The organism is Streptomyces sp. NPDC054975, from assembly GCF_053609105.1.
The window spans coordinates 57,672-114,166 of sequence record NZ_JBSGWV010000006.1; the positions used below are offsets into that span (position 1 = coordinate 57,672).

50 protein-coding genes, 1 tRNA gene and 1 pseudogene (1 of these 52 only partly in view) are annotated in these 56,495 nt (G+C 72.3%); 24 read left to right on the forward strand and 28 right to left on the reverse strand.

Annotation, left to right across the window (positions count from 1 at the left end):
• The 4 genes in view from ACWF79_RS09655 to ACWF79_RS09670 are tightly spaced (at most 53 nt apart) and all read left to right on the forward strand, a layout consistent with a single transcriptional unit that may run on beyond the window.
• On the forward strand, nt 1-2,437 hold the 3' portion of the coding sequence (locus ACWF79_RS09655; protein ID WP_453727637.1) for a tetratricopeptide repeat protein. Its footprint begins 233 nt before the window's first position; 2,437 of the gene's 2,670 nt are visible here — the last part of the coding sequence; its start codon lies beyond the left edge, outside the window; it ends in the stop codon at nt 2,435-2,437.
• A 2-nt stretch (nt 2,438-2,439) separates the two neighbouring features.
• Complete coding sequence (locus ACWF79_RS09660; protein ID WP_453727507.1) at nt 2,440-3,762, forward strand: PP2C family protein-serine/threonine phosphatase; 1,323 nt, start codon at nt 2,440-2,442, stop codon at nt 3,760-3,762.
• A 53-nt stretch (nt 3,763-3,815) separates the two neighbouring features.
• A complete protein-coding gene (locus ACWF79_RS09665; RefSeq protein ID WP_453727508.1) occupies nt 3,816-5,150 on the forward strand; it encodes a vWA domain-containing protein in 1,335 nt (444 codons plus the stop codon).
• Between the two features lie 40 nt (nt 5,151-5,190).
• The gene (locus ACWF79_RS09670) at nt 5,191-6,384 is read left to right on the forward strand and encodes an FHA domain-containing protein (protein ID WP_453727509.1); all 1,194 of its coding nucleotides are present in this window, start codon (nt 5,191-5,193) and stop codon (nt 6,382-6,384) included.
• A gap of 78 nt (nt 6,385-6,462) precedes the next feature.
• Here the strand turns inward: ACWF79_RS09670 and ACWF79_RS09675 are convergent, their stop codons facing one another.
• Nucleotides 6,463-7,437 carry a methyltransferase domain-containing protein gene (locus ACWF79_RS09675; protein ID WP_453727510.1) on the reverse strand — a complete coding sequence of 325 codons (975 nt, stop codon included), beginning with the start codon at nt 7,435-7,437 and terminating at the stop codon, nt 6,463-6,465.
• Between the two features lie 127 nt (nt 7,438-7,564).
• Between ACWF79_RS09675 and ACWF79_RS09680 the strand changes: the two genes are divergently transcribed.
• From ACWF79_RS09680 to ACWF79_RS09700, 5 genes are all read left to right on the forward strand, one after another.
• Nucleotides 7,565-7,969 (forward strand): globin, encoded by a 405-nt coding sequence (locus tag ACWF79_RS09680; protein WP_453727511.1) that lies wholly within the window; start codon nt 7,565-7,567, stop codon nt 7,967-7,969.
• 125 nt (nt 7,970-8,094) lie between these two features.
• Nucleotides 8,095-11,493, forward strand: a complete 3,399-nt coding sequence (locus tag ACWF79_RS09685) for an FtsX-like permease family protein (protein WP_453727512.1) — start codon at nt 8,095-8,097, stop codon at nt 11,491-11,493.
• Between the two features lie 44 nt (nt 11,494-11,537).
• Nucleotides 11,538-14,306, forward strand: coding sequence for an FtsX-like permease family protein (locus tag ACWF79_RS09690; protein ID WP_453727513.1), 2,769 nt, complete (start codon nt 11,538-11,540; stop codon nt 14,304-14,306).
• Complete coding sequence (locus ACWF79_RS09695) at nt 14,303-15,247, forward strand: ABC transporter ATP-binding protein (RefSeq protein WP_453727514.1); 945 nt, start codon at nt 14,303-14,305, stop codon at nt 15,245-15,247. Before ACWF79_RS09690 ends, ACWF79_RS09695 begins: the two co-directional genes overlap by 4 nt.
• Before the next feature lie 42 nt (nt 15,248-15,289).
• Nucleotides 15,290-15,904: a hypothetical protein gene (locus ACWF79_RS09700; RefSeq protein WP_453727515.1), complete on the forward strand. Its 615-nt coding sequence runs from the start codon at nt 15,290-15,292 to the stop codon at nt 15,902-15,904.
• A gap of 58 nt (nt 15,905-15,962) precedes the next feature.
• Here ACWF79_RS09700 and ACWF79_RS09705 read toward each other — a convergent pair whose 3' ends face one another.
• The 8 genes from ACWF79_RS09705 to ACWF79_RS09740 form a co-directional block, all read right to left on the reverse strand.
• Entirely contained in the window at nt 15,963-16,616 is a 654-nt protein-coding gene (locus ACWF79_RS09705) for a hypothetical protein (protein ID WP_453727516.1), read from the reverse strand.
• Nucleotides 16,613-17,035 (reverse strand): acyl-CoA thioesterase, encoded by a 423-nt coding sequence (locus tag ACWF79_RS09710; protein ID WP_453727517.1) that lies wholly within the window; start codon nt 17,033-17,035, stop codon nt 16,613-16,615. Before ACWF79_RS09710 ends, ACWF79_RS09705 begins: the two co-directional genes overlap by 4 nt.
• Nucleotides 17,036-17,037: 2 nt before the next feature.
• Nucleotides 17,038-18,702 carry an energy-dependent translational throttle protein EttA gene (ettA, locus tag ACWF79_RS09715; protein ID WP_453727518.1) on the reverse strand — a complete coding sequence of 555 codons (1,665 nt, stop codon included), beginning with the start codon at nt 18,700-18,702 and terminating at the stop codon, nt 17,038-17,040.
• Nucleotides 18,703-18,843: 141 nt separating this feature from the next.
• Nucleotides 18,844-19,431, reverse strand: a complete 588-nt coding sequence (locus ACWF79_RS09720; RefSeq protein WP_453727519.1) for a hypothetical protein — start codon at nt 19,429-19,431, stop codon at nt 18,844-18,846.
• 135 nt (nt 19,432-19,566) lie between these two features.
• Nucleotides 19,567-20,985, reverse strand: coding sequence for a Cys-Gln thioester bond-forming surface protein (locus tag ACWF79_RS09725; protein WP_453727520.1), 1,419 nt, complete (start codon nt 20,983-20,985; stop codon nt 19,567-19,569).
• A gap of 277 nt (nt 20,986-21,262) precedes the next feature.
• Nucleotides 21,263-21,757: a single-stranded DNA-binding protein gene (locus ACWF79_RS09730; RefSeq protein WP_453727521.1), complete on the reverse strand. Its 495-nt coding sequence runs from the start codon at nt 21,755-21,757 to the stop codon at nt 21,263-21,265.
• A gap of 155 nt (nt 21,758-21,912) precedes the next feature.
• Nucleotides 21,913-23,718 (reverse strand): GTPase, encoded by a 1,806-nt coding sequence (locus ACWF79_RS09735; RefSeq protein ID WP_453727522.1) that lies wholly within the window; start codon nt 23,716-23,718, stop codon nt 21,913-21,915.
• 6 nt (nt 23,719-23,724) lie between these two features.
• Nucleotides 23,725-25,326, reverse strand: coding sequence for a dynamin family protein (locus ACWF79_RS09740; protein WP_453727638.1), 1,602 nt, complete (start codon nt 25,324-25,326; stop codon nt 23,725-23,727).
• Nucleotides 25,327-25,628: 302 nt separating this feature from the next.
• Here ACWF79_RS09740 and ACWF79_RS09745 point away from each other — a divergent pair.
• Together ACWF79_RS09745 and ACWF79_RS09750 are read left to right on the forward strand one after the other, a co-directional pair.
• Nucleotides 25,629-25,701, forward strand: a tRNA-Arg gene (locus tag ACWF79_RS09745).
• A gap of 192 nt (nt 25,702-25,893) precedes the next feature.
• Nucleotides 25,894-26,100 (forward strand): hypothetical protein, encoded by a 207-nt coding sequence (locus ACWF79_RS09750; RefSeq protein WP_453727523.1) that lies wholly within the window; start codon nt 25,894-25,896, stop codon nt 26,098-26,100.
• A 59-nt stretch (nt 26,101-26,159) separates the two neighbouring features.
• On the opposite strand, the gene ACWF79_RS09755 is transcribed toward ACWF79_RS09750, so the two are convergent.
• Nucleotides 26,160-26,681, reverse strand: coding sequence for a hypothetical protein (locus tag ACWF79_RS09755; protein WP_453727524.1), 522 nt, complete (start codon nt 26,679-26,681; stop codon nt 26,160-26,162).
• Between the two features lie 201 nt (nt 26,682-26,882).
• Here ACWF79_RS09755 and ACWF79_RS09760 point away from each other — a divergent pair, with 201 nt between their 5' ends.
• Nucleotides 26,883-29,267, forward strand: a complete 2,385-nt coding sequence (locus ACWF79_RS09760; RefSeq protein WP_453727525.1) for a hypothetical protein — start codon at nt 26,883-26,885, stop codon at nt 29,265-29,267.
• A gap of 164 nt (nt 29,268-29,431) precedes the next feature.
• Here the strand turns inward: ACWF79_RS09760 and ACWF79_RS09765 are convergent, their stop codons facing one another.
• Complete coding sequence (locus ACWF79_RS09765) at nt 29,432-30,805, reverse strand: NAD(P)-binding domain-containing protein (protein WP_453727526.1); 1,374 nt, start codon at nt 30,803-30,805, stop codon at nt 29,432-29,434.
• Between the two features lie 137 nt (nt 30,806-30,942).
• Here ACWF79_RS09765 and ACWF79_RS09770 point away from each other — a divergent pair, with 137 nt between their 5' ends.
• On the forward strand, nt 30,943-31,305 hold the full coding sequence (locus ACWF79_RS09770) for an ArsR/SmtB family transcription factor (RefSeq protein WP_453727527.1): 363 nt from the start codon (nt 30,943-30,945) through the stop codon (nt 31,303-31,305).
• A gap of 62 nt (nt 31,306-31,367) precedes the next feature.
• Here ACWF79_RS09770 and ACWF79_RS09775 read toward each other — a convergent pair whose 3' ends face one another.
• Nucleotides 31,368-31,703: a hypothetical protein gene (locus ACWF79_RS09775; protein ID WP_453727643.1), complete on the reverse strand. Its 336-nt coding sequence runs from the start codon at nt 31,701-31,703 to the stop codon at nt 31,368-31,370.
• Nucleotides 31,704-31,777: 74 nt separating this feature from the next.
• Between ACWF79_RS09775 and ACWF79_RS09780 the strand changes: the two are divergent.
• Nucleotides 31,778-31,981, forward strand: a pseudogene (locus ACWF79_RS09780) (phosphotyrosine protein phosphatase); the annotation flags it as partial.
• Here ACWF79_RS09780 and ACWF79_RS09785 read toward each other — a convergent pair.
• Nucleotides 31,926-32,897, reverse strand: a complete 972-nt coding sequence (locus ACWF79_RS09785; RefSeq protein WP_453727528.1) for an anthrone oxygenase family protein — start codon at nt 32,895-32,897, stop codon at nt 31,926-31,928. The pseudogene ACWF79_RS09780 and the gene ACWF79_RS09785 sit on opposite strands and share 56 nt — an antisense overlap.
• 97 nt (nt 32,898-32,994) lie before the next feature.
• Here ACWF79_RS09785 and ACWF79_RS09790 point away from each other — a divergent pair, with 97 nt between their 5' ends.
• On the forward strand, nt 32,995-33,654 hold the full coding sequence (locus tag ACWF79_RS09790; protein ID WP_453727529.1) for a TetR/AcrR family transcriptional regulator: 660 nt from the start codon (nt 32,995-32,997) through the stop codon (nt 33,652-33,654).
• 92 nt (nt 33,655-33,746) lie between these two features.
• Entirely contained in the window at nt 33,747-37,349 is a 3,603-nt protein-coding gene (locus tag ACWF79_RS09795) for an NB-ARC domain-containing protein (RefSeq protein WP_453727530.1), read from the forward strand.
• Here ACWF79_RS09795 and ACWF79_RS09800 read toward each other — a convergent pair.
• Nucleotides 37,325-38,284, reverse strand: a complete 960-nt coding sequence (locus tag ACWF79_RS09800; RefSeq protein ID WP_453727531.1) for an SMP-30/gluconolactonase/LRE family protein — start codon at nt 38,282-38,284, stop codon at nt 37,325-37,327. The genes ACWF79_RS09795 and ACWF79_RS09800 overlap by 25 nt on opposite strands.
• Before the next feature lie 109 nt (nt 38,285-38,393).
• Between ACWF79_RS09800 and ACWF79_RS09805 the strand changes: the two genes are divergently transcribed.
• Nucleotides 38,394-38,843 (forward strand): Lrp/AsnC family transcriptional regulator, encoded by a 450-nt coding sequence (locus ACWF79_RS09805; RefSeq protein ID WP_453727532.1) that lies wholly within the window; start codon nt 38,394-38,396, stop codon nt 38,841-38,843.
• Nucleotides 38,844-38,862: 19 nt separating this feature from the next.
• Here ACWF79_RS09805 and ACWF79_RS09810 read toward each other — a convergent pair whose 3' ends face one another.
• Entirely contained in the window at nt 38,863-39,834 is a 972-nt protein-coding gene (locus ACWF79_RS09810) for an NAD-dependent epimerase/dehydratase family protein (protein ID WP_453727533.1), read from the reverse strand.
• Nucleotides 39,831-40,457 carry a ScbR family autoregulator-binding transcription factor gene (locus tag ACWF79_RS09815; protein ID WP_453727534.1) on the reverse strand — a complete coding sequence of 209 codons (627 nt, stop codon included), beginning with the start codon at nt 40,455-40,457 and terminating at the stop codon, nt 39,831-39,833. The genes ACWF79_RS09810 and ACWF79_RS09815 overlap by 4 nt, the downstream gene beginning before the upstream one ends.
• A gap of 122 nt (nt 40,458-40,579) precedes the next feature.
• On the opposite strand from ACWF79_RS09815, the gene ACWF79_RS09820 reads away from it, so the two are divergent.
• The gene (locus ACWF79_RS09820) at nt 40,580-41,515 is read left to right on the forward strand and encodes a ScbA/BarX family gamma-butyrolactone biosynthesis protein (RefSeq protein WP_453727535.1); all 936 of its coding nucleotides are present in this window, start codon (nt 40,580-40,582) and stop codon (nt 41,513-41,515) included.
• A gap of 67 nt (nt 41,516-41,582) precedes the next feature.
• Here ACWF79_RS09820 and ACWF79_RS09825 read toward each other — a convergent pair whose 3' ends face one another.
• The 7 genes from ACWF79_RS09825 to ACWF79_RS09855 all read right to left on the reverse strand — a co-directional run bounded on the left by ACWF79_RS09825 (nt 41,583) and on the right by ACWF79_RS09855 (nt 47,247).
• Nucleotides 41,583-42,413 carry a maleate cis-trans isomerase family protein gene (locus ACWF79_RS09825; RefSeq protein WP_453727536.1) on the reverse strand — a complete coding sequence of 277 codons (831 nt, stop codon included), beginning with the start codon at nt 42,411-42,413 and terminating at the stop codon, nt 41,583-41,585.
• A gap of 14 nt (nt 42,414-42,427) precedes the next feature.
• A complete protein-coding gene (locus ACWF79_RS09830) occupies nt 42,428-43,105 on the reverse strand; it encodes a transglutaminase-like domain-containing protein (RefSeq protein WP_453727537.1) in 678 nt (225 codons plus the stop codon).
• A gap of 39 nt (nt 43,106-43,144) precedes the next feature.
• Entirely contained in the window at nt 43,145-44,263 is a 1,119-nt protein-coding gene (locus tag ACWF79_RS09835; protein ID WP_453727538.1) for an acyl-CoA dehydrogenase family protein, read from the reverse strand.
• Nucleotides 44,264-44,371: 108 nt separating this feature from the next.
• Complete coding sequence (locus tag ACWF79_RS09840) at nt 44,372-44,746, reverse strand: ectoine synthase (protein ID WP_453727539.1); 375 nt, start codon at nt 44,744-44,746, stop codon at nt 44,372-44,374.
• Nucleotides 44,747-44,806: 60 nt separating this feature from the next.
• Nucleotides 44,807-45,082, reverse strand: coding sequence for a phosphopantetheine-binding protein (locus tag ACWF79_RS09845; RefSeq protein WP_453727540.1), 276 nt, complete (start codon nt 45,080-45,082; stop codon nt 44,807-44,809).
• Nucleotides 45,079-46,548, reverse strand: coding sequence for an AMP-binding protein (locus ACWF79_RS09850; RefSeq protein WP_453727541.1), 1,470 nt, complete (start codon nt 46,546-46,548; stop codon nt 45,079-45,081). The genes ACWF79_RS09845 and ACWF79_RS09850 overlap by 4 nt, the downstream gene beginning before the upstream one ends.
• 255 nt (nt 46,549-46,803) lie before the next feature.
• Entirely contained in the window at nt 46,804-47,247 is a 444-nt protein-coding gene (locus ACWF79_RS09855) for a MarR family winged helix-turn-helix transcriptional regulator (protein WP_453727542.1), read from the reverse strand.
• Nucleotides 47,248-47,388: 141 nt separating this feature from the next.
• Between ACWF79_RS09855 and ACWF79_RS09860 the strand changes: the two genes are divergently transcribed.
• The 4 genes from ACWF79_RS09860 to ACWF79_RS09875 are packed head-to-tail and all read left to right on the forward strand — an operon-like array spanning nt 47,389 to nt 49,350.
• Nucleotides 47,389-47,829 carry a DMT family transporter gene (locus ACWF79_RS09860; RefSeq protein ID WP_453727543.1) on the forward strand — a complete coding sequence of 147 codons (441 nt, stop codon included), beginning with the start codon at nt 47,389-47,391 and terminating at the stop codon, nt 47,827-47,829.
• Between the two features lie 56 nt (nt 47,830-47,885).
• Complete coding sequence (locus tag ACWF79_RS09865; RefSeq protein WP_260226197.1) at nt 47,886-48,203, forward strand: DMT family transporter; 318 nt, start codon at nt 47,886-47,888, stop codon at nt 48,201-48,203.
• Nucleotides 48,204-48,217: 14 nt separating this feature from the next.
• Nucleotides 48,218-48,697, forward strand: a complete 480-nt coding sequence (locus ACWF79_RS09870; RefSeq protein WP_453727544.1) for a nucleoside deaminase — start codon at nt 48,218-48,220, stop codon at nt 48,695-48,697.
• Nucleotides 48,694-49,350, forward strand: a complete 657-nt coding sequence (locus ACWF79_RS09875; protein ID WP_453727545.1) for a DsbA family oxidoreductase — start codon at nt 48,694-48,696, stop codon at nt 49,348-49,350. The genes ACWF79_RS09870 and ACWF79_RS09875 overlap by 4 nt, the downstream gene beginning before the upstream one ends.
• A 70-nt stretch (nt 49,351-49,420) precedes the next feature.
• Here the strand turns inward: ACWF79_RS09875 and ACWF79_RS09880 are convergent, their stop codons facing one another.
• Genes ACWF79_RS09880 through ACWF79_RS09890 form a run of 3 tightly spaced genes read right to left on the reverse strand, consistent with a single transcriptional unit; the run spans nt 49,421 to nt 51,656 of the window.
• Nucleotides 49,421-50,377, reverse strand: coding sequence for an amidohydrolase family protein (locus tag ACWF79_RS09880; protein ID WP_453727546.1), 957 nt, complete (start codon nt 50,375-50,377; stop codon nt 49,421-49,423).
• Nucleotides 50,377-51,174: an arylamine N-acetyltransferase family protein gene (locus ACWF79_RS09885; protein WP_453727547.1), complete on the reverse strand. Its 798-nt coding sequence runs from the start codon at nt 51,172-51,174 to the stop codon at nt 50,377-50,379. The genes ACWF79_RS09880 and ACWF79_RS09885 overlap by 1 nt, the downstream gene beginning before the upstream one ends.
• The gene (locus tag ACWF79_RS09890; protein WP_453727548.1) at nt 51,174-51,656 is read right to left on the reverse strand and encodes a cupin domain-containing protein; all 483 of its coding nucleotides are present in this window, start codon (nt 51,654-51,656) and stop codon (nt 51,174-51,176) included. Before ACWF79_RS09890 ends, ACWF79_RS09885 begins: the two co-directional genes overlap by 1 nt.
• A gap of 226 nt (nt 51,657-51,882) precedes the next feature.
• On the opposite strand from ACWF79_RS09890, the gene ACWF79_RS09895 reads away from it, so the two are divergent.
• Nucleotides 51,883-52,644, forward strand: coding sequence for an SDR family NAD(P)-dependent oxidoreductase (locus ACWF79_RS09895; protein WP_453727549.1), 762 nt, complete (start codon nt 51,883-51,885; stop codon nt 52,642-52,644).
• A 103-nt stretch (nt 52,645-52,747) separates the two neighbouring features.
• On the opposite strand, the gene ACWF79_RS09900 is transcribed toward ACWF79_RS09895, so the two are convergent.
• The gene (locus ACWF79_RS09900) at nt 52,748-53,983 is read right to left on the reverse strand and encodes a Cmx/CmrA family chloramphenicol efflux MFS transporter (RefSeq protein ID WP_453727550.1); all 1,236 of its coding nucleotides are present in this window, start codon (nt 53,981-53,983) and stop codon (nt 52,748-52,750) included.
• 142 nt (nt 53,984-54,125) lie between these two features.
• Complete coding sequence (locus tag ACWF79_RS09905) at nt 54,126-55,343, reverse strand: helix-turn-helix domain-containing protein (protein ID WP_453727551.1); 1,218 nt, start codon at nt 55,341-55,343, stop codon at nt 54,126-54,128.
• A gap of 145 nt (nt 55,344-55,488) precedes the next feature.
• Between ACWF79_RS09905 and ACWF79_RS09910 the strand changes: the two genes are divergently transcribed.
• Nucleotides 55,489-56,460, forward strand: a complete 972-nt coding sequence (locus tag ACWF79_RS09910) for an alpha/beta hydrolase (RefSeq protein WP_453727552.1) — start codon at nt 55,489-55,491, stop codon at nt 56,458-56,460.
• Nucleotides 56,461-56,495 lie beyond the last annotated feature (35 nt).

Sequence of the window (56,495 nt, forward strand, 5' to 3'; positions counted from 1 at the left end):
CTCGCGTTCCTCGACCTCGCGCCGTTCGGTCTCCGGCCGTCTGTCGCGCTCGCTGTCGGGCGGGACCAGCGGCCGTTCGGTGTCGGTGCGCAGCTCCGGCTCGTCGGCGGCGCAGTCCGGTCGGAACCGGCTGGGCGCGGGCTTGGTGGCGATCCCGGAGGTGCCGCGCCCCGACCCGCGCGCGGCGGTGATGGAGAAGCCCGAGGTACCCGAGCGGAAGCGATTCTGCTCGCGCTCGGACTGCGGCGCCCCGGTGGGCCGTTCGCGCGGTGACCGGCCGGGCCGTACGGAAGGGTTCTGCACCAAGTGCGGCCACCCGTACTCCTTCGTGCCCAAGCTGCGCGGCGGGGACATCGTGCACGGGCAGTACGAGGTCGCGGGCTGTCTCGCGCACGGCGGCCTCGGCTGGATCTACCTCGCCGTCGACCGGGCGGTCTCGGACCGCTGGGTGGTCCTCAAGGGCCTCCTCGACACCGGCGACCAGGACGCGATGGCGGCGGCGATCTCGGAGCGGCGCTTCCTCGCCGAGATCGAGCACTCCAACATCGTCCGGATCTACAACTTCGTCGAGCACCTCGACGCCCGCACCGGCTCCCTCGACGGCTACATCGTCATGGAGTACGTCGGCGGCAAGTCGCTCAAGGAGATCGCCAACGACCGCCGGAGTCCGGACGGCCGGCGCGATCCGCTGCCGGTGGAGCAGGCCTGCGCGTACGGGATCGAGGCCCTGGAGGCGCTCGGTCACCTGCACAGCCGGAACCTGCTGTACTGCGACTTCAAGGTCGACAACGCGATCCAGACCGAGGACCAGCTCAAGCTGATCGACATGGGCGCCGTCCGGCGGATGGACGACGACGAGTCCGCGATCTACGGCACGGTGGGGTACCAGGCGCCCGAGGTGGCCGAGGTCGGCCCGTCGGTGGCGAGCGACCTGTACACGGTGGCGCGCACGCTCGCCGTGCTGACCTTCGACTTCCAGGGCTACACGAACGTCTTCGTCGACTCGCTGCCCGACCCGGAGAACATCGAGGTCCTGCGGACGTACGAGTCCTTCTACCGTTTCCTGGTCCGCGCGACGGACCCCGACCCGGCCCGCCGGTTCGCCTCCGCGCAGGAGATGGCGGAGCAGCTGACGGGCGTCCTGCGCGAGGTCGTCGCCCTCCAGACGGGCCGCCCGCGCCCGGCGCTGTCGACGCTGTTCGGGATGGAACTGCGGGTCACGGACACGGTGTTGTTCACGGAGCTGACGGGGGACGTCTCGGCCCTGGGGGCGCGGGAGACACGTCGGGGACGGCGCGCGGCCGCTCCGCCCGCCGGGCAGGGCGGGTCGGTCGCTCTGCCCCCGCAGAGAGTCGGCGGGGCCGCCGGTGGGGCGGTTCCGGTACCGGTTTCCGCGCCGGGCGGTGGCGTGCCCGCTTCCGCGCCGGGCGGTGGCGTGCCGTCTTCCGCGCCGGGCGGGGTTGTTCCGATTCCTCCGCAGGGCGGGGTCGTACCCGTACCGGACGGGCCCTTCCTCGCGCCGCTCGACGGGCCGGCCGCCGCGCTCGCCCTGCCCGTGCCGCGCGTGGACCCGGGGGATCCCAACGCGGGCTTCCTCGCCGGTCTGATGGCCTCCGCGCCGGCCGAGCTGATCAGCGCCCTGCACACCGCGCCCGCGCCCTCCGTGGAGCTGCGGCTGCGCGAGCTGCGGGCCCGCCTGGAGATGGCCGACCTGGGCGCCGCCGGCCTGGCGCTGACCACGCTGGAAGAGCGGTACCCGGACGACTGGCGGGTCGTCTGGTACCGGGGCGTGACCTCGCTGGTGACCGGCGACCACGAGAACGCGGCGCTGTCGTTCGACGCTGTCTACGACGCGTTCCCCGGTGAGCCCGCGCCCAAGCTGGCCCTCGGCATCTGCGCCGAGGTCCTCGGCCAGCTGGACAACGCGGCCGAGTACTACCGCCTGGTGTGGGCGACCGACCCGAGCCATGTGAGCGCCGCGTTCGGGCTCGCCCGGGTCCGGCTCGCGGCCGGCGACCGTACCGGAGCCGTACGCACCCTGGAGTCCGTACCGGAGGCATCCATCCACTACACCGCCGCCCGGGTCGCGGCCGTACGGGCGCGGCTGCGCCGGCGGGCGGCGCACGAGGCGCTCGGCGCGGACCTGACGGCGGCCGCCGCGCAGGTCTCCGCGCTGCAGGACCTCGGTCTGGACGCGGTGCGCCGGGAACGGCTGTCGACGGAGGTCCTCGGCTCGGCGCTGGACTGGGTACTCTCCGGTAGTCCCGGAGCGGCTCCGGCCGGAGCGCGGCTGCTCGGCAGCGAACTGGACGAGCGCGGGCTGCGCTTCGGCCTCGAACGCTCGTACCGGGTGCTCGCCCGGCTCGCGCAGCGGGGCGAGGAGAGGATCGAACTGGTGGAGCGGGCCAACCGTTTCCGCCCCCGGACGTGGGTGTGAGGATGTCCCAGTTGCCCCAGCATGAACTCTCCGGCTGCCCGGGCTGCGCGGAGCCGGTGGAGACGAACGACCGGTTCTGCGGGGCGTGCGGGTACGACCTCTCGGCCGTACCGGCGGCGGCCCCGGAGCCGGACCGTCCGACCATCGCCGTCGGTACGCCCGTGAACTGGCCCGAGCCACCGGTACGTGACCCGAACTCCCTCTCCACGGCGACCCAGCACCCGGGCGACCTCCCGGGCACCGACTCGGGCGGCCGCGACCTGCCGACGGTGCCGGTCCGCACGGACGGCCTGCCCGATGCCACCGCTGCCGGACAGCAGGCAGCCGAAGGGGACTTCACGCTCGCCGCGCCCGACCCCCGGGCCGCCACCGTCCCCCAGGCCACCACCCCGCCCGCCGGGACCAAGCTGTGCGTCGCCTGCCGGTCCGGCGCCGTCGACCCCGACGGGTACTGCGAGAACTGCGGGCACGCCCAGCCGCGCGAGCGCGACCACATGGAGGAGGAGCTCTCCTCGGTCGCGGCCGTCAGTGACCGGGGCCTGCGCCACCACCGCAACGAGGACGCGTTCGCGGTCTCGGCCACCGCCCTGCCCGACGGCTCCCCCGCCACCCTGGCGATCGTCTGTGACGGCGTCTCCTCGGCGACCCGCCCCGACGAGGCCTCGGCCGCCGCCGCGGCGGCGGCCGGGCAGTCGCTGCTCACCGCACTGCCGCGCGGCACGCACCCGCAGCAGGCCATGCACGAGGCGATCGTCGCCGCGGCCGAGGCCGTCAACTCCCTGGCCGAGGAGCCCGGCCAGGACGGCGCCGACCACGACCCGCACCGCCACCAGAACGCGCCGGCCTGCACCATCGTCGGCGCGGTCGTCGCCGACGGACTGCTGATCGTCGGCTGGGTCGGCGACAGCCGGGCCTACTGGGTGCCGGACGACCGCACCTCGCCGCCCGCGCGGCTCACCCAGGACGACTCCTGGGCCGCCCAGATGGTCGCGGCGGGCCTGATGAACGAGGCGGAGGCGTACGCCGACGAGCGCGCCCACGCCATCACCGGCTGGCTCGGCGCCGACGCGTACGAACTGGAGCCGCACACCGCCGCGTTCAAGCCCGACCGCCCCGGGGTGGTCGTGGTCTGCACCGACGGGCTCTGGAACTACGCCGAGGCCGCCGACGAGATGGCCCGCGTCGTGCCGGCGGACGCCGCCGGGCGGCCCCTGCACGGCGCCCAGGTGCTGGTCGGCCACGCCTTGGACGGCGGGGGCCACGACAACGTAACAGTGGCGCTGCTGCCGTTCGCCCTCTTTCCGCAAGGGGCAGGATCGGCCTGAGCGGCCGCCACCCCCTGTCCGTCTCACGCTTGTCTGTCGAGGAGCCTCAACCCATGGCGAACTTCTCCAAGTCGAACGTGCCGCAGTTCTCGGTGGACGTGTACCAGAACGAGTTCCTGCCCGAGGGCGGCCGGGAGGTCAACGCCATCGTCACGGTCACCTCGACCGGCGGTGGCACGAGCGGCGGCACGGCCCTGAGCGCTTCCGCCGCCGGTGGCGACGCGGCTGTGGTGATCATGGTCGACTGCTCCGGTTCCATGGACTACCCGCCGACCAAGATGCGCGGCGCCCGGGACGCGACGGCCGCCGCCATCGACGCCCTGCGCGACGGCACGTCATTCGCGGTCGTCGCGGGCACGCACGTGGCGAACGAGGTCTACCCCGGCAACGGCCGGCTCGCCGTCGCCGGGCCCGCCACGCGCGGCCAGGCGAAGGACGCCCTGCGCCGGCTGAGCGCGGGCGGCGGTACGGCGATCGGCACCTGGCTGCGCCTCGCGGACCGGCTGCTCGGCTCGGCCGAGGTGGCGATCCGGCACGGCATCCTGCTCACCGACGGCCGCAACGAACACGAGTCGCCCGAGGACCTGCGGGCCGCGCTCGACGCGTGCGCGGGCCGGTTCACCTGTGACGCGCGTGGGGTCGGTACGGACTGGGAGGTCAAGGAGGTCACCGCAATCGCGTCCGCACTGCTCGGCACGGCCGACATCGTGGCCGATCCCCAGGGCCTCGCCGCGGACTTCACCGCGATGATGGAGAACGCCATGGGCAAGGAGGTCGCGGACGTCGCGCTCCGCCTGTGGACCCCGGTCGGGGTGGAGATCGGATTTGTGAAGCAGGTCGCGCCGACGGTCGAGGAACTGACCTCGCGCCGCACGGAGGCGGGGCCGCGCGCCGGTGACTACCCGACCGGATCGTGGGGCGACGAGTCCCGCGACTACCACGTCTGCGTGCGGGTCCCGCAGGCCGGGATCGGGCAGGAGATGCTCGCCGCCCGGGTCTCGCTGATGGTCCCCGATCCGCTCGGCGGCACCCCGAGGACGCTCGGCCAGGGGCTCGTACGGGCCGTGTGGACGGACGACATGGCGATGTCCACGTCGATCAATCCGCAGGTCGCGCACTACACGGGGCAGGCCGAGTTGGCGCAGGTCATCCAGCAGGGACTGGACGCCCGCAAGTCCGGCGACCATGACGGGGCGACGGCCAAGCTGGGGCGCGCGGTGCAGTTGGCGGCCGCCTCCGGCAACGAGGGCACGGCGAAACTGCTTTCGAAGGTGGTCGACGTCGTCGACGCGGCGACCGGTACTGTGCGTTTGAAGGCGAAGGTCGCGGAAGCGGACGAGATGACTCTCGAAACCCGCTCCACCAAGACGGTTCGCGTCAAGAAGTAGCCCGGCCAGGGGCCGGACGACGAGAGGGGGAAGCACCGACATGCCGACCTGCCCGAACGGACATCAGTCGGTCTCCGACGACTGGTGCGAGGTCTGCGGACACCGCATGACCGGGGCGGGTGCGCCGGCGGGTGCCGTACCGCCGCCTCCCCCGCCGCCGCCCGCCTATGGCTACCCGGGGCCCGGCGGCCCCGGCCCGGCTCCGGCTCCCGCTCCCGGGGGCTACGACCCGAACGCGACCGCCCAGGCGGAGCTCTGCCCGCAGTGCCGCACCCCGCGCGAGGCCATGGCCCCGTTCTGCGAGGAGTGCCGCTGGAACTTCCTGACCAACACCGCGACCTCGTACACGCCGGTGGCGCCGCCCTCCCCGCAGCAGAGTCCGCCGCCGGGGCTGAACCTGCCGCCGGGCTTCCAGACTGCGCCCGGGCCCGCGCAACCGCAGCCGCCGCAGCCTCCGCAGCAGCAGCCGCAGCCCGATCCGTACGAGTACCAGAGCTCGCGGCCCTCGCAGATGAACCGTCCGGCGGAGCCGCTCTCCGCCGACCCGACGCACCACCAGGCGCCGCCGCAGCGGCCGCCGGTGCAGCAGCAGCCGCCGCAGGGGCAACCGCCGCAGGGCTTCCCGCAGGGACCGCCGCCGCCTCCGCAGTCCTTCTTCCAGCCGCCGCAGGGACAGCCCGCGCCTCCCGCGCCGCCGCAGCATCAGGCTCCGTCCGCGGGTGGCGACGACTGGGTGCTGCCGCCGCCCTCGCAGCCGCAGGCGCCCCCGCAGGCCCAGCCGCCGCAGCAGCAGATGCCGCAGCAGCATTACCAGCCGCCGCGGCCCGCCGCGGGCTGGTCGGCGTACATCGGGCCGGACCGCGACTACTTCCTGGCGATGATGCATCGCAGCGGCCCGGAGGCCTCGGGCCTGAACCTGCCCGCGTACTCCCCCGAGCAGCACCTGCCGCTCCAGGGCAACCAGGTCAGCATCGGCCGCCGTCGGCACTCCACCGGCGAATCCCCTGACATCGACCTGTCGGTGCCGCCGGAGGACCCGGGCGTCTCGCACCAGCACGCCGTGCTCGTGCAGCAGCCGGACGGTTCGTGGGCGGTGGTGGACCAGAACTCCACCAACGGAACGACGATCAACGGCGCCGAGGAACCGATTCAGCCGTACGTGCCGGTCCAGCTCCAGGACGGCGACCGGGTACACGTCGGCGCCTGGACGACGATCACCATCCGGCGCGGATAGCGGCGCAGCCCGGGGATATCGGACATTGGATCCATAATCCTGGATATTGGATCCGGGATCGTGGATCCGATGTCCCGGTCAGCCGCTGGGCAGGGGCCAGGCGTACGGTCCCTCCGGGTAGTCCAGCCAGGCCCACTGCCGGCCCCCGCTCACCGTCACCCCGAAGCGCTCCCGTTCCGGCCGCCGTTCGCGCTGCCAGAGCGAGAGCGCTTCGCGCACGTCCAGGCTCTCCTCGGTCAGCGTGCGCAGGAACTGGAAGCGGTCGTCGTCGAAGACGTGCCGGGGCAGCCCCATCGGCCGGGCACGCGGGAAGCGGGCGTTGCCGCCGCGCAGGGCGACGAAGTACGCGGACGTGGGCAGGAAGCGCCCCTCGGCGTGGGCCTCGTCGGCGACCCGCAGCAGGAGCAGTCCGGTGGAGAGCGGGGCGAGGACGAGGGCGTCGGGGCGGCACTGGGCGAGCCAGGTGTACGGGACCGACGGGAGGGTGCACGTCGCGATGATCCGGTCGAAGGGGGCGCGTTCGGGGCAGCCCCGGGCTCCGTCGCCGGTGAGCACGGTGGGCCGGTGTCCGGCGGTGGCGAGATGGACGCGGGCGGACTCGGTGATCTCCTCGTCGATGTCGACGGTGGTGACGTGCCGCGCGCCGAGCCGGTGGCTGAGCAGCGCGGCGTTGTAGCCGGTGCCGGCGCCGATCTCCAGGACGTCGTGTCCGTCGCGTACGTCCAGGGCCTCCAGCATCTGGGCCATCAGCGAGGGCTGGCTGGAGGAGGTGACCAGCTCCCCGTCCCGTACCCGGGTGGCCAGCGGTACGTCCCGGTAGGCCCCGCGCAGCCAGCGGGCGCGGCGGGCGGGGTCGGGGTCGCCGGACCAGAGGCGTTCGTAGCCGCAGGCCCCCGAGACGTAGTAGGAGGGGACGAACAGGTGTCGGGGGACCTCGGAGAAGGCGGCGCGCCAGGCGGGGTCGCGGAGTGCGCCGTACGCCTCGATCTCCCGCACGAGTGCCCGTCGCGCCCGCGCGCCGTCCTCGGCGTACTCGTCCCGCTGAGCGCCCATGCCTCCACTGTCCTGCGCGGACGGCGGGGAGGCGAACGTCCGCCCACCCGGCCGCGGCCGGGTGGGCGGACGGACCAGTGGTCCTAGACCTCCGGTCCTCGGCCGGAGCATCTGAGACGATGGAACGGTGATGGAGATTCCGCGCGGCACACTTCAGGAGCAGACCTTCTACGAGCAGGTGGGTGGAGAGGAGACCTTCCGGCGTCTCGTCCGCCGCTTCTACCAGGGAGTCGCGGAGGACCCCCTGCTGCGCCCGATGTACCCGGAGGAGGACCTCGGACCGGCGGAGGAGCGTCTCGTGCTCTTCCTGATCCAGTACTGGGGCGGCCCCCGCACGTACAGCGACCACCGCGGGCACCCCCGGCTGCGGATGCGCCACTCACCGTTCCAGGTCGACCGGGCGGCGCACGACGCCTGGCTGAAGCACATGCGCGCGGCGGTGGACGAGCTCGGGCTCGCCCCCGAGCACGAGAGCCAGCTGTGGAAGTACCTCACGTACGCGGCGGCCTCCATGGTGAACACCGCGGAGTGACGCATTCCGGAGCCTGAGGCCCGGATAACGGTCACGATCCAGTCAAGGACCCCGTGCAAGCGGTTTCCAGAGGCACGTGCCCTCTGGAAGCATCGGACGAACGTTCGGCGGGCTCAGGGGGATGCGTGACCGGTTTCGTACTGCTGCGTCTCAGGGCGCACCGGTTGCTGCTCGCCGCGGCGCTGCTGGCCGTCCTGCTGACCACCTCGGTCCTCGCGGCCCTCGCCGCCTTCTCGGGCTCCATCGGCAACGCCGCACTCCAGGGGACGCTTCAAGGCCGGGCCGCGCCCGCCGCCGCGCTCGTCGTCGCCGGTCAGGTGCCGGTGGACAAGCAGGCGAGCGCCGACGCCGCCGTGCGCGCGGCGGCCGACCGGACCTTCGACGGGCTGCCGGTGAGCGTACGGAAGCTGCAGCGCTCGGGCCCGTACGCGCTCCCCCGCGCGCTGCAGAGCCCGGCCGCGCGCCTGGGCGAGCCGGACCTCACCCTTGTCGCGGCCCTCGACCGTTCGCGGCTCGCGCTCGTCAAGGGCGCCTGGCCGGGCCGTGGCGGAGAAGCCACCACACCGGCCCCCTCCATCGAGGTGGCCGTACCGGAGGAGGCCGCGAAGCGGCTGCGGATCGAGCCCGGCGCCGTCCTCGACCTCACCGACCGGCTCGGCGGGAAGCCGGTGCGGGCCCGGGTCACCGGGCTCTACCGACCCGTCGACCCGAGCGACCTCTACTGGCAGCTGGACCCGGCGGGCGGCCGGGGCGTGAAGACCGTCGTCTTCACGACGTACGGTCCGCTGCTCGCCGACCCGGCCGTCCTCGCCTCCGGACAGGTCACCTCGGGCGAGACGTCCTGGCTGGCCTCCGCCGACCACAGCGGCGTCACCACCGACCGCATCGGCGCGCTGAGCGCCGCCGCCTCGACCGAGCCGAAGGCACTGATCACCGACGCGGCGCCGTTCGGCACGACCGTCACCGCGCGCACCTCGCTGCCGACGGTCCTGGCACAGACCGAGCGGGCCCTGCTGGTCTCCCGGTCCACGCTGATGATCGTCGCGGTGCAGCTGGTGCTGCTCGCCGCGTACGCCCTGCTGCTCGTCGCCCGGCTGCTCAGCTCCGAGCGGTCCGGCGAGACCGCGCTGCTGCGGGCCCGGGGCGGTTCGCGGCGCCGGATCGCCGGGCTCGCCGCCGTCGAGGCGCTGCTGCTCGCGCTGCCCGCCGCCGTGCTCGCACCGCTGCTGGCGGGACCGCTGACCCGGCTGCTCGCGGACCGCTCCGCACTCGGCGCGCTCGGCGTCCGGCTCGACGACATCCCGCTCGGCCAGGTGTGGCTGGTGGCGGGGCTCGTCGCGGTGTGCTGCGCGGCCGCCGTCGTGGCGCCCGCGCTGAGCACCGGGGACGGCGGTGGCGTCGGCCTGCGGAGGAAGCGCGCGGCGGCGCTGCCCGCGCCGGTCCGGGCCGGGGCGGACATCGGCCTGCTGGTCGTCGCGGCGGTCGCGTACTGGCAGCTCGACCGGCAGACCGGCGGCTCCGGAGGCGCCGCAGGCTCCGGAGGCGAGGGTTCCGGGGCGCTCACCGGTGACCGAGGGGGCGCTCTCGGCATCGATCCCCTCCTGGTCGCCGCCCCCGCGCTCGCGCTGCTCGCCGGTACCGTCCTGACCCTGCGTCTGCTGCCACCCACGGCCCGGCTCGCCGAGCGGCGCGCCGCGAGCGGGCGGGGGCTGCCGGCCGCGCTCGCGGGCTGGCAGTTCAGCCGCCGGCCGCTGCGCGGCGCGGGCCCGGTGCTGCTGCTCGTCCTCGCCGTCGCCATGGGCATGCTCGCCATCGGGCAGAGCGCCTCCTGGGACCGTTCGCAGGAGGACCGGGCCGACTTCCGTACGGGAACGGCGGTCCGGGTCCTGACCAACGGCGCCGCCGACCCGGCCCAGGCCGGGCAGTTCACCGCGCTGCCCGGGGTCGGCTCGGTCGCCCCCGCGCACCGCTCCACGACCAGCTTCGCGGGCAACCGCACCGGGACCGTCCTCGCCCTCGACATCCGGCACGCCGCCGACGGCTTCCAGCTCCGCGACGACCTCGCGGACGCCCCGGCCCGCGAGCTGCTGACGTCGCTGGCGCCGAAGGCCGGTCCACGCCCCGGGATCGCGCTGCCGGAGGGCAGCCGCGGCCTGGCCCTCGACCTGCGCCGTACGGCGCCCGCCGGCACGGAACCGGTACAGGTGACGGTCGTCGTGGAGGACGCGTACGGGATTCCGTACCGTCAGATCGCTGGCCGTCTGCCCGCCGACGGGCAGCGGCACCGGCTCACCGTCGACCTGGGAGCCGAGGACCCGCAGGCCACCCAGGGGGCCGGGCGGGCATCCGGCGGGTCGCTCACGCTGACCGGCGTGGAGCTCGACGGAGTCGTCGTCGAAGGGCGCGGCGGGCCGCAGACCTTCGCGGTCGAGGGGCTCCTCGCCCGCCAGGGGCAAGGCGCCGAGCGGCCGGTCGACGCCGTGCGCTCCCTCGCCTCCTGGACCACCCGCTACCAGGCGACCGAGGACGGCGAACCGAAGAACCCGCTCCCGCTCTCCGGGCGTTCCGCCGGGGCGACGCCCTACACGGTCGGGTTCACGGCCGGCTACGCGGCCGAGACGTCGGATCTGGGGTCCCTGTGGGGCGAGGAGGAGTACGGTCTGCGGCTCGCCGCCCCGCGCCCGGCGCCGCCCGCGACGCTGCGCGGCGTCGCGACGGACACCTTCCTCTCCGCCGCCGGGGCGAAGGAGGGCGACCAGGTCGAGGTGTCCCTCGGGGGTGTGCGGCTGAACGTCACGGTCGTGGACACGGTCCGGGAGCTGCCGACCACGGGCCCGGGCGCGACGACCGTCTCCGCGGGCTCCCCGACCGCCACGCCGGACGACGGGGGCGCGCTCCTGGTCGATCTGCACGCGGCCAACCAGTTCCTCTCCACCGACCCCACCGCGACCCTGCCGCCCACCGAGTGGTGGCTGACCACCGCGCCGGGCCGGTCCGACGAGGTCGCCGACGCCCTGCGCGCCCGGCCCGACGCGGACCCGGCGCAGGTGCTCGTACGGGACGAGGCGGCGGCCGAGCTGCTCGGCGACCCGCTGGGCGCGGGCCCCAACGCGGCGCTGATGGCGGTCGCGGTGGCCGCGGCGACGCTCGCGGCGGTCGGCTTCGCGGTGAGCGCGGCCGGTTCGACGCGTGAACGGTCCGCGGAGTTCGCGGTGTTGCGTGCGCTCGGCGCCCCGCGCCGCCAGCTCGCCCGGCTGATCGCGGCCGAACAGGGCCTGCTGGTCGGCATCGGCCTGCTGGTCGGCGTGGCGCTCGGCACCGTGCTGACCCGGGCCGTCGTACCCCTGATCGTGCTGACCGGGCAGGCCGCGCAGCCGGTCCCGGGCGTCCTGGTCGAACTCCCGCCCGGCCACGTGGCCCTGCTGCTCGCCGGGGTCGCCGCGCTGCCGCTGCTGATCGTCGCCGGGATCGCTCTGCGCCGCACCGACCCGGTCGTGACCCTGCGCCACCAGGGGGACCAGTGAAGCGCCGTACAGCACGTGAGACATCCGCGAGGAAGGCGACCGACATGCCCCGCAAGGACGGCCGCCCCGCCCGCGCCGTGGCGCCCTGGGTACGGACCCGGCTGCGGACCGCTCCGGCGACGGCGGCGGCGTACGCGTTCCTCGTCCTGGTCACCGCGTTCCTCGCCGCCGCCCTCCTTCGGACCGTCGACCGGTACGAGACCGAGGGCCTGCGCCACGACATCGTGACCGCGCCCCCGCGCACGACGGTCCTCGACATCACCTCCCAGCCGGCCGCCGACCTCCCCCGGGAGGCCCGCGCGGCGGAGGTCGCCCCGTCACGCCTGGCGAAGAAGAGCACGGAGCTCCGGGAGCTGCTGCCGGCGCCGCTCCGCGTCGACCTGGCACAGTCCGCGCACGGCGTACGCACCACCAAGCGGATCCCCGGGCTCGACCCCTGGCTTCCGAAGCCGTCCGGCCTACCCCCGGAGTTCACCCTCACCACGCTCCCGGAGCTCGACCGCCACGCGACCGTACGGGAGGGCCGACTGCCCACCCGCGCCGAGCCCGGCCGGGCGAGCGAGATCGCCGTCACCCGTGAGACCGCGAAGGCGCTGCTGCTGAAGGTCGGTTCGGTCGTCCACGTCCCGGATCTGTTCGCCAACGAGCCGCTCGCCCTGACCGTGGTCGGGATCGTCGAACCGCGCCGCCCGCAGGGCCACCACTGGTCCGTCGACCCGCTCCTGCGCACTCCGGTGCTCACCTCGAAGAACACTCCCGGCGGCACGTTCTTCTACTGGCAGGCAGGCCTGCTGCTGCCGCCGGCCGGTGCCCCCACAATTCTGGCGAGCGGTGGCGAGCCGGAGGTGTACTGGCGGTTCGCCCCCGACGCCGGCCGTCTCACCGCGCAGGACGAGCCCCGGCTGGCCACCGCCCTCGCCTCCGTCTCCGCCGGCCCCGACCTCGTGCGGATCCGGGAGACGGTCGGCGCGACCGGCTCGGCCGACACCGGCCTGGACGAGATCGTCGAGGCGTACGGCGGGATGCGGTCGACGATCGGGTCGGTGGTCACCGTCGCCGCCTTCGGCATCGGCGCGGTCGCGGCCGTGGTCCTCGCCATGACGGGGGGCCTGTTCGCCGCCCGACGCGCCGCCGAACTCGCGCTCCTGCGCTCGCGCGGCGGCTCGCTCGCCGGGATCGGCCTCCGACTGCTCGGGGAGACGACGGTCCTGGCGCTGCCCGCCGCCGCGCTCGGGCTGCTGCTCGCGACGCTCGCCTTCCCCGAGGCACGGTTCCTGCCCGCGCTCGCCGCCGCCGGGGCGGTCGCGCTGCTCGCCGCGCTCGCGCTGCCCCTGCGGGCGCTGTACCTGCACCGCAAGCCGCTCGCCCATGGCGGGCGCGAGGACCTGGTGGACGCCCGCCCCACCCGGGGCCGTACGGTCGCCGAACTCACCGTCCTCGTCCTGGCCGTCGGCGCGGTCGTCGCGCTGCGACGGCGCGGTACGGGGAACTACGGGGACCATCTGATCAGTTCGGCTCCGGTGCTCGTCGCGCTGATCGCCGCGCTGGTCCTCGTACGGCTGTATCCGCTGCCGCTGCGGTGGGCGGCCCGGCCGGCGCGCCGGCTGCGCGGCGCGGTCGGTCATCTGTCGCTGGCCCGCGCCGGGCGTTCCTCGGCGACGGGCGCGTTGCCGCTGCTCGCGCTCCTGGTGGCGCTGTCGACGGCCGCGTTCGGCGGTTCGGTGCTCGCCGGGGTCTCCGACGCGCGGGACCGGGCGGCGCTCCTGGAGACCGGCGCGGACGCGCGGGTGACGGGGAACGCGGACGCGGTGCCGCTCACGGACGGGCTCACGCAAGCGGTGCGCCGGACGGCCGGGGTGACGGACGTGGCCACGGTCCAGGTCGAGTACGGCGTGGAGCTGCCGGACGGTACGGGCCTGCAGCCGGAGCTGGGCACCACGGCGCTGGTGGGCGCGGACCCGGAGTCGTACACCCGGCTCGCGGAGCGGACGGGCTTCGGCCCCTTCCCGGCGGACCTGCTGAAGCCCACCGGTGGCGCCGGCGGCAAGCGGGTCCTGCCGGCGATCGCCTCGCCCGCCGTCGCCGAACGGCTCGGCACGGAGCCGCGCGAACTGGAGGCGGCGGCCGGTGAGTTCACGGTACGGGTCGTGGCGGTACGGACCTCCACCCCGGCCCTGCCCGAGGAGGACTTCCTGCTGGTCGACAGCGCCGGCCTGACCCACCGCGCGGACACCGTCCTGCTGGCCTCCGGCCCGTCGATGGACGGGACCGCGCTGCGGAAGGTGGTCGCGGCGAAATCCCCGGACTTCGCCGTCGTCCTGCGGACCGAGCGGCGGGCCACGTACGTGGACTCGCCGATGCAGGCGGGCGCCGAGCGGATCTACCTGGCGGCGATCGGGGCCGGCGCGGGCTACGCCGTCCTCGCCCTGCTTCTGTCGCTGATGCAGGCCGCGCCGGAACGGGCCACGCTCCTCGCCCGGTTGCGGACGATGGGCCTCACCCGGCGCCAGGGGCGGCGGCTGCTCGGCCTGGAGGCGCTGCCGCAGGCGCTGCTCGCGGCGGTCGGCGGCACGCTCGTCGGCTGGGCGACGATCCTGCTGCTCGCGCCGGGCGTGGATCTGGTCCGGCTCTCGCTGGCGGAGCCACCCGGACTCGCCACGCTCGACAGCGCGCCGCTGCGGGCGGACCCGTGGTCGCTGGCCCTTCCGGCGGCGGGAGTGGTGGCGCTGGCCGCGCTGGCGGCGGCCCTTCAGGCGTGGTGGTCGACGCGCAGCGGATCGATCAAGGAACTCAGGGCAGGAGACGCACGATGACGACGACCGACACCACTCTGGCGGAGCTGGAGCAGCGGGCGACGGAGCGCCGCGACCGGCCCTCGTACGGGCACGACGCCCTGATCGCCTGCGATCGGCTGGTACGGATCTTCACCACGGACGGCGTGGAGGTGCAGGCGCTCCAGGGCCTCGATCTCCTGGTGCGGGAGGGCGAGTTGATGGCCCTGGTCGGGGCGTCGGGCAGCGGGAAGTCGACGCTCATGAACATCCTGGCGGGCCTCGACGTGCCGACGGCGGGCGCGGCGAAGGTCGCGGGCCGCGACCTGCTCGCCATGGACGCGAAGGCACGGCTGGAGTACCGACGGGACGTGGTGGGCTTCGTCTGGCAGCAGACCGCGCGCAACCTGCTCCCGTACCTGACGGCGGCGCAGAACGTCGCGCTGCCGATGCAGCTGCGGGGCCGGTCCAGGCGGAAGGCGGAGCGGGCGGCGGAGCTGCTCACGATGCTGGAGGTCGCGGACTGCCGGGACCGCAGGCCGCACCAGATGTCCGGAGGCCAGCAGCAGCGGGTCGCGATCGCCGTGGCGCTGGCCAACTCCCCCTCGGTGCTGCTCGCCGACGAGCCGACGGGCGAGCTGGACTCGGCGACGGGAGAGCAGGTGTTCGCGGCCTTCCGGCGCGCCAACGAGGAGTTGGGCACGACGATCGTGATCGTCACCCATGACCAGGCCGTCGCCTCGGAGGTGCGCCGCACGGTCGCCATCCGCGACGGCCGTACCTCCTCCGAGGTGCTGCGTCGCACCGAGGTGGACGCGGAGGGCCAGGAGTCCCTGGTGGCGCGCGAGTACGCGATGCTCGACCGCGCGGGCCGGCTGCAACTCCCGGCGGAGTACACGGCGTCCTTGGGCATGGAACACCGCGTGCTCCTGGAGCTGGAGCAGGACCACATCGGAGTGTGGCCGGACGACGCGGAGGGCTGAGCGGGTCGACGGGGGTGGACGGTGGGGCGATTCGGGAGCTTCGTGGCGAGGTGGGCGGGGAAACCGCTGACGGCGCTCGGCGTGCTGGTGGTGACCTTCGGCGCCGGCTGGCTGACGTACCGGTGGGCCGACTGGAGCCTGCGGAGCGAGGCGGGAACACCCAGGTTCGTCGCCCTGCTGGGCGGGGTAGTGCTGGCGGCCGTCGCCCTGGTGGCCCTCGGCGCGCTGTTCCGGGAGACCGGTGCCGCGGTCGGCTTCGGGCTGTTCCTGCTGGTCCTGGGCCTGGGGGCGGTCTGGGTGGAGGTGGCGGACTCGACGACCAGGAGCGAGGTGGTCACCTGTGCCGTCGTGGGCAAGGTCAGGACGTCGCACCACCCGACGTTCGGCGAGGGCGCGCCGAAGGACAAGACACTGTTCCACTACGAACTCGACTGCCCGGGCGGCCTGTTCCCGGAGTTCAGCTCCGAGACCAAGGCCGAGGTGGAGGACGGGAAGATCCGCGTCGCGTACGACCCGAGCCGCCGGATGGACCCGATCCTGGCGAGCGAGAACCTGGCCATCGGGTCGCCGGTGATCCCGACGATCCTGCTGGCGCTGTCGGCGCTGGCGTCGCTGATCGCGGTCGTGGGCGAGGGCCGGGAGTCGACCGCCCCTTGATCGGTCAGGCGGGGGCGAAGGAGAGGCCGACGGGACGGTCTTCCGCCGCCCTGAGCGGTCAGGCGGGGGCGAAGGTCAGGGCCGACGGGACGGTCCGTACGGCTATCGAGCCGTAGGGCGTACGGAACCGCAGCCACGGGCCCGAGGCGAGCAGCGCCACCGGCACGTCCTCGGCCGGCAGGAAGCCCAGGGACTGTGCCGCGTGCACGGCGCGCAGCGGGAGCCCGGTCTCCGCGACCGTCCGCGACCAGATCTCGCGCCCGATCCGGTCCCGCTCCGCCCGAGTGCGCCGTTCCTCCGGCAACTCCTCGTCCCGCGCCCGGAATTCGGCGACGGCCGCGGCGACCGCGCCGCGCAGACCGCCCGCGCCGGGCAGTCCGGCGACCGGTTCCCACCCGCCTCGGGGCGGCAGGACGCCGGCCCACGGAGGCCCGGTGACGGCGTCGGGGACGACGGCCTTGCCGGCCGACTCCTCGATGCCTTCGAGGAGTTCGCCTGCCGACACGGTGACGTCCAGGTCGACGGCGTCGACGAGCCGCGCCGTGCGGATCGCGAGCACCTCGAACGACGGCGGCCGTCCGAAGACGGCGACCGCGCCGCCCCCCGCCTGGAGGCGGACGGCTGCGGCGCGGTCGTAGTGGATGAGCCGGGCCAGGAAGGCGGCGAGGTCCGCCGCCTCCCTGGCGTCGGCGAAGTGCAGCGGCGCGATCATGCGGCGGCCGTCATCCCGTCGTCCATGTACTCCTCCAGGAACGAGCGCTCCTCGGCGGAGATACGACGCGGACGCTGGGCCTCCAGGTCGAAGGGAACGACGACCGTCGAGGCCCGTACGTACGTCACATCCGGGTCCTTGATCTCGTACGCGATCGTCAGTGACGCCGCGCCTATCTTCGTGACCCACGACTCGATGGTCACGGGCTGGTGCCGGTGGACCAGCGGCCGTACGTAGTCGATCTCGTGCCGGGCCACGACGGACCCGCCGGAGAACGACGGCGAACCGTCGCCCGGCGCCAGCCGGAACATGAAGTCGATCCGCGCCTCTTCCAGGTACCGCAGGAAGACGACGTTGTTGACGTGCCCGAAGGCGTCCATGTCCGACCAGCGCAGGGGACAGCTGTAGATGTGGCGCACGCTCAGCCTCGGGTCAGCTTCTTGTACGTGGCACGGTGCGGACGGGCCGCGTCCGGGCCGAGGCGCTCGATCTTGTTCTTCTCGTAGGACTCGAAGTTGCCCTCGAACCAGAACCACTTCGAGTCACCCTCGTACGCGAGGATGTGCGTGGCGACCCTGTCCAGGAACCAGCGGTCGTGGGAGACGACCACGGCCGCACCGGGGAACTCCAGGAGCGCGTTCTCCAGGGAGCCGAGGGTCTCGACGTCGAGGTCGTTGGTCGGCTCGTCGAGGAGCAGCAGGTTGCCGCCCTGCTTGAGGGTGAGCGCCAGGTTGAGGCGGTTGCGCTCACCGCCGGAGAGCACGCCGGCGGGCTTCTGCTGGTCCGGCCCCTTGAAGCCGAACGCGGAGACGTACGCCCGCGACGGCATCTCGACCTGGCCCACGTTGATGTAGTCCAGCTCGTCGGAGACGACGGCCCAGAGGGTCTTCTTCGGGTCGATGTTGGCGCGGCTCTGGTCGACGTAACTGATCTTGACCGTCTCGCCGACCTTGATCTCGCCGGAGTCCGGGGTTTCGAGGCCCTGGATCATCTTGAAGAGCGTGGTCTTGCCGGCGCCGTTCGGGCCGATGACACCGACGATGCCGTTACGCGGCAGCGTGAAGCTCAGGTCGTCGATCAGAACCTTCTCGCCGAAGGCCTTGGTGAGGTTGTTGACCTCGACGACGATGGAGCCCAGGCGCGGGCCCGGCGGGATCTGGATCTCCTCGAAGTCCAGCTTCCGCATCTTGTCGGCCTCGGCCGCCATCTCCTCGTACCGGGCGAGACGGGCCTTGGACTTGGCCTGACGGCCCTTGGCGTTGGACCGCACCCACTCGAGCTCTTCCTTGAGCCGCTTGGCGCGCTTGGCGTCCTTCTGGCCCTCGACCTTGAGGCGGGTGGCCTTGGTGTCGAGGTAGGTGGAGTAGTTGCCCTCGTAGGGGTGGGCGCGACCGCGGTCGAGCTCGAGGATCCACTCGGCCACGTTGTCGAGGAAGTACCGGTCGTGGGTGACGGCGACGACGGTGCCGGGGTACTTGGCGAGGTGCTGCTCCAGCCACTGCACGGACTCGGCGTCCAGGTGGTTGGTGGGCTCGTCGAGGAGCAGCAGGTCGGGCGCCTCCAGGAGGAGCTTGCAGAGCGCGACGCGGCGCTTCTCACCACCGGAGAGGTTGGTGACCGGCCAGTCGCCGGGCGGGCAGCCCAGCGCGTCCATGGCCTGCTCGAGCTGCGCGTCGAGGTCCCAGGCGTTGGCGTGGTCCAGGTCCTCCTGGAGCTTGCCCATCTCCTCCATGAGCGCGTCCGAGTAGTCGGTCGCCATGAGCTCGGCGACCTCGTTGAAGCGCTTCAGCTTCCCCATGATCTCGGCGGCGCCGTCCTGCACGTTCTCCAGGACGGTCTTGGACTCGTCGAGCGGGGGCTCCTGGAGGAGCATGCCGACGCTGTACCCGGGCGACAGGAACGCGTCACCGTTGGACGGCTGCTCAAGGCCGGCCATGATCTTGAGGACGGTGGACTTACCGGCACCGTTCGGGCCGACCACACCGATCTTCGCACCGGGCAGGAAGCTCAGCGTCACGTCATCGAGGATGACCTTGTCGCCGTGCGCCTTGCGCGTCTTGCGCATCGTGTAGATGTACTCAGCCAAGAGAAACCGTCCGGCAAAGAGTGAGTGGGCAGATACACCCCATCTTGCCTGACCGCCACCCCTCGGTGCGAACCAGTAGGTGGGGGGCGTGCTGACCTGCGCGCCGTCGACTCACCTCGGTAGCCGACCGGTCGCTTTCGGTCACCACCCGATCTGCTGCTCGCCCAGGACCTCGCTGCCGATGGCCGCGGCGAGTTTCCGGGCCCGGGGCAGGTCACCGAACTTGCCCACGTGGACGAAGACCGTGTGATGTTCGGTCCAGTCGCCCCACTGAGCGTCCTCGCCGTGGAACACGACCTGCACCCCGTCGTACTTCGCCGACCCGTGGAGATCCGATTCCGGTTCGTTCGGCCACATGCCGTGCCAGGCGATGGCGGCCATGCCCTGGCCGAGAGCCCTGACGAAGCGGTCCTCCACGCTCCCTGTCGGGGCGTCCTCCATGAGGTCCAGTGGGAGGTGCTGTTCCAGCGTGGCGTCGTCCGTCGCCGTGACGTCGAGGTCGAAATAGACGAACTCCCCCGCCGGACCGGTCCGCCTCTCCTCGTAGTCGAAGTTGGCCTTGGGCAAGATCGACGCCATGGCCCGAAGGTCTGCGACCGTCCGCAGTTCGGCGAAGAGACCGACCTCCTCGTCGCGCTCCGCAAGGAGCGTGCACAGGCGCTTGGCCTGCGTGTACGCGGTCGTCGCGCCGGTGGTCCGGAGGACGGGATACGCCATGGAATTGCCCATGTCCGAACGGTGACACGCCTTCGCTCGCCTCCGCCAACGTATTACCGCGCCTGGATCCGGTGGCTGCCGGCATGCGCGACGGCCCCGGTGCGCGTGGCGCGCGCCGGGGCCGTCGGTTGCCGTGAGGCGGGGGTGTTACTGGCCGGCCGTCTTCTTCTTGCGGAGGAAGAAGACCGCGCCGCCGCCGAGGACGACGAGGACGGCAGCGATGCCGGCGATCATCGGCGTGGCGTTGGAGCTACCGGTCTCGGCGAGGTCGCCGCCACCAGTGGTGGAGCCGGTCGTGGCACCGGTGGTGCCGCCCGTGGTGCTCGGGGTGGGCGTGGCGGAGACGGAGGGCTCGGTCGACGGGGTCTCCGTCGGGAGCGGGCCCGGGGTGGCCGTCTTGCAGTCGAGGACGCCCTTGAAGTTCTTCTCGAAGCCGTTCGGGCCGGTGATCGTGAAGTCGTAGGCCTCGTCCTCGGCGAGCGGGATCGTGACCGTCTGCGACTTGCCGGCGCCGATGGTGACCTTCTTGCCCTTCAGCTCGAAGGTGAAGTCCTCGTCACCCTCGTTGGACGCCGTGACGTCCAGGCCGCCCTTGGCGCAGTTCTTCTCGGCCGTGACGGCCGGGATCGCGCCCTTCTTGGCCCACGTGGCGGTGGCCTTGGCGGTGACGCTGGAGGTGCTGGTGCCGGCCAGGATCAGGGTCTGGCTCTTCACCTTGGTCGAGACGAAGGCGCGGCCGATCGGGACCGTCGTGTCGGCCTGGACCTTGAGCTCGGCGGCACCGTCCGGCGTACCGGCGGGGATGTCGAAGAAGACCTGGCCGCCCTTGCCGACGTTGGTGACGACCTTGCCGTCCTTGTCGACGAGCTTGACGCCCGCGGGCGCGCCCGGCGCGAGGGAGACGGTGACCGAGTCGGCGTTGGTGTCGACGGTGAGCGGGCCGAGGCGCTCGCCCGACTTACCGGCGACGGAGGCCGGGGAGACACTGAGGGAAGCCTTGGGCTCCTCCAGGTTCACCGCCGTCTTCTCCAGGTACTCGGTCAGCTTCTTGGCGTCCTTGTTGACCGGCTTGGCGTCAACGTTGTCCGAGAAGTGCCAGATCGCGGCCTGCGTCGCGGCAGCGGCGGTCTTCTCGGTGAGGTTCTTCGCGCCGACCTTCTTCGCCAGGGCGTTGAGGTCGTTCACCTGCGGGTAGGAGTTCTGCAGGATCCAGCGGATCTTGCCCGCGTTCTTGTTGTTGTGGAGGGACGACTGGTCCCAGCCGACCTCCTTGTACTCCTGGCCCGTCTTGGCGCCGGTGTAGAGGTCGATGCAGTAGGTCTGCAGCGAGCCGCCGGGGTTCGCCTGCATCTGGAACAGGCCGGCGGCGATCTCCCCCTTGCCCTTGATCTTGACCATGTCGAAGACGGTGAGCTTGCCCAGCGTGGCGGTCGCACCGCCGGTGCTGCCAGCACCCTCGTCGGCCGCCGCCGGTCCCGCAACGGCTATCGCGCCAGCAGCGACGAGGCCCGAGACCACGGTCGCGGCGGCAAGGCGGGCAACGCCGCGCCTCCGAACAGAAAACATGAATTTCCCCTCCGGGCGACCGCTCCGTGCCGTCCGTTCATGACATGACACGTGGGGGGAGCGCATCGCCAGCAGAATCACAGACCCGGTTGACTCACTGTCGACTCAAGTGATTACTCAAGTCCCGTATGAGTACCTGGGAATCCTAGAGACGGGGAAGAGCTCGGTGCCCGTCAGTACGACCTGATAACCATACCGTCTCGAAATCGTTATCACCGGACCTCCCCAAGTGGGAAGTCGCAGGTCACGGAGTCGACAAATCCCCCACAACTCCTGCTCAGAGCACGGGTTCCAGCACACGGGGTGACTTCGGGGCTTCCGGCGCCTCCCAGGGATCGCGTTCCACCGCGCCCCCGCCACCGTTCCCCTGACGTTCCGTCGTGCGTGGCTCGCCCTTCACCACGCGCCGGAACGCCGCCGTGCCGCGCGTCAGATCGTGACCCACCGCCACCGCGTCGATGTCCACGTACGTCCTGCGCCGCGTCTCGGGGGGCTTGCCCTCGTCGGGTACGTCCTCCTCCCGCACCCGCAACCGGCCGTGCACCACCAGCGGCTCCCCCACCGAGACCGAAGCGGCGAGGTTGGCTCCGAGCGCCCGCCACGCGAACACCGTGTAGAAGCTGGTGTGTCCGTCCGACCAGGTGCCCCGCTCCCGGTCCCAGCGGCGCGCGGTCACCGCGAACCGGAACCGGGCCACCCCGCCTGTCGGCGTGTCCCGGTACTCCACGCTCGTCGCCACGTTCCCGACGAGCGTCACCATCGTGTCGTTCATGTCGTCCTCCCCCATTTCGCAGCGCTCTCGCAGCACTTCAGCCGCCTCGGTTCCATGGTGGACCGGGCCGGCGAAGCGCGCCGAGGCCTGTGGAGGGAGCGTGGGTTGGGGACAACTCCGTCACCCCCACGGGTGGTGAATCCCCGCGCCCGGCCTCACCGCAGCCGTGCGCCCGGTCTCGTGCCGCCCCACCGCATCCCGACACCGCCCAGCCGCCCCATCCGCGCACCCGAGCGGGTGCCCGACACCGTCACGTACTGGTCGCGCACCTCCCGATAGCGCATCAACTCGGCCGCGATCGGGTCCAGGACGCGCGCCCGTCCGCACGCGGCCGCCGCCTCCCGCAGCTTGCGTTCGGCCTCCTGGCCGTACCGCCGGGCGGGCCCCTTCACCGCCGCCGCGCACGCCCACTCCACCAGCGGACCGCCGGCGATGCCGCCGAGCATGATGACGACGGGCGGCAGCAGCCCGGGCTCCACGACGCCGACGATCTGGCCGACCAGCCACAGCGCTCCGAAGAGCTGCAGGAGCGTCATCAGGACCTGGGCCAGGACGGCCGCCGGCCACCAGGCGGGGCGCGGGGGCCGGGCGGCCGGGTCGCCGATGGTCGCGGTGAGTTCGTCGAGCGCCTCGGGCAGGCCCTCGGCCCCGCGCGCCGCCGCCTCGCGCACCGCCTGCGCCCAGGGCGCCGGGAGCCCGCGCGAGGCGTCGTCGGCGACGGCCCGCACGGCCTGTTCCACTCTTTGGCGGGCGGTGAGTTCGTCCTCCGGCGGCTGAAGGCGCGGGTCGGTGGCGCCGTGGGCGCGGAGCCGTTCGTACCAGCGGTAGAGCCGCAGCCAGGGCGTGCCGCAGGCGCGGATGGCGCCGCGGCGCCAGACGCGTTCGGCGGCCTCGCCCGCCGCGGTGGCGCCGACGGCGACGGCGAGCCGGGCCGCGAAGTCCTCCCGGGCCCGCTCCCCGAGGCCGGCCTGGCCGTCGGATACGTACACCGGGCGGAGCCGGGCCGCCGCCGCGTCGACGTCGGCCGAGAGGCGGAGCGCGGGCGCGGTGCGCTCCTGGACGAACCGGCCGAGGAGTTCGCGCAGTTCGCCGACGCCCTCGCCGGTGAGGGCGGAGAGCGCCAGGACGGTGGCGCCGGGTTCGCCGTGTTCGCCCAGGGCCATGCCGTCCTCGTCGAGGAGGCGGCGCAGGTCGTCCAGGACGAGGTCGGACGCGTCGGGGCCCAGCCTGTCGATCTGGTTGAGGACGACGAAGGTGACCTCGGCGTGGCCGGCGAGGGGGCGCAGGTAGCGCTCGTGGAGCGCCGCGTCGGCGTACTTCTCCGGGTCCACGACCCAGATCACCGCGTCGACCAGGCCCAGGACCCGGTCGACCTGCTCGCGGTGGCCGGTGACGGCCGAGTCGTGGTCGGGCAGGTCGATCAGGACGAGGCCCTGGAGGTCCTCGTCCGCGGCCCCGCCCGCGAGGGGGCGGCGGCGGAGCCGGCTGGGGACGGCGAGGCGGTCGAGGAGTCCGGCGGAGCCCTCGGACCAGCTGAGCGCGATGGGCGCGGAGGTGGTCGGGCGGCGCAGTCCGGTCTCGGAGACGGGCACGCCCGCGAGGGCGTTGAAGAGGGTCGACTTGCCGCTGCCGGTCGGTCCGGCGATCGCGACGACGGTGTGCCGGGCGGAGAGCCGCTGGCGGGCGGCGGCCTCGTCGAGGACGCGCCCGGCCTGCGCGAGCCCGGCCTCGGCGAGGGTGTCGGTCTCCAGGCGCGTACGGGAGAGGCCGACGAGTTCGTTGAGGGCGACGAGGCGGGTGCGCAGCGGCCCGCCGTACTGCCCGCCGAGGGCCGGAAGGCCGTCCTCCGCCGAAGGGTCTGCCTCGTCGGCGCCGTCCTCACCGCTCTGGGCGGCCCGCTCGGCCACCCGCCGTGCGATCAGTCCGTCGTCCCAGCGGTCGTCCACCGTGCTGCTGCTCACCGGTCCTCACTTCTCCTTCTGCAGTACGGAGAGCGCGGCGATCAGCTCCGCCTGCGGCTCGGGGGTCACGTCGAGGGCGTCGAGGGGGGCGAGCAGCCGGTCGCGTTCGGCGTGCAGGGCGCGGTCGAGGTACGTCAGGACCAGCTGCCCGCCCTTGTCGCGCAGGCGTAGTGCGGCTTGGGCGCCGAGGAGTTCGGCGAGCCGCTCGCCGGCGCTGCGGGTGCGGCGGCCGCCGAGGAGGGCGGCGGCGAGCAGGGCGGCGACGGTGTCGGCCTCGGGGGCCGCGGTACGGGCGGTTCCGGTCCGGTCGGTGGTGCGGAGCTCGTCCTCGGCCAGCTCTTCGAGTTCGCGCCGCCAGCGCCGTACGGTCAGCTCGATCCGCTCGGGCGCCTCCCGGTCGGGACCGGCCTGGTCACCGAGGGCGGCCGCGCCGGGTTCGCGGCGCCAGGCGTCCCGTACGCGTTCGTCGGCGGCGGCCGCCGCGCACTGGACCAGGGCGGCGAGCGACTCGACGAGGGCGTCGAGCAGTTCCTCGGCGGAGCTGTCGCGGGGGTAGCCGCGCCAGCGGGTGCGGGCGTCGCCGGCGAGGACGGCGCCGCGGCGCAGCTGCTGCCGGACTCGCTCGCCCTGTTCCTCGTAGGCGCTCTCGACGGCGCCGCCGAGCCGGACGGCGGCGGCGTACTGGGCGGCCACGGCCGCGGCGAGCTCGGGCATGCGGGTGTCGAGGGATTCGATGACGCCGGTGGCGGTCCGGCCGGCGGCCTGCTGGCGCGCGGCCGGGTCCTGGGCGCAGTGGGCGAGCCAGGCGCGGAGCGGGGCGACGGCGTTGTCGGGCAGCAGCCCGCTGCCGCCGCCCGTGGACTCGGGCAGCTCGGGGATGGTGAACCGGGGTACGTCGCCGAGTCCCGCCTTGTCGAGCAGGGCCTCGTACTGCCGGGAGACCTCGCCGATGACCTGGTGGGGGACGCGGTCGAGGACGGTGACGAGGGTGGCGTCGTACTCCTTTGCGGTACGGAGCAGGTGCCAGGGGACGGCGTCGGCGTACCGCGAGGCGGTCGTGACCATGACCCAGATGTCGGCGGCGCAGATCAACTCGGCGGCGAGGAGCCGGTTCTCGACGACGAGGGAGTCGATGTCGGGGGCGTCGAGCAGGGCGAGCCCAGGGGCGAGGGCGGAGGAGGTCTCGACGCGCAACGCGTTCTCCTCGGGCGGCTCGTCGCCGGCGTCCTCGTCCTGCTGGGGCAGCCAGACGCGGGTGAGCTGGGGCAGGACGCGCATGCCGGCGAACCAGTGGTGGTCGTCGGGGTGGCAGACGAGGACGGGCGTACGGGTGGTGGGCCGGAGTACTCCGGCCTCGCTGACACGGCGCCCCACAAGGGAGTTGACGAGCGTGGACTTCCCCGCTCCGGTGGATCCGCCGACGACGGCGAGGAGAGGGGCGTGCGGGTCCTTCAGCCGGGGCACCAAGTAGTCGTCGAGCTGGGCGAGCAGCTCGGCCCGGGTCTGGCGGGCGCGTGGGGCGCCTGGGAGGGGGAGGGGGAGACGCACGGCGGCGACACAGTCGCGCAGGGCGGAGAGTGCGTCGATCAGCTGAGGCCGTTCGTCCAAGGTCACCACATGCGAAGAATGCCCAATTTTGGAGCCTTTTTGAAGCGTATAAGGGCCCTACGCGCCGACCGAACGAAGGATGACGGAAGCCTCAGGCATAACGAGTGCACAACACCCGGGCCGAGTGGCGTGAAAAACACTGCGGGAATCGCACCTGCCTGCGATTATCATTCCGCTTCACTGAACCTCCACATCGTGGCACGCAGGTGAAGCAACCGGGCCAAGGGGATCGGAGCCCTATCCTTGACCCAACCGGCCACGCCCCACCCACCAGGGGCTCCCGGCCACCGACCCACCACCCGGCCCCCGTAGCTCAGTGGATAGAGCAGGTGCCTTCTAAGCACTTGGCCGCAGGTTCGAGTCCTGCCGGGGGCGCTTTACCACGGACCCTCCTTCGGGAGGGTCTTTTTGCTGGTCACGGCCGGTTATGGGTGGTTGCGCAGGGTCCGGACACGCCCTTGGCGGGCGTGGGGAGGGTGCGGCGGTGTCCGGGCGGCGTGGCGTCGGCGCGCTCGATCGCCGCGTCGATCCACCGGAGTGTCCTTGCCTGGTCTTACGATCCGGCCCGTGGCGATCGAACTGACTGACGAGCTGATCCGGCTCGAAGAGAAGGCCTGGGCGGAGATCCAGGCCAAGGAGCTGACCATGGAGACCGCGATCGCGGTACAGGCCGCGATCACGGCGCACGCCGAGGCGACCGAGCAGTCCCGGTACGAAGTCGAGAAGGAGCTCAAGAAGCGCGTCCGGCATCCGGAGCCGCCTGCGGACGACTGATCCCTGAGTGCGCGGCAGGCGGGCGAGCCGCCGGGGGTGCGCGTCGCCGGCTGTCGCGCCTACTCGTCGTCCTCGTCGTCCTCCTCGTACCAGCCTTCGATCATGCCGACGAGTCGTTCGTCGATCGGGTTGTCGAACTCGTCTTCGGTGGCGAGGAGTCGGCGCAGCAGGTTCAAGGGGTACCAGTGCTCGCCGGGCTTGGCGTCGGGTGCGCCGACGCAGGGGGTGTCCAGGTACGCGGGGTCCTGGACCGCCGGATAGAACGCCGGGAGCACGCCGAAGGTGACGTCCGGTTCGAACTTCCACACCCAGCCCTCGCGCCGTCGGCACAGGGTCTCGCCGATGTACCACACGGCTCCCTGGACGAAGGGGGAGCGGCGCTGCGCGGTGATCTCCTCCGACTCGGCGAAGGTCTCCTTGACGAGGTCTTCCAGGACATCGAGGGAGGCGTCGGAGAAGTCGAACCGGTCCACGCCGCCGGCTTCCTGGGCCCAGCCTTCGAAGGCGGCCTGCCGTTCGGTGAGCCAGGCCAGGAGGTCGGGGTGGCGGGTGGAGTCGTAGTCGGAGTGGGGTGTGGTCATGGCCCGAACCTACCGAACCGCGCCGGCACCCTCGCAGGATCTTCGCGGAGTTATCACACGGCACGTCAACAACATCTCGTACGTGGGGAGTTGACAGCCTCTAGTGTGATGGGTCGGCAGGAGTGGGCATGATACGGGGGCCCTTGTCCGGCCTGCCCTCGCAGTCTTGAGTCCCGTGGCCCCCACGACCAGGGACACTACGTGAGTACATCCATACGACAGCGCCTGAAAAGGCGCTTAACTGCCGCGCTGGCGGTCGTTTCCTCGGCGGCGGTGCTGCTGGTCGGCCTGCCGTCCGTGGCGTCGGCCGCGCCCGGGGACTACGCGAAGATCACCGGCGGCAAGCGGTGCGACCAGATGCATCTGAAGAAGACCATCCCGCGTACGCCGAACAACTCGGGTGCGCCGACGGGTCAGCACCACTGGACGAAGTCCGGGCCGGACGAGGAGTTCTACTACAACAACTCGTTCAAGGGCTTCGAGAACGTTCCCGCGCCCACGGCGGCCGAGCTGGGGCAGGTCACCGGCACCCGCGGGGACATCGACAAGTGGGACAAGGCGTATGAGGCCTCCAGGAACCCGGAGGACATGCGCAAGGCGATCTACTCCCGCTACAAGCGGCACCAGAACGAATCGACCAGCCCCAAGCCGTTCGGCAAGTGGAAGGTCAACCTGATCAGCGCGCAGCACAGCGGGCAGAAGGGGGGCGTGTTCGAGGTCAAGGCGGTTCAGGACTTCAACATGGTTGGCCCTGACTGGCTGTGCGAGGTCACGATCGAGATCTTCGACAAGGACGGCAAGAAGATCGCCTCCCGGCGGTACGACTCCTACAACCAGCGCACCGGTGAGCTGGGCGAGTTCAAGTCCGACGGGAAGCGCAAGCCGGCCCAGCTCCGGGCCGACAGGATCATCCTGCGGCACAAGGACGCGAAGCACGACTTCACCCGGCACCGGCTGACGATGTTCACGTCGGAGAAGCCGAACGGGGCCACCACCCGCGACTACAAGGCCGAGAACGACAAGCTGCGGGCGGAGCGGGGGACGGCGAACAACCCGATCCGGATCGCGGAGCGCCGGGCGACCGCGAAGGGCCTGTGGCCGCAGACGAAGTACACGAAGACGTACAACGTGTTCAACCCGCTGCCCAACCGCGGCACCCAGGGCCCGGGCGCCTCGATGGCCTACGGTTCGGGCCAGAACGCGTCCCAGGCCCGTCAGTTGCAGAACCAGTACCTGGCGGACAACGCCCGGTCCGCGCTGGGGCGGGGCCCGGGCGGCGTGGACTTCTCCACCCTGGAGCTCCAGTACGTCGGCAACCCGGTCAAGGGCAAGGGCCTGGACTACTCCATGAAGGCCGACCTCATGCCCGACGAGGACAACAACCCGGGCTGGGGCGGACAGGCGAAGCTCGAACTGGCGTCCGATGCCCTGTTCACGTGGCTGGCGCTCACCCCGGACCGGCAGTGGGTGAACCTCAACCCCGACCAGCCCGACACCATCATGGACAAGGCGTTCGGTGAAACCGACGCCGGCCGAGTCCTCCTGGTGGCCGACATGGAGATGAAGCGGGACTTCTCCCGCGCCATGGACCCCAAGAAGTCCCCCGGCAAGGAGTTCATGAACGCCACCCCCAAGGTCAACGGGGTGCCGTGCTGGGGATCGGGACGCAACTGGATCGTCCCCGGCGTGGCGAAGGTCCGCGAGCAGGACGGCGGGATCTACATCCTCGACGCCCCGCTGAAGGTCAACCACGCGGCGATGGACTTCGACACCCCCGTACAGGGAGAGGACTGCTCGAAGAAGCTCAGCAAGGAGGAGAAGGAGCGCAGCCACCGGCTGATCAGCCGCTACCTCGTCCCGCACGTCGAGAAGCAGATCAACACCGAACCCAAGTACGCCGACCTGCGCCGCGTCTACAAGTCCCGCGTCGCGGCCGAGTGGATCCGCCAGCAGGACGCGAAGAAGGCCACCGACTTCCGCCCCATCATCAACAGCAACAACCTGAAGCGGTGGCCGCTGCGTGGTGAGAACGCCAACTGGGACAAGCGGACCGTGTGGCAGGAGATGGTGAAGTCCTTCACCAAGGGCGACTTCACCTACGAATGGCCCCTCGGCGACGGCCGGATCTACACGTTCTTCGTCGGCGGCGTCGACTTCGCCAAGGCGCCCAAGCGGAACATCACCGGCGTCGAGTTCACCGCTCAGCACCGTGAACTGCCCCGCACGACGAAGGACTCCGTCCGCGCGGAGACCTCCGCCCGCGACAGCGACACCGCGTTCCTGGGTGGCGACGGCGCCGCTCAGACAGATGACGGGAAGCCGAACCCGACGCCGACGCCGACGCCGACCGACCCGACGGCTCCGCCCACGTCGCCGGGCCCGGACCCGACCAAGCCCGGGGACGGTGACACCGGCGGCAGTGGGGGCGCCACGCCTCCGGCGAACCGGCCGGACCCGGACGGCGGCCTCGCCGACACCGGATCGGACACGCCGCTCGGCCTGATCTCCGGTATCGCCGCGGCGATAGCCGCCACCGGCGCGGCCCTGGTGTGGTGGATGCGGCGACGCCGCACCGTCCAGGAGTAGCCGGAACGAGCAGCACGAACAGGAAGGGCCCCACCCCGGTTCACCCCGGGGTGGGGCCCTTCCCCTGTGTGCTGCTCGGGGGTCCCTGGCCCTGTGTGCTGCCCGGGTGTTCCTGGCCCTGTGTGCTGCCGAGGTTCCCTGGCCCTGTGTGCTGCCGGGTGTCCCTAGCCGCAGGTGGGGGCCTGGGGCGTGGTGCCGAGTGGGATCAGCTGGGGAGCGGGGGTGCAGCAGCCGGGTGCCGGTGTTTCGTCGGTCCGGGGCTCGTCGAAGAGGCCGGCGCCGCCGCAGACGCCGGTCTCCGGCAGGACGAGCTCGACGCGCTCGGCGGCCTCGTGGTCGCCGGCGATCGCGGCGACGACGGAGCGGACCTGCTCGTAGCCGGTGAGGGCGAGGAAGGTGGGGGCGCGGCCGTAGGACTTCATGCCGACCAGATAGAGGCCCTCCTCCGGGTGGGAGAGCTCCTTCACGCCGTGCGGGTAGACCGTGCCGCAGGAGTGCTGGTTGGGGTCGATGAGCGGCGCCAGCTCGACCGGGGCCTGGAGCCGCTCGTCCAGGCCGAGCCGGAGCTCGTCGAGGAAGGAGAGGTCGGGGCGGAAGCCGGTCAGGACGATGACCTCGTCGACCGGGTCGAGGCGCCGGCCGTCCTCCGCGACCAGTACGAGCCGCGCGCCGTCGCGCTCGACCGCCTGCGTACGGAAGCCGGTGACCGCGTCCGCGTATCCCTCGTCCACGGCCGCCTTCGCGGCGAGGCCGAGGGCGCCGCGGGCGGGGAGCTGGTCGGCGGTGCCGCCGCCGAAGGTGGAGCCGGAGATGCCCCGGCGCAGGATCCAGGTGGCGTGCGTCCCCTGGCCGTCCTCCGCATCGGCGAGGCCGGCGAGGGAGGCGAGGGCCGTGAACGCGGAGGCTCCGGAGCCGATGACCGCGGTGCGCTTCCCGGCGTGACGGGCCCGCACGGCAGGGTCGTTGAGGTCGGGGACGCGATAGGAGACCCGGTCGGCCGCCGCGCGCTCGCCGACGGCCGGGAGGCCGTCGGCGCCGGCGGGGCCGGGGGCGGCCCACGTACCGGAGGCGTCGATCACGGCGCGGGCGAGGATCCGCTCCTCGCGCCCGTCGGCGTACGTGACGTGCACGGTGAACGGCATGGTCTCGCGGTCCGCGTCGACGATCCGGTCGCGGCCCGAGCGGGAGACGCCGGCCACCCGGGCGCCGACCCGCACCGCGGGGCCGAGGACGTCGGCGAGCGGCTGCAGGTAGCCGGCCGCCCAGTCGGCGCCGGTCGGGTACGTGGACGCGTCCGGCTTCGCCCATCCGGTCGGCGCCAGGAGCTTCTCGGCCGCCGGGTCGGTGACTTCGGCCCAGGTGGAGAAGAGCCGCACGTGGGACCACTCACGCACCGCCGCACCCGCCTGCGCGCCGGCCTCCAGGACCAGCGGCTCCAAGCCGCGGTCGACGAGGTGGGCGGCAGCGGCCAGGCCGACGGGGCCGGCCCCGATGACCACGACGGGCAGCTGCTCGGCCGGGGTGGCGGTGGAGCTCATGACGATTCCCCTTTGTTTCGACGTTCATCGATCCCTCTCGCCCCAGGGTGGCATCTGCATTGACAAACGTCAACATAGACATCTGTCGAAGTTACGCGCCCACTCCCGCCTGGTTCGACGTGTGTCAACATAGACATATGTCGAATGTGAAGGTGCTGCCGCTCCTGGACTCCGAAGTCGCCCCTTGCTGCCCGCCCCTCACCGAGCGCCCGCTGAACGCAGAGGAGGCGGAGCGGACCGCGAAGATGTTCAAGGCCCTCGGGGATCCGGTCCGGCTTCGGCTCTTCTCGGCCGTCGCCTCGCACGAGGGCGGCGAGGCGTGCGTCTGCGACATCTCCGACGTCGGTGTCTCGCAGCCGACCGTCTCCCACCACCTGAAGAAGCTGAAGGAGGCCGGGCTGCTCTCCTCCGAGCGGCGTGGCACCTGGGTCTACTACCGCGTCGAGCCCGCGGTCCTCGCCGCCATGGGGCAGCTGCTGACCCGGGCCGCTGCCGTGTGACCGCGTCCACCGTCCGGGGTCCGGGGAGTTCGCCGCCGGTCAGGACCGGGCCGCGCGCCGGATCACGGGTTCGTCCTGGGCCGCATGAAGACGACCGCGACCAGGGCCAGGCCCGCGATCGCGCCGATCAACTGCATGCCGATGAAAGCGGGGACGGAGGCGGGGGCGATGCCGGCGAAGGTGGCGGTGGAGTTGGCGAGCAGTTGCAGCGCGACGTCGTCGGTGAGGCCGGTGGCCTGGATCCCGGAACCGACGACGATCGTCACGAGGGCGGCGGTGCCCACGAACTCCGCGGCTGCGCGCGGCGAGAGGAGTACGGGGCGGGGTGGCGCCGGCGCGGGCCGCGGCGACGTGTCGGCGGGCATGGCGTCGCTCGCGGCGGGCTCGGTGGCGGTCACGGGGAGGTTCGCCTCGGGCAGGCTGGCGAGAGGCTACGGGCAGGCTCTCTTGGTGTCGGCGTGAGCGCGCGCTCACCGAGGCCGTCCAGGCGTCCGACTACGTCATCACCATGGGCTGCGGCGACGCCTGCCCGATCTTCCCCGGGCAGAAGTACCTCGACTGGGCCCTCGAAGACCCGGCGGGCAAGGGCGTCGAGTCCGTCCGCCCCATCCGCGACGAGATCAAGAGCCGTATCGAAGCCCTGATCGCCGAGATCGACGCCCGGCGGGAGGCGTGAGCTCCGCGGCCTGGCCGAGGGTGTCGTTCGGCTCGCGGCCCGAGGGGCTTCGGCGCAGGGCGACAAGGATCAGCAGCGCGAAAGCGGCGAACGCGGCGGCCGTACGCGCGTAGTTGAACGCCTCCCAGCGAGCCAGGATCTCGGCGTGATCGGCGGGTGCCGAGGTGGCCGCCCACTGCTTGATACGGCCGTTGATGGGGACGTTGCCGAGACGGGTGATCAGGAAGGAGGCCACGGCGAGGAGCCCGGCTCCTGCGGCCAGCCGCCGTGAGGCGCCGCGCGTCAGGACGGCGAGCGCGAAGGCACTGAGCGCCGACAGGCCCATGGCGCCCTGCATGGTGATGCCGTTCATCTGCATCAGCTGGGCATGGAAGGACAGCCGCATGTCGAGCGGTACGGCGTTGAAGGTGGGGACGAGGTTGGCCGCTCCGTAGCCGAACGCGCCGGCGAGGGCGCCGGTGGACAGCAGGGCGAGCCCCTGGACGAGCCGGACACGCATGCGGATCACCCCCCCCGCCTCCGATTCGCCGGTGACGGTCCACGTGAGCTGCTCGGCTCGTCGCAGCAGGCCGTCGGGGGTGAATTCGGCGAACATGTGGACGCGCGTGGACACCGGTCCGCCCTTGCGCATCCGCGCGTGGATCGTGAAACGGGTGGCGATCCGGCAGCCGTCCACGAACGCCTCGTGCACCTCGAACCGGAACTCGCGCAGGTTCCTGCGGACCGGGCGGAGGTGAGCCTGGAGGCGGTCCCAGTCGAGTGGTACGCCGTCGGAGACCTGCACGACGTCACGGGTGTAGTAGCGGGACATCAGACCGGAGTCGTCCTCCGCGCCGTGGACCACGGCGTCGGTGAAGGTCGTGAAGAAGTCGGCGACGAACTGCCGGGGAGGTTTCGTGTGGAGAGGGTTCACCATGCTCCTGCCGTGCGTGGGCCGCGCTGCAACCCGCAGCGATCTCTTACGCGTATGTAAGATATAGCGACCTCGTCCATTTCTGACAAGGGTGTAAGAGTTGTCTGCATTCCAGGCTCCGGGCGATGCCCCGCGAGGGCGGCCCCGCCGTCGCGCCGACGCCGAGCGCAGCAGGGTCGCGGTACTGGACGCCGCGGTCCGACTGCTGGCAGAACGACCCGACGCCGGAATGGCCGCCATCGCCGCCGCGGCCGGCGTCACCCGCCAGACCGTGTACGCGCACTTCGGCACCCGTGACGCACTGCTGGACGCGGTCGCCGACCGGATCACGGACCAGGCCATGGCCGCGATGGACGAGGCGGAGGCGAACGGCGGTCCCGCCCTGGACCAGCTGCTGCAACTCCAGGACATCGGCTGGCGGCTGTTCGAACAGAACCCGGTCCTGCTCCAGCTCGGCGGCACCCGCGCCGGCGCCGCCGCAGCCCCTGCCCGGCACGAGCCCGTCGCGGCCCGGCTCGCCCGGCTGATCGAGCAGGGTCAGGCGTCGGGCGAGTTCGACCCCGCACCACCGTCCACCTGGCTGGTGGCCGCGGTCACCGCCCTCGGCCACGCGGCGGGCGACGAGGTCGGGGCGCGCCGGCTGTCGGTGGACGAGGCGGCAACATGGCTGCGGGCCGCCACACTTGCCCTTCTCGGGGTCGGACTCCGCACCCCCACGTCCGAAGCGGATGCGGCGGCGCACCGGGCGGACCAGGAGTAGATCTCCGGCGAACCATGCCACGATGGCGGAGCCCGTACGGCATGATCGGCCGGCGTGGAACCTGGAGCGGCAGGGGGTGGGCCGTGCGGCGCGTGGTGAGACCGGTCGCGATATGCCTGGCGGCGGCGTTGGCGGCGGCGGTCGCCGTGTTGGCCTCGCTCGCCGCCAACGCCGCGACCGCGGACGACCGTTGGCCGGGCGTCCTCGATGCCGTCCGAGCCGGCCCCTGGCCCTGGGTGGGCGGACTCGGGGCCGGGGCGGTGGCGTTGGCCGTCACCGCGGCTCTGCTCAACGGTGGCCCGTCGGTGTCCGCCCAGGACCCACCCCCGCCCGGCGCGCCCGCCGTACCCGCCTGGGTGGTGGACCGTGCGGAGATCCGCCAGGCCGTGGCCGCCGTGTGCGGACGTAAGGCCGAGGCGGTGGGCATCACCACCGCTCTGGAAGGCGCGGGCGGCTTCGGCAAGACCACCCTCGCCACGCTCGTCTGCGCGCACCGGCGCGTGCGGCGCCGGTTCAGGGGACGGGTCTACACGATCACCATCGGGCGTGACGTACGGGGCAGGCCGGCCATCGCGGCCAAGGTGGCGGAGGCGACGGCCTTCATCACCGGTGACACCACCGCCTTCGAGGATCCCGACCGGGCCGGTGACCACCTCGGGCGGCTCCTGGAACAGCGGCCGCGGACCCTGCTCGTACTGGACGACGTGTGGGAGCCGGAGCAGCTGGCCCCGTTCCTGCGGGGCGGCGGGAACTGCGTGCGGCTGGTGACCACCCGCGTGCCGGCGGTCCTGCCCGAAGGCGCGGAACGGCTCCGGGTGGACGAGATGTCCCCCGAGCAGGCCCGGGCAGTCCTCACCTGGGAGCTGCCCGAGCTGCCGGACGAGACCGTGTCCGGTCTGCTGCGGGCCACCGGACGGTGGGCGCTGCTGCTCCGGCTGACGAACCGTCTCATCGCCCGCCAGGTGGCCACCGGAGCCGATCCGGCGGCGGCCGCGCAGGGCGCTCTGGAGGGGTTGCGTACGCGGGGCCCGGCCGGTGGGGAAGCCCCGCCCCTGCCCTTCGACCTGGACGATCCCGCCCGCCGCGCCCGCGCCGTCCGGGCGACCATCGAGGCGGGCACCGGCCTCCTCCCGGCGGGCGGCGACCGACGTCTGGCCGAGCTTGCCGTGTTCGTGGAGGACGAGTCCATCCCCGTGCCGCTCGTCGTACAGCTGTGGCAGGCCACGGGCGGCCTCACCGAGCCGCAGGCACGCGACCTCTGTGCCCAGCTGGACCGGCTCTCCCTGATCACCCTCGGCCCGGAGAACGGCGGGCGGATCACCCTCCATGACGTACTCCGCGACTACCTGCGCGGCCAGTTGGACCCCACCGAGCTGCGACGTCTGAACGCCGTTCTGGTGGACGCGGCCCTCCCGGCCGACTGGCTCGCGGTCCGCGAGGGCTACCTCCTGGACCACACCGTCGAACACCTGCTGGCCGCCGGGCAGATACGTCGAGCCGAACACATGGCGGGCGACATCCGCTGGGTCGAGGCACGTCTCCATCAGCGCGGCCCCACCGCCCCGTTGAGCGACCTCGCCCGCATACCCACGGCCACCGCGTCCGTCCTGGCCCGGGACCTCGCCCGGGTGGCCCACCTGCTCGCCCCCATGGAGTCGGGCAGGCTGCTGACCGCCGTCCTGCACAGCCGGCTGGCCGAACTCCCGCACTGGGACCGTCAGATCGCTGTCCGCCAGGCCGGGAACCCGGCGCTCAGGCCTCTGCTGGCCAACCACTGGCCGCTCCCCGACCGACCGCACCCCGCACTCCTGCGCATGCTCACCGCCCCGGGAGGCGCGGTGCTGTCCGTGGCACTCGGACCGGACGGGTCGTGGATCGCCACCGGTGACGCCGGCGGGGAAGTGGTGGTCCACGACACCCGGACGGGCGCCGTACTCGCACGTGTGCGGGCCGGTACGGAACGGGTCCGGGCGATCACCCCGGGCCCTGACGGCGGTTCACTGATCGTCGGGGTCGGCCGTACCGTCCTGCGGGTCGATCCGCTCGGCGGAGGCCCGACCGAGACCCTGTTCACCACCGTCAACGATGTGCGGGACGTGGCGACCGCGCCGGACGGGAGTTGGTACGCGGTGGCGGACCACCTGGGGTACGTGCACCTCACCGACGGCTCGTCCGCCTCGGTCCTGGGCCGGGAACCGGGCTACGTCATCAGCGTGCCGGAACGACTGCCGCTGCCCATGAGTCCTGATGGTCGCCCGCCGCTCCCCAGGCCCCTCCGCCGGGACCCGCTGTGGGACGAGGCAGCTCGACGGCCGCTGGCCGTCGCGCCCGACGGCCGTCACCTGGCGACCGCCGGGCCCGGACACGGCCAACTGTGGGACGTCACAGCCCCCGTCACAGCAGCGCAGACGTACACCGACGAACGCGCCGCCTGCGCCGTGGCCTTCTCCCCAGGTGGGGACTGTCTCGTCACCGCGGCCGGGAAGGACGTCCGCCGGTGGGACCTCACCGACCGCTCGCCGGTGCGGCCCGAGCGGTCCTCCACGCTCGTCGCCGGCAACCCCAGCACCGTCACGGCGCTGGCCGTCGCACCCTGTGGCACGTGGTGTGCCGTAGGCGGCGAGGACGGGTTCGTGCACGTGTACGACCTGTCCGACGGGCGCCGCCGCGCGGTACTCACGGGGCACACGGGCTCCATCGACGACCTCGTCATCGCGAGGGACGGCTCCTTGCTGGCGACGGTCGGTTCCGACGGCGTGGCACGACTGTGGGAGGCCCCGCACGAGCGTCCCGTGGCACCGGTCGACGTCGAGGCCCGGCCGGCGGCAGCCGTGGCAGCCGTCGCGTTCACACCGGACGGGTCGCACGTGGCCGCAGTGGGCCAAGACGGCATCGTGCGGCTCCACGGCGCGGAGGACGGCGCCACCTCGCGCACGTTCGACCGCTCGGGGAACTGGTTCGACAGCCCCGACCAGCAGCTGGCCCTCTCTCCCGACGGCCGCTGGATCGCAAGCACGGGCCGTTCCGGCGCGATCGTGGTGTGGGACGTCGCCTCCCACTCCGACAGGTCCATCAGGGACCCGCACCCCGGATACCCCGGCCACGCGCTGGCGGCCGCACCGGACGGCTCGTGGCTGGCCAGCGCGGGCGATGACGGCGCGGTGCGGCTCTGGGACCCCTGGTCGGGATTGCCGCGGGCCGAGCTGACCCCGGACCGACCCAGGCTCTTGACAACGATCGCGGTCTCACCGGACGGGACCTGGCTGGCGAGCGCGATGAGGGGCGGCCTCATCACCGTCTGGGACCTCGTCACCCGGACCCCCACGGCCCAGTTGACCGGCGGGTACGGTTCGGTGCAGGCGCTCGCGGTCTCGCCGGACGGGCGCTGGCTCTTCGGCGCGGGCGAGGACGGGACCCTCCGCCTGTGGAACCCGCGGACCGGTGACTACCGGGGCCTGCGCACCGGCAACACCAGCCCCCTGCACGCGGTGGCCGCCTCCCCGGACGGGCGCTGGATCGCCACGGCGGGCGAGGACGCCACGGTACGGGTGTGGGACCGCGCCCGTGGAGACGTGGTGGCCGCCCAGCGCACCGAGGGCACCCTGCGCTCCTGCGCCTGGCGTCCGGACAGCAAGGCCCTCGCCGTGGGCGGCGACCGCGGCCTGTACGTCTACCTCTTCCGGACCGCGACCTGACCCTGCTCTCCCAGCCACGGCCGGCGGCCGGGGCCCGTGGGGTGGGTGCCGGTGACGGCCATGACCAGCGAGTAGAGGGTGGTCTCGGCGGTGATGAAGAGGCGGTTGCGCTTCACGCCGCCCCAGGAGATGTTGGCGACCGCCTCGGGGATGTTCAGTCGGCCGAGCAGGGTGCCGTCGGGGTCGTAACAGTGGACGCCGTCGTTCATCGCGGCCACCCAGAGGCGACCGGACTCGTCGAAGCGGAGGTTGTCGAAGCGGGCGCCCTCGCGGGCGCCCGCCTCCGCGAAGGTGTCGCCGTCCGAGAGCGTGTTGTCGTCGCGTACGTCGAAGACCCGGACGCGGCCGGCCCGGGTGTCGGACACGTACAGCTGCCGCTCGTCCGCCGAGAAGACCAGGCCGTTCGGGGCGCCGAAGCCGTCGGCGACCAGGTGGACCGTGCCCGTGTCGGGGTCGATCCGGTACACGTTGTTGGCGCCGATCTCGCTCTCCGCGCGGTAGCCCTCGTAGTCGCTGGTGATGCCGAAGTCCGGGTCCGAGAACCAGATCGAGCCGTCCGACTTCACCGTCGCGTCGTTGGGGCTGTTCAGACGCTTGCCCTGCCAGCGGTCGGCCAGCACGGTGATCGTCCCGTCGTGCTCGGTACGGGTCACCCGACGGTTGCCCTGCTCACAGGTGATCAGGCGGCCCTCACGGTCCAGGGTGTTGCCGTTGGTGTGCCCGGCGTCGCGACGGAAGACGGCGACCGCGCCGGTCTCCTCGTCCCAGCGCAGCATCCGGTCGTTGGGGATGTCGCTCCAGACCAACTGGCGCCAGGCGGGCAGATAGACCGGACCCTCGGCCCAACGGCAGCCGGAGTACAGGACTTCCAGCCCCGCGTCACCGTTCATGCACCGACCCGTGCGGAACCGCTCGTCGAACATCTCGTACAGCATGGTGGGTCGGCCCTCCGCGGGTTGAGGCAGGCATTGAATGAGGTTTGGCGCTGACCAAAGCCTGTAGGATCTTGTTCTATAAATGCAAGGGATTGCCGAACGGAGTTCCGTGGACCGCATCGATCGCCTGCTGTTGACACAGCTCCAGCAGGACGCCACCCAGTCCTACGCCGCCCTCGGCCAGGCCGTCGGTCTCTCCGCCGGGGCCGCCCATGAACGCGTGCGCAAGCTGCGGGAGCGCGGTGCCATCCGGCGTACGGCGGTCGAGGTGGACCCCGCGGCCGTGGGCGGCGGGGTGCTCGCCTATGTGATGGTCGACTCGAACGCCTGGATGGGCGAGAGCGCGTCCCGGTTCGCCGCGCTGCCCGAGGTCCTGGAGGCGCACATCGTCGCCGGGAGCGCTTCCGTACTGGTGAAGGTGAGGACCGCGACCACCGAGCAGCTCCAGGACGTGCTGCGGCGCATCTACGCGATCGACGGCGTCAGCGGGACCCAGGCCACCGTGGTCCTGGAGACCTTCTTCGAGAGGCCCGTCTCGCCCTTGACCGGCGAGGAGTGAGGCGGAATCCCGCGCGTACCTAGCGGTCCGCCAGGTGTGCGCGGTACCACGGGGCCGCCGCGGCCAGGCGGGTGAGGGGGCCGGGGCCCGGGGGGCAGGGCGTCGTCTGCCAGATGGTCTCGCTGGCGTACCAGTGGTCCTGGGCCAGGAGCGAGAACTGACGCTCGCTCATGCGGCCGGGCGTGGCGTGGAGGTGGGCCACGCAGGTGTCCCAGGGCCAGTCCTCCTCCGGTGCCGGGAGGATCCCCAGGGTCGCCAGTTCCGTCATCAGGGCGCCGTTGCTCACCGGGCGCGGGTGGCTGGCGTGGTGCACGCCGGACGGGGGTGCGTCCGCAGACGTCGCCAGGGTGGCGATCAGGCGGGCCAGGTCGTCGACGTCCACCAGGGAGAGCAGGCCTCGGCCGCCGTCCCAGCGGGCCGGGACGCGTGCGACGAGCTCCGCCAGGGCGGGTACCACCCAGCGGTCGCCCGCGCCGAGGACGAGGCCGGGGCGCAGGACCGTTCCGCCCGCCGCGAGGACCGGGGCCTCGCCGGCCAGTCGGGTGCGGCTGGCGGGTGAGACGGGGGCGGGGGTGATCTCGTCGACGGCGATCCCGCGGTGCGGGCCCGGTCCGTAGACCGCGGCCGTGGAGAGGTGGACGATACGGTCCACGCCCCGGCGGACGGCCTCGTCGACCAGCGCGCTCGTGCCCTCGACGTTGACCGCCGCGCACTGGACCTCGTCGCCGGAGATGCGTGAGGCGAGGTGGATCAGGACGTCCGCCCCGCCCGTCGCCTTCCGCAGCGACGCGCGGTCCGTCAGATCCACGGGCGTCCACGTCACGCCCAGCGGCGCCCACGCCCGTTCGGCGTCGGGTGCGGGCGCCGAGCGGCCGAGTGCCTGGACCGAGATCGCGCGGCCGGAGTCGCGGGCCGCCGCCGCCAGTGCGCGCAGGACGCGGGAGCCGACGAAGCCCGTCGCCCCCGTCAGGACGACGCGCAGTGCGCTCACGCGGCGCCCACGGTGTCGTCGGCGGGGATGCGCAGGCCGGCGATGACGTCGGCCGGGGCCAGCGCGGGCAGCAGGCAGCGCCACATGTCGCGGATCCGCCGGGGCAGGTCGGCGCGGCCGGTGGAGAGTTGGGACATGACCTGCGTACCGGTGTACGCGGCGACGAGGAGCTGCGAGAAGGCGGCCTCGTCCACGCCGTCGAGCAACTGGCCCATCTGCCGCGCCCGGACGAACTCCTGGTGGAAGTGGTCGGCCCACCACTCGTAGATCGAGTACTCCTGCTTGCCGACCACACCCTGCTCGACCGCCAGCCGGACACCGGCCCGCAGCAGGGTGTTGTGCTGCATCTCCACCGCGAGGTAACCGGTCATGTCCAGGAGTTGCTGGAGGCCGCCCTCCCCCTCCGGGAACTTCAGGTCGGCGGCCTGCTCCAGGATGACCGCGCGGGCCAGCCCCTCCTTCGACCGGAAATGGAAGTACACGGCGCCCGCCGTGACGCCCGCCCGATCGAGGATCTTGGTGATGCTCGCACCGAGGTAGCCGGCCTCGTCGAACACCTCCGCCGCAGCTCGGAGCACCAACTCCCGTGTGCGGACGGCCCGTTCCTGTCTGTGTTCCGCCACTGGCCCGTTACCCCGAATACATCGACAAAGAAAAAGAGTGACCACTATCTTATGTGAGCGGACAGTCGGCACACCAGTGTTCCGACCCGCGAATATCGTGAAACAGTCAGGGGAGAACTGTTGTGCCTCCGATAGACCTCGCGCCGGACCGGACGACCACCGGACCTGTGCCCATGTCGTACACCCACAAGACGAATCCGGCCGAAGTGCTCCTTCGGAGCTGGTGCCGCACCGGGGACGACACCTTCACCGTCACCGCGCGCTGGCCGCGCGAGCACACCTTCTACCTGGCCCGGCACGGCAGGCACGATCCCCTGTTCCTGGCGGAGACGGTGCGCCAGACCCTCCCGATGCTCTCCCACGCCGCGTACGACGTCCCGTTCGGACACCAGCTGCTCTGGAAGGACTTCGGCTGGGACATCGACGCGGACGCGCTGTGGGCCGACGGCGAGGACGCCCTCGTCGACCTGCACATCACCGCCTCGGACGTGAAGTACCGCAAGGAGCGGGCGACCGCCGTCACGCTCTCCGTCGAGGCCACCCGCGCGGGCCGCCGACTGGCCACCGCGCGGACCCGTTTCACCATCCAGGACCGGGCGGTCTACGAGCGGCTGCGCGGGCCCTACGCCGACATCGCGGCCGTGAACGCGCGCGTCCTGCCGCTGCCGCCGCCGTCGCCCACGCACGAGACGGGCCGGACCCGTTTCCAGGACGTCGTGCTCTCCTGCACCGACGTCCCCCTCCGCTGGCAGCTGCGGACGGACACCTCGCATCCCGTCCTCTTCGACCACCCCGTCGACCACGCCCCGGGCATGCTGCTCCTCGAAGCCGCGCGCCAGGCGGCGCAGGCGGCGTGCCATCCGCGGCAGACCCTCGTCGCCGGCATGCACAGCGCCTTCAGCCGGTACGCCGAGCTGGACGCGCCGTGCTGGATCACCGCCAAGGCCCTGCCGGACGACCCGAAGGGGCGGCCGCGCGTGCTGGTCACGGCGGAGCAGAACGGCGAGGAGATCTTCCTTTCGGTCGTCGCGCTGCACGAGGTGCCCGCCGCTCTCTGAGCGGACCCCGCGCGCGAACACACCGCGAGCCCGGGCGGCTTTCCGCCGTCCGGGCTCACGCGCGTGCTCAGCCCTCGTCCGCCGGCCCCGGGCGGGTGGCGAAGAGGCCGCCGTACTCGGTGACGCCCTCGCTGATGGCGGTCGCGCCGGCCAGGTGCAGGGCGTGCCAGAAGATCGCCTGGTTCGCGGTCACCACGTGGAAGCCGAGCTCCTCCTCCAGCGGCTTGATGGTGCCGACCGCGCGGATGCCGTTGCCCGCCACCAGGACGGCGTCCGGCTTGTGGGAGGCGACGGTGGTACGGAGCCACTCGGAGAGGTTCTGGGGCGTGATCGCCTTCTGGTTCGAGGGCAGCCCGCACGGCCCGTGGTGGACCACGTCGAAGCCGAACTCGCGGAAGTAGTCCGCCCCTTGGCCGGAGAGCCGGTCGTCGAACCACGGCGGGTTGACCAGGGCGATCCGGCGGGCGCCGAGCGCGGTGAAGGCGGCCCGGGCGGCCTTGGTCGTGCCGGTGATCGGCAGCTCGCGGGTGACCGGCCGCAGCCGCTCGTACAGCTCCCGCTCCCCCGCCGCCTTCAGTACGTAGCTGGAGGAGGTGAAGCCGAGGGTGAGCGCGTGCAGGGGCGAGGCGGCGAGCTGCTCGACGGCCTGGTCCAGGAAAGGCGGTTCGACGAACGCGCGGACCGGGTCGTGCGGGATCTTCTCGTCCATCTCCCCGCCCGCGCGCATCGCGCCGAAGTGGACGCGCGAGCCGTGGATCGAGACCGACGCGGGGGCCATCGCCTGGAGTTCGGCCTCCGGGCCGACGTCGGCGTGCGGGACGACGACGCCGATACGGATGGCGGCGTCCCACCCGTCGGTGGGCGTGGCGGTCCGGGCGGCCTCGGTGAGCTGGGTCATGGGCGTGACTCTCCTTACTTCGCTTCGTCGGCCAGCCGGCCGCCGGCCACGGTGCTCGTGCCGGAGTCGGTGTCGCTGAGGAACTTGGGGTGCCGGGCGCGCATCGAGCCGATGACGAAGTCGTACGGGACGTCGTCGAAGGCGCCGTGGTCGACGAGGAACTCCATGGAGCCGGCGCCGCCCTCGTACGGGTGGTAGAGGCTGTCGGAGAGGCCGTCGAACTCCAGGGCCTCCATGCCGTAGAGCTTGCAGAGCATCTTGTTGAAGACCGGCGTGGCCTTGACCCACTTGCCGTCCAGATAGACCTGGGTCAGGCCGTGGAAGAAGACGTCGCCGCCGATGTGCTCGATCAGCCGGGGCGAGGCGAGGTGGTTGCGGACATCGCCGTAGACCACCTTGGAGGGGATGCCCAGGGCCCGGACGGCGGCGGCGTAGAGGGCCGACTTGTGCAGGCAGAAGCCGGACTTGGTGGTGGCGGTACGGGAGGCCTTCAGCCCCTCGGGGGAGAGGTCCGCGCCGTAGACCTCGTAGAAGACGCCGTCGCGGACGGCGTAGTAGAGCTCGATGGCCATGGTGCGCTTGTCGCTCGCCCGGTCCTTGACCACGTCGTCGATGAAGCTCTGGACGGCATCGGTCTCGTAGTCGAGGAAGTCGGTGGGCTGGGTCAGCCGGTCGTACAGGTCGAGGGTCATCACAGTCGTCAATCCCTTGGGGTCGAAGGTCGTCGGCGGTCAGAGGCCGAGGAGGGCGGCGATGCGGTTGCGCTGGATCTCGCTCGTGCCGGAGTAGATGGTTCCGGCGACGGAGTCGCGCAGTTCGCGTTCGACGCCGTGGCTGGTGAGCACGCCGCGACCGCCGTGGATCTGGACGGCGTCGAGCGCCATCTTCAGATTGGCCTCGGAGACGACGGTCTTCGTGGCGGCCAGGTCGATCGCGGCGTCCTGGCCCGCTTCCACCTTGGCGCCGGTGTCACGCAGCCACTTGCGTGCCGTCTCCAGACTGATGTTCATGTCCGCGATCTTGTGGGAGACGGCCTGGTAGGAGCCGATGGTCTGGCCGAACTGCGTACGGGACTTGGCGAACCGGATCGTGTCCGCGAGTCGGCGCGTCATCTCGCCGAGCGTGATCGAGAAGGCGAAGAGCACCTCGCGCTTCATGACGTAGTCCAGGACGCGGAAGCCGGAGCCCTCCCGGCCGACCCGCTGGGACACCGGGACGCGCAGCCCGTCGAAGGTGAGCGTGCCGATCGGGCTGGTGCGCAGGCCGATCTTGTCCATGGCGGGGCCGACGGTCAGTCCGGGCGTACCGGCCTCGACGAGCAGGGTCGTCAGACCGAACGGGCCCGGCGCGCCGGTGCGCACGTACAGCAGGAACAGGCCGGCGACGGGGGCGTTGGTGATGAACATCTTGCTGCCGTCGACGACGTAGTGGTCGCCGTCGCGGACCGCCGTCGTGGTGGAGTTCATCGCGTCCGAGCCGCCGGACTCCTCGGTGATGGCGTGCGCGGTGATCACGTCACCGGCCATGATCCGGGGGAGGTGGCGGCGCTTGAGCTCCTCGCTGCCGAACTGCTGGAGCGGGATGCCCACGGAGACGATCTGGGTGGACGTGGAGAAGGACAGGCCGGCGTCGTGGGAGGTGTGACCGAGGCCTTCCAGCACGCGCATGGTCTCGGTCAGGGACCGGCCGTGGCCGCCGTAGTCGGGGTGGAAGGGGGTCCGCAGGATCCCGGAGTCCTGGACGGCGGGCCACTTGCCGGACGGGAACGTCCCGTCCCTGTCGAGTGCGCCGAGGTCGGCGTTGAGTTTGTCGGCCCACGGGGTGGCGAGGTGGAAGAGGTCGTCGGTCACAGCCTGGTCCTTGTCACGTCGGGGGGGAAGAGATGCCCCGCGGACGGCACGCGCGGCCACGTCGCGCGGCGCGCGGGCGGGCGCGTGCCGTCCGCGGGGCGGGGTGGCTCAGTACTGGGAGAAGCCGTCGGCCGACAGGGTGTGCTTCTCGGTGCCGACGATCGGCGGGTTGAAGACCGATATGAGGTGCAGGTCCTCGTAGTCCGACGCGATCAGGTAGTGCGGGTCGTGCTGGTCCAGGGCGTAGATGACACCGGGCATGATCTTGTGCCGGGTGCCGTCCTTCTCCACGACCTCACCGGAGCCGGCGACGCAGTAGCAGGCCTCCAGGTGGTCGCGGTACTGCAGAGCGCTGGTGGTGCCCTGGCGGACGAGCGTCACGGCCACGGCGAAGCCCATGCCGTCGGCCTTGGTGAGGAGACGGTGGCTGGTTCCGTTGCCCCACTGGACGGGGACGACGTCGTCGACGCTGCGGGTGAACATGCGGGTACTCCCTCAGGTGTGGTGGTGGTGGTCCGTGGTGCGGTGCGTGACGCGGTGGTGTCAGGCCGCCGTGGCGGGCGCGTTCTCCCGGACGAGGCGGGTGATCGCGGCGAGGGTGCGGAAGTCGTCGGGACCGAACTCGATGTCGTCCATGGGGACGCCGTAGCGGCTCGCGATGTGGGAGATCATCCGGACGAGGCCGAGGCTGTCGATCACACCGGAGTCGAGCAGGTCGTAGTCGTCGGTGAGGTCCGAGGAGTCCTCGCCCGCCAGGAACTCAGTGACGAGGTACTCGCGGATCTCCGCGGTCACGTGGGTCGCGCCGGTCTCGCTCATGCGGTCTCGTTCTCCTTCATGCGGTTGTTCCTGATGAGGTTCCGGTCGGGCTTGCCCGTCGACGTACGGGGAATCGGGTTCTCCGTGACGTGCACCGAGGACGGGATGGCGTGGCGCGGAAGGTGCTTGCTGACGTGGGTCCGCAGCCGCAGACCGGTCAGCGCGGTGGCGGCGTGCCGGGTCACGTGCGCGTGCAGTCGGACGCCGGTCTGCTCGTCGGGCAGGGCCACGACGACGGCCTCGGCGACGTCCGGGTGGGAGGCGACGACGGTCTCGACCTCCTGGAGGTTGGTGCGTACACCGCGCACCTTGACCTGCCAGTCGGCGCGGCCTTCGAGGGTGAACAGGCCGTCGTCCGTACGGGAGACGATGTCGCCGGTGCGGTAGTACACCTGGCCGTCCCGGACGGTGAACGCCTGCTCGTTCAGGGCGGACCTGAGGTATCCGGCGGTCTGGAACGGTGTGGAGACGAGGAGTTCGCCGGTTCCGGCTCCGGTGACGACCTGCCCGCCGGCGTCGACCACGAGGGCGCGCACCCCGGCGAGGGGGCGGCCGATCGGCGGGGCCTCGGCGGTGTGCGGGTCGATGGCGTGGAGGAAGGAGTCGTTCGTCTCCGTGCAGCCGAAGATGTTGTGGAACCGGGCGTTCGGGAACGTCCGGGCCATCGGCGCCAGCAGCTCCGGCGCGAGGGCGTCGCCCGTGGTGATCAGGGCGCGGACGGTTGGGAACTCCGGCGCGTCGCGCACCAGGAGGCGGTGGAGCATGGGCACGCCCTGGACGAACGTGACGCCACGGCCGGCCACCAGGCCCTGCAGGTGCGGGCCTTCGGTGGCCCGGTCCTTCTCGACGAGGACGACCTGGGCGCCCAGGCGCAGGAAGGTCCAGACGTCGAGCAGGGCGAGGTCGAAGTTGAGCGGGGCGTAGGAGAGCGCCACGTCGTCCCCGGTGAGCGCGAACTCGGCCGTGGCCCAGTCGGCGAAGGCGTCGAAGCCGTCGGTGGGGATCGGCACGATCTTCGGGGTGCCGGTGGAGCCCGAGGTGGTGAGCAGGAGGCGGGTGCGGGTGGCGTCCGCCCGGTCGAACCCCTCGGCCTCCACCGCGTTGGCCTGCACCGCCTCGGCGGTCAGGGTTCCGTCGGCGGCGACGGTGAGGGTGTGGGTCGCGCGGGCCTGCTGGGCCAGCCGGGTGCGGGCGGAGATGCCCAGGTCCGGAGAGGGTGCGAGGGCGATCAGGCCCTCGTGGAAGACCGCCAGCAGCAGGGCGATCGTCTCCGGTGTCTTGTGGGCGGGGACGCAGACGGTGCTGCCGGCCGGCAGCACCAGCCGGTCCACCTGGGCGCGCAGCGCCTGGGTGGCGGCGCCCAGCTGTTCGTAGGTGACGCTGCGCCGGTCGTACGCGAGGGCGACCCGGCCGGGGCGTTCCCGGCTGTGGACGTCGATGGATGCGGCGAGGTGTGTCGATGGCACGGCGGACTCTCCCCCGAGTCGTTCGAGACGTTGTGATCAAGTAGTTGCATCGTCATGCAATCGTCTGGCGAGGAGATCGCGACGACATGGATGACGGGAGAAGCGGGAACCGCGTTCTCGTTACGCTTGATCATGCAACGAAAGCACCCCTGGCGCGCTATGCCGAGAGTTCGCGATTGACAGCGCGTCAGGGGTGCGGGAAGGTGCCGAACCGACTCTGTGCGTCGGTGGGGTCCGGCCGTGCGGGCGGGCGGCTCAGGCGACGCCGGCGGCGCGCAGCGACTGGACCGTGGAGGCGTATTCGGGGTCGGCGGTCAGGGCGTTGAGCGCCGAGGAGAGGACGTCCGCGTACGTCGCACGGGCGGCCGCGACCCGTTCGCGACCCTCGTCGGTGATCACCGCGTAGACCCCGCGCTTGTCCGACGGGCACAGGTCCTTGAAGGCGAATCCGGCCACTTCGAGGCGCGCGACCAGGCGCGTCACCGACGACTGGCCGAGACCGACCTGTTCGGCCAGGTCCTGCATGCGCAGTTCGCTGTCCTCGGCGTGCGTCAGCGATTCGAGTGCCCGGTACTCCGACAGGCCGATCCCATGGCGTCGCTGGAGCGCCTGCGCCAGCTCCCGCTCCACGCGGGAATGCAGAACCAGGAGACGACTCCAGACCACCTGGTCGGACGACGCGGTGTGGGTAGCGACCATAAGGTGACGCACCTTTCATCGAGACGTTGACAACAGAGTACATGCTCATGCAACCTCATGGTCGCCGCGTCCGTCAGTCACCGACCGACTGCGCCCCCTAAGAACTTGCACGGACAAACAACTTCCTGGAGAGTGAGTTCCATGACGTCCCCCTCCCCGCAGACACAGCCCCAGGCGAAGCCGCAGAGCGCCAACGTCGGTTGGGCCTGGCTCCTGTTCTCGTCCCTCTTCGAGATCACGTTCGCGCTCTCGACCGAGGCCACCGACGGGTTCACCAAGCTCGGCCCGTCCCTGCTCACCGTCGCCGCCGCCTCGTGCGGAATCTTCACCCTCTCCATGGCCCTGAAAACCGTCGACGTCGGCGTCGGTTACACCGTCTGGGCCGGTATCGGCGCTGTCGGCACCGTCGTCTTCGGCACCCTGATCTACGACGAGCAGATGACGGTCTGGAAGGTGCTCGCCTTCATCCTGATCATCGGCGGCGCCCTCGGCCTGCGGATCTCCGACAACGTGGCCGCGAAGAAGCAGGCCGCGGCCGCCGAGGCGGCCCCGAGCACCCCCGCCGCGCAGCCCGTCGGCTGACCCGGCCTTCCTCAGACGCCCGCTCCGTCCCCACCATCCCGAAACGAGTCACCACCATGACCTGGGTCTACCTCGGCATCGCCATCGTCTTCGAAGTCCTCTTCGCGCTCGGTACCAACGCCACCAAGGGGTTCACCCGCCTGTGGCCCTCCGTGCTCACGCTGCTCGCCGCGGCCGGCGGCATCTACACCCTCTCCCTGGCCCTGCGGGAGCTCGACGTCTCGGTCGGCTACACGATCTGGACCGGCATCGGCGGCGTCGGCACCGTCATCTGCGGCGCGATCATCTTCAAGGAGAAGATCACGCTCGCCCGCCTCCTCTCCTTCGCGTCCATCATCGGCGGCGCCGTCCTGCTCCGCCTGACCGCCGTCTGATCGGCGCGCACGCCATGAGCGACATCGACGCCCTGCTCCCCCACGTACGGGAGGCCGTACGGATCAGCCGGGAGCACGTGGCCAAGGGCGGCATCCCCTTCTCGGGGATCGTCGTCCAGGACGACCAGGTCCTCGGCACCGGGTTCAACCGGGTCAGGGAGGACCACGACGCCAGCGCGCACGCGGAAGTCGTCGCGCTGCGCGAGGCGGCGAGGCGGGCCGGTGTGTTCGCCGTCGCCGGCTCCACCCTGATCGCCTCCGGCGAACCCTGCGCCATGTGCTACATGGTGGCGCGCTACTTCGGCGTCGGGCACATCGTCTTCGCGGCCGACCGGAAGACCGCCGGCGCGTACGGCTTCGACTACGGCAGCTCGTACGCGATCTTCGCGACCGATCCCACCGAGTGGCCGATCCGGGTCACGCACGCCCCCGTCGAGGGCCACGAGGTGCCGTTCCAGGAGTTCCTGACCGTGCAGAGAGGCGGGGTCCGATGACCGAGCCGGTGAAGATCCAGATCTGGTCCGACTACGTGTGTCCCTTCTGCATGCTCGCCGAGGGACCGCTGGAGGAGGCCACCGCGGACCTGGACGTGGAGATCGAGTGGAAGCCGTTCGAGCTGCGGGCCCACCCGCAGCCCACGCTCCGCCCGGAGGACCCGTACCTGCCCGAGATCTGGAAGCGGTCCGTCTACCCGATGGCCCGGCGGATGGGCGTGGACATCACGCTGCCGACCGTCTCCCCGCAGCCGTACACCCGGCTCGCGTTCGAGGGCTTCCAGTACGCGCAGGACCAGGGCAAGGGCGACGCGTACACGCGGCGGATGTTCCGCGCCTTCTTCCAGGAGGACCTGGACCTCGGGCAGATCGAGGTCCTCACCGAACTCGCCGGTGAACTGGGCCTCGACCAGGAGGAGTTCCGTACGGCCCTGGAGAAGGGCACGTACACCGAGCGGCACAGGGACGCGATCAGGGAGGCCGCCGCCCACCGGGTGCAGGTCGCCCCGACGTTCCTCGTCGGCGACATCCGCATGGAGGGCGTGCCCTCGGTACCCCTGCTGCGCAAGGCGATCCTGGACGCCCAGGCACGACAGCAGGACCGGGCGGAGGAGTCGTCCGGTGCCGCGTGCGGTGTCGACGGCGTCTGCTGACCGCCCCGTACGGACGAAGGAGCCGGACACCTCCCCCGAGGTGTCCGGCTCCTTCGCGCGCCCGGCGCGACTACTGCCCGGCGAGGCGCGGGAAGAGGTTCAGCGCGTTGGTGCGGCCGATGGCCGTGCGCTGCTCGGCGTTCCAGCCCGCGTACGTACGGAAGCCCTCGACGTTCTCCGTCGTGTGGGAGGCCGGCATGAACGGGAAGTCGCTGCCGAAGAGGATCTTGTCCGGCGCGGCCAGTTCGGTGAGCGCGGGCAGCGCGAAGCGGTTGGCGGACATCGCGATGTCGTAGTGGAGCCCGCGCAGCGCCCCGACGACGTCCTTGGGCGCCCGCTCGGTCAGGTACTTCCCGATCGTCGGCCCGTAGGTGAGCCGCTGCGCCAGGAACGGCAGCGTGCCGCCCGCGTGCGAGACGATCAGCTTCAGGTGCGGCAGCCGCTCCAGTGTGCCGCTGAAGAGCAGGTCGACGACCGTGCGCGTGGTCTCGAAGGTGAAGTCGTAGAGCGACGGCGGCAGGTCGAAGGTGGCCACGTCCTTGGCCGGCGGGGTGCCGGGGTGGACGTGGACCGGCAGGCCGCGGTCGGCGATCTCGGCGAGCAGCGGCTCGAACTCCGGGTCACCGAGGTACCGGTTGCCGTAGCTGGTGAGCAGGCCGACGCCGTCGAGACCGAGTTCGTCGATCGCGTACGTCAGCTCGTCCTTGGCGGCGGCGACGTCGGGCAGCGGAAGGATCGCGAACGCGCCGAAGCGGGTGGGGTGTTCGGCGATGAGAGTGGCGTAGTACTCGTTGACCTCACGGGCCAGACGGCTGCTCTCGGCGCCCTGGGCGAAGGTGACGCCCGGAGCGGTGACGGAGAGGACCGAGGCGGCGATGCCATGCCGGTCCATCACCTCCAGGGACTCCTCGGGGCTCCAGGTCGGGTAGTCGACGCCGGGGATGGCGACCTTGTCGCCGAGCGCCGCGCGGTAGGCCGGGGGGATCGCGTGGTGGTGGACGTCGATGAGGCCGGTGTCGTGCTGCATCAGTGTTCTCCGTCGGTCTGGCTGTCGGGCAGTACGTCGAGTTCGATGCCGAACCACGTGCGGTAGGCGGCGTGGACGGCGGCGTCGTCGGCCAGCTCCTCCTTGGTCCTGACACCGTTCTCGGTGCGGGTCAGGGTCCGGCCGGCGAGGGTGACCCGCCCGTCGGGCGTGGGCATGGAGCAGACCTGGCGGGCCAGGAACGGCGATCCGTCCGCGCTGCGGAACCACCACAGGGTGGGGGCGAAGTCCTCCAGTTCGCGGGCGCGCGGCTCGACGCGGTACTGCAGCTCGCCGTCGCGGTACAGGTCCAGGTCGCCCTTCGGGGCCTCGACGAGTTCGAAGGTGCCCTGCGGGTCCCGCTGGGGGCCGTCCGCGCGCAGGCGCAGCGGGAAGCGGAAGGCGTGCCCGTAGCCGACGTCGGCCAGCCACGGGTCCGCGCTGTCCTCGGTCCGTACGCGCAGGCACAGGTGGCCGAGGAGCGGGCCGAACACGCCGTCCTCCAGGACCCGGCCGCCCAGCGGCTCCACGTCGAAGCCGAGGGAGCGCAGCAGGGTGAAGAAGGCGCCGTTGAGTTCGTAGCAGCAGCCGCCGCGCCCGCGCCCGATGATCTTCTCCAGGGCGGGTTCGCCGAGTCCGATGGGCAGGCTCGGCCGGCCGAAGGCGAAGTCGATGTTCTCGAACGGGACGCTGAGCACGTGCCGTTCGTGCAGGTGGGCCAGTGCCTGGCCGTCGAGGCGTTCGGGGCGCTTCGCGCCGATCCGCCGGAGGTAGGCGTCCACGGTCGTCGTGTCGAGCATCAGACGTACTCCGCGGCGTAGCGGGCGACGATGCTCTGGGCCTTCTCGACGTCGGCGGCGTACTGCTCCGCGTCGGGCGCGGGGACGCCGTCCTCGGCGGCCACTCCGAGTTCGGTGAAGAAGCGCTCGAAGCCGGCCGGGGTGAAGATGATGAGCATCTTGCAGGGCTCGTCGCCGGTGTTCTTGAACGCGTGCACCTTGCCCTTGGGGACGAAGATGAACGCGCCGGCGCCGACGACCTGGCTGGTCTTCTCGTTGGAGATCTCCAGCTCGCCCTCGATGAGGTAGAAGGCCTCGTCGCTGTCGTGGTGGATGTGGAGGGGTGGCCCGCCGCCGGGTGGCACGAGGGCTTCGATGAGGCCGAGCGAGCCGTGGGTGTTGGCCTTGTCCGCCTTGATCGTGTAGTGGTCACCGAAGACCCAGCGTGCCGGTCCGGCCTTGGGCGGGATGTAGACGATGCCCTCGAATTCCTCGAAGCTCAAGGTGTTCCCTTCTCGCGGGCGTGCGCGTGCTCCCTCCACTCCATCCGGCGAACCGCCGTGGAGGCATCCCGTGTTCACGGGGTTTTCGCTGGTCACTCCCGTGAATACGTGATGGCCGCGGCGGCGCGCGCGGCCATCGTGGTGCGTGCGCGGCGCGCGTGACGAGCGCGGGCGCGCACGTACGTACGCGCGGTTGCGCGTAGGCACCGACGATGGGATGAGAGACATGACTGGTCGCTTCACCGGCAAGGTGGTGCTCGTCACCGGGGGCGGGTCCGGGATCGGGCGTGCCACCGCGGTGGCCTTCGGCCGCGAGGGCGCCACCGTGGTGGTGGCCGGACGCACCGCCGACCGCCTGGTCGAGACGGTCCGGCTGATCGAGAAGGACGGCGGCGCGGCCGGTCACGTCACGGCCGACATCGCCGTCGAGGCGGAGGTGGAGGCGCTGGTACGGACGGTCGTCGAGCGCCACGGCCGCCTGGACGTGGCGGTCAACAACGCCGGCCACCTGCCCGAGCCGGCCGGTCTGGCGGAGCTCGCGGAGGCGGACTTCACGCGGACCCTGGAGATCAATCTGCTGGGCACCTGGCGGTCGATGAAGTACGAGATCCGGCAGATGCGGGAGCAGGGCGGCGGCACGATCGTGAACGTGGGTTCCGTGGTCGGCGCGCACCTGACGATTCCGGGGGCCGGCGCGTACGGGGCGAGCAAGGCGGCGATCGCCGCGCTCGGGCGCAGCGCGGCGCGGGAGTACGCGGCCGACGGCATCCGGGTGAACACCCTCAGCCCGTCCTCCATGGACACGCCCATGTCGCTGCTGGAGAACGAGACGCCCGAGGAGCGGGTGGAGCGCGCCAAGGGCATGTTCCCGGTGGGCCGGATCGGCACGGTGGAGGAGGGCGCGGCGGCGGTGCTGTACCTGGCGTCGGAGGAGTCGGGCTTCGCACTCGGCCACGACCTGGTGATCGACGGCGGCATTACGGCCTAAGAGGCACCCGAACGCAGAACCGTGCCCCGGTCCGCAGGGGGGAGGCAGCGGACCGGGGCACGGCGTTCTCTGGGGCGGGGCCAGGGTCTTTCGTTTGGATCAGTCACACGCGGGTGGCCTGGTCCAGCCGCTCGTCCTGGCGCGGGGCGGCCCCGCCGGAGGCGACCACGCCGCCCTCGGCCGCGGGCCGGGACCGGTACTGGAGGTGGCCCGCCCACAGGGTGCCGAGCAGACCGGCGGCGGCAAGCGCGGCGCCGACCCAGGCCACCGACTCGAAGCCGAACCCGGCGCTGATGGTCAGGCCGCCGAGGGCCGGGGCGAGGGTGTTGCCGACGTTGAACGCGGAGGTGTTGGTGGCGCCCACCAGGGTCGGCGCGCCGGGCGCCACGACGAACACCCGGGACTGCAGGATCGGGTTGGTGACGTAGCCCGCGAGGCCGAGGACGAAGATCAGGGCGACGGTGACGACCGTGTTCTCCGCCAGGACGGCGAGCAGGGCGGAGGCCACGGCGAGGACGCCGGTGCCGAGCGCCAGCGTACGGATCGGGTAGGCCTCGGCGGTCCGGCCGCCGATCACCATGCCCAGCAGACCGCCGACGCCGAAGAGCGCGAGGAGGACGGGCACCCAGCCCTCGGCGAGGCCGGTCACGTCGGTGAGCAGCGAGGCGAGGTAGCTGAAGGTGACGATGACGGCGCCGAAGGAGAAGGCGGTCACGGCGTAGGAGAGCCACAGCTGCGGCCGTGCCATGGCGCGCAGTTCGGCGCGGACGGTACGCGTCTCCTCGCCGGAGCCCTTGCCGCCGGGGATGGCGAACACCGAGCAGGCGAGGCTCACGAGGGTGAGCACGGCCACGCCCCAGAACGCGGCCCGCCAGCCGGCGAACTGGCTGAGGACCGTGCCGGCGGGGACGCCCACGATGGTCGCGAGGGTCAGCCCACTGGCGACCACGGCGACGGCCTTGCCCTTGGCGCCCGCGGGGACGAGCGCGACGGCGGTGGCCACGGCCACGCCCCAGAAGCCGGCGTAGGCGAGGGCGCTGATGACGCGGGTGGCGAACAGGACGCCGTAGCCGGGGGCCAGGGCGCCGACGATGTGCGCGGCGATGAAGACGGCCTGGAGCGCGACCAGGGCGGTGCGGCGGGGCCACTTCAGGGTGGCGACCGCGAGCAGCGGGGCGCCGACGACCATGCCGATGGCGAACGCGGAGATCAGCAGTCCGGCGTCGGGGATGGAGACACCCAGGTCGTCGGCCAGGTTGGGGAGCAGCCCGGAGAGCATGAACTCCGATGTGCCTTGGGTGAAGATTCCCAAGCCGAGGATGTAGACGGCGAGGGGCATGGAGTGCCTCCAAAAGCGTGGGTACGGCCCGGTGTTGGGGTCCGGTCGCGAGCGGTGCGACCGACCACGCTGCGACGCTAACACATTTTGGAGCGCTCGCTTCAAAACCTCGCCACGGAGTGCCCCGCGCCGGACGCGCGCCTCAGTTGCGCCAGTTGTCGGGAGCGTTCAGCCGCCACAGGAGTACGGCGGTGTGGGCCCGCTGCCGCTCCGAGGGGTCGCTCAGCGACATCGCGAGGGCACGCTCGGCCCGGGCGACCCGGTGGGCGACCGAACTGTGGTGCAGGGAGAGGAGCTTGGCCGCCTCGCGCAGCGACCGGGTCCGGCAGACGGCCTCCAGGGTCGCCAGCATCTGCGGGCCCTCCGGCTCGGCCTCCAGGCGGGCGACCGCGGTCACGTCGGGGTGCGTGAGCGCCGCGTCCTCGGGGATGTCGGCGAGGAGGATCTGCGCGCCCAGCTCGGCGGCGTCCACCAGGCGGGGCCAGGTCGGGCCGAGGCCCGCGAACCGGGCCGCGCGCCGGGCCCGCGCCCAGGACTCCGGCAGCCGCTCCGGCGCGACGGCCGGGCCGACGCCGACCGCCACGCCCCGGGGCACAGCCGTGGACCCGCGCGTGCCGCCGCTGCCGGGGCCGGGCAGGAGGAGCGCGCCGACCCTGGGCCACAGGGCCCCGTACGGCGCCGTGCCGCCCGTACGCGACGACGGCGGCGCGTACAACTCGGCCGCGCAGGCACGCAACACCCCCTGGAGAGCGGCCGGTTCGGCCACGACCACGGCGGCCGCCCGCATCGGACCCACCGGGGGCAGGCCGAGCAGGTGCAACGCGCGGGAGCGCTGCGTCTCGGGCATCGACGGGGACAGGACCGCCTGGACCAGCGCCGGATCCCCGAGCCCGGCGGGCCACCAGACCCGCGGGTCGGAGGCAGCCGGGCGGTCCGGGGAGGGCGACCGGCCCTCGTGCCCACCCGCCGTGCCCACTCCCCCGCCCCCGGCCACCAGGGCGGCGGCCGCGAGGGCCATGCGTTCGGTCAGGAGGGTGTCGAAGGGCAGGGGTTCACCCGGGCGTTCGACCCACACCTCCCCCGCCGCGCGCCCGCCCACGGTGATCAGCCGCCGTGTCGACGGCACCACCTCTCCGGCGGCCTCCGGCGTGCCCCCCGCCGGGCAGCGACGCAGCACCCGGCCGTGGTCCGACATCCCGGCGGTGCAGCCCGCGACCCGCGCGGCGGCGCGGACCAGTTCGTCGGCGTCCGCGACGCTCCCGAAGAGCGCGTCGAAACGGGCGAGGAGAGCCGGCGCCGTCTCCGCCTCGGAGGCCGGGTGCGCGGGGCCCAGGGGCCCCCTAGACGTCAGTCCGTACATCCGCGCAGGCTAGTTCGGGGGCCCGCTCCCGATCCCGGCGGCCGCGACACTCCGTCAGGTCGACGCACCAATCGGTGCTCCGGGGGCGCCAACATGCGACGGGCGGCGGCGGCGGACGACCCCGCCCGCACGGGACGATGACCGCATGAGTGACGCGACCCACCGATCCGCCACGCCCGCGCCCACCCGCATGCGACTCCGCCCCGACCTGGCACCTCTCGTCGACGACATCCCCTACCTCGACGTCGCCGAGCCGAGTGTCGCCCGCCGCACCCTCAAGGACCTCGAAGCCCAGTGGGAGCCGGCCGACACCAGTGCCATCACGATCACCGAGCGGCTCATACCGGGGCCGCAGGGCGCCCCGGACATCGCCGTGCGCGTCTACACCCCCCGTACCGAAGGCCCGCACGGCGGCCTGCTGTGGATCCACGGCGGCGGCTTCGTGATGGGCAGCCTGGAGACCGAGCACAACCAGTGCGTCTGGTTCTCCTCCCGCGCGAACGTCGTCGTGGTCAGCGTCGAGTACCGGCTGGCGCCCGAGAACCCCTTCCCGGCGGGCGCCGAGGACTGTTACGCGGCCCTGGAGTGGTTCGCCGCGCACACCGAGGAGCTCGGGGTCGACCCGGCGCGCCTGGGCGTCGCGGGCTGCAGCGCGGGCGGGGCGCTCTCCGCCTCCGTCGCCCTGATGGCACGCGATCGCCAGGGCCCCGCACTCGCCCTCCAGGTGCTGACCTTCCCGGTGACCGACGACCGGATGGACACCCCGTCCGCGCGGGCCTTCCACGACACCCCCGTCTGGTCGACGCCGCAGTCCGTTTCGATGTGGCGGCACTACCTCGGCGAGGGCCACGAGCAGCGGGAGACCTCGCCGTACGCGGCGCCGGGCCGCGCCGACGACCTGAGCGGACTCCCGGCGACGCACATCGTCACGGCCGAGTACGACCCGCTGCGCGACGAGGGCCTGCGCTACGGGCAGCGGCTCCTGGAGGCCGGCGTACCGGTCACGCTCCACCAGTGGGCCGGGGCGTTCCACATCTTCGACTCGTTCGGCACGGAGAGCGGACAGCGCTCGATCGACGAGCTGGTACTCGCCGTCCACGAGGCGCTGGGCGGCTGACGGTCGCACCCGGCTCGCCTTTTCATCCCGTTCAT

Excerpts from the sequence above, each read along its gene's own strand:
- ACWF79_RS09660 (WP_453727507.1), top strand. The coding sequence starts at position 2,440 with ATGTCCCAGTTGCCCCAGCATGAACTCTCCGGCTGCCCGGGCTGCGCG.
- ACWF79_RS09665 (WP_453727508.1), top strand. The coding sequence starts at position 3,816 with ATGGCGAACTTCTCCAAGTCGAACGTGCCGCAGTTCTCGGTGGACGTG.
- ACWF79_RS09670 (WP_453727509.1), top strand. The coding sequence starts at position 5,191 with ATGCCGACCTGCCCGAACGGACATCAGTCGGTCTCCGACGACTGGTGC.
- ACWF79_RS09675 (WP_453727510.1), bottom strand. The coding sequence starts at position 7,437 with ATGGGCGCTCAGCGGGACGAGTACGCCGAGGACGGCGCGCGGGCGCGA.
- ACWF79_RS09690 (WP_453727513.1), top strand. The coding sequence starts at position 11,538 with ATGCCCCGCAAGGACGGCCGCCCCGCCCGCGCCGTGGCGCCCTGGGTA.
- ACWF79_RS09695 (WP_453727514.1), top strand. The coding sequence starts at position 14,303 with ATGACGACGACCGACACCACTCTGGCGGAGCTGGAGCAGCGGGCGACG.
- ACWF79_RS09705 (WP_453727516.1), bottom strand. The coding sequence starts at position 16,616 with ATGATCGCGCCGCTGCACTTCGCCGACGCCAGGGAGGCGGCGGACCTC.
- ACWF79_RS09720 (WP_453727519.1), bottom strand. The coding sequence starts at position 19,431 with ATGGGCAATTCCATGGCGTATCCCGTCCTCCGGACCACCGGCGCGACG.
- ACWF79_RS09725 (WP_453727520.1), bottom strand. The coding sequence starts at position 20,985 with ATGTTTTCTGTTCGGAGGCGCGGCGTTGCCCGCCTTGCCGCCGCGACC.
- ACWF79_RS09730 (WP_453727521.1), bottom strand. The coding sequence starts at position 21,757 with ATGAACGACACGATGGTGACGCTCGTCGGGAACGTGGCGACGAGCGTG.
- ACWF79_RS09755 (WP_453727524.1), bottom strand. The coding sequence starts at position 26,681 with ATGACCACACCCCACTCCGACTACGACTCCACCCGCCACCCCGACCTC.
- ACWF79_RS09765 (WP_453727526.1), bottom strand. The coding sequence starts at position 30,805 with ATGAGCTCCACCGCCACCCCGGCCGAGCAGCTGCCCGTCGTGGTCATC.
- ACWF79_RS09770 (WP_453727527.1), top strand. The coding sequence starts at position 30,943 with ATGTCGAATGTGAAGGTGCTGCCGCTCCTGGACTCCGAAGTCGCCCCT.
- ACWF79_RS09785 (WP_453727528.1), bottom strand. The coding sequence starts at position 32,897 with ATGGTGAACCCTCTCCACACGAAACCTCCCCGGCAGTTCGTCGCCGAC.
- ACWF79_RS09800 (WP_453727531.1), bottom strand. The coding sequence starts at position 38,284 with ATGCTGTACGAGATGTTCGACGAGCGGTTCCGCACGGGTCGGTGCATG.
- ACWF79_RS09825 (WP_453727536.1), bottom strand. The coding sequence starts at position 42,413 with ATGACCCAGCTCACCGAGGCCGCCCGGACCGCCACGCCCACCGACGGG.
- ACWF79_RS09830 (WP_453727537.1), bottom strand. The coding sequence starts at position 43,105 with ATGACCCTCGACCTGTACGACCGGCTGACCCAGCCCACCGACTTCCTC.
- ACWF79_RS09840 (WP_453727539.1), bottom strand. The coding sequence starts at position 44,746 with ATGTTCACCCGCAGCGTCGACGACGTCGTCCCCGTCCAGTGGGGCAAC.
- ACWF79_RS09845 (WP_453727540.1), bottom strand. The coding sequence starts at position 45,082 with ATGAGCGAGACCGGCGCGACCCACGTGACCGCGGAGATCCGCGAGTAC.
- ACWF79_RS09855 (WP_453727542.1), bottom strand. The coding sequence starts at position 47,247 with ATGGTCGCTACCCACACCGCGTCGTCCGACCAGGTGGTCTGGAGTCGT.
- ACWF79_RS09860 (WP_453727543.1), top strand. The coding sequence starts at position 47,389 with ATGACGTCCCCCTCCCCGCAGACACAGCCCCAGGCGAAGCCGCAGAGC.
- ACWF79_RS09865 (WP_260226197.1), top strand. The coding sequence starts at position 47,886 with ATGACCTGGGTCTACCTCGGCATCGCCATCGTCTTCGAAGTCCTCTTC.
- ACWF79_RS09870 (WP_453727544.1), top strand. The coding sequence starts at position 48,218 with ATGAGCGACATCGACGCCCTGCTCCCCCACGTACGGGAGGCCGTACGG.
- ACWF79_RS09875 (WP_453727545.1), top strand. The coding sequence starts at position 48,694 with ATGACCGAGCCGGTGAAGATCCAGATCTGGTCCGACTACGTGTGTCCC.
- ACWF79_RS09880 (WP_453727546.1), bottom strand. The coding sequence starts at position 50,377 with ATGCAGCACGACACCGGCCTCATCGACGTCCACCACCACGCGATCCCC.
- ACWF79_RS09885 (WP_453727547.1), bottom strand. The coding sequence starts at position 51,174 with ATGCTCGACACGACGACCGTGGACGCCTACCTCCGGCGGATCGGCGCG.
- ACWF79_RS09895 (WP_453727549.1), top strand. The coding sequence starts at position 51,883 with ATGACTGGTCGCTTCACCGGCAAGGTGGTGCTCGTCACCGGGGGCGGG.
- ACWF79_RS09900 (WP_453727550.1), bottom strand. The coding sequence starts at position 53,983 with ATGCCCCTCGCCGTCTACATCCTCGGCTTGGGAATCTTCACCCAAGGC.
- ACWF79_RS09905 (WP_453727551.1), bottom strand. The coding sequence starts at position 55,343 with ATGTACGGACTGACGTCTAGGGGGCCCCTGGGCCCCGCGCACCCGGCC.
- ACWF79_RS09910 (WP_453727552.1), top strand. The coding sequence starts at position 55,489 with ATGAGTGACGCGACCCACCGATCCGCCACGCCCGCGCCCACCCGCATG.